This is a genomic window from Citrobacter sp. VF227 (assembly GCF_052950715.1).
In genome coordinates this window covers 971410-1029080 of sequence record NZ_JBRFVF010000001.1, presented here as the reverse complement: position 1 = coordinate 1029080, position 57671 = coordinate 971410, and the positions used below count along the sequence as shown (strand labels likewise).

General features: G+C 48.2%; 46 protein-coding genes and 1 pseudogene (1 of these 47 running past the window's edge). 42 read left to right on the top strand and 5 right to left on the bottom strand.

The features are described 5' to 3' along the window. Positions 1 to 142 precede the first annotated feature (142 nt). Positions 143 to 202, top strand: a complete 60-nt coding sequence (locus ACU8YC_RS05160; RefSeq protein ID WP_151219965.1) for a type I toxin-antitoxin system Ibs family toxin — start codon at positions 143 to 145, stop codon at positions 200 to 202. Positions 203 to 301: 99 nt separating this feature from the next. Here the strand turns inward: ACU8YC_RS05160 and yegD are convergent, their stop codons facing one another. After that, complete coding sequence (yegD, locus tag ACU8YC_RS05155; protein WP_187258730.1) at positions 302 to 1654, bottom strand: molecular chaperone; 1353 nt, start codon at positions 1652 to 1654, stop codon at positions 302 to 304. Positions 1655 to 1790: 136 nt separating this feature from the next. On the opposite strand from yegD, the gene alkA reads away from it, so the two are divergent. Then, positions 1791 to 2660, top strand: a complete 870-nt coding sequence (alkA, locus tag ACU8YC_RS05150; protein ID WP_151224702.1) for a DNA-3-methyladenine glycosylase 2 — start codon at positions 1791 to 1793, stop codon at positions 2658 to 2660. Here alkA and ACU8YC_RS05145 read toward each other — a convergent pair. Further along, positions 2628 to 5957, bottom strand: a complete 3330-nt coding sequence (locus tag ACU8YC_RS05145; protein WP_151219771.1) for a diguanylate cyclase — start codon at positions 5955 to 5957, stop codon at positions 2628 to 2630. The genes alkA and ACU8YC_RS05145 overlap by 33 nt on opposite strands. Positions 5958 to 6272: 315 nt before the next feature. On the opposite strand from ACU8YC_RS05145, the gene udk reads away from it, so the two are divergent. The 3 genes from udk to asmA all read left to right on the top strand — a co-directional run bounded on the left by udk (position 6273) and on the right by asmA (position 9464). Beyond that, on the top strand, positions 6273 to 6914 hold the full coding sequence (gene udk, locus ACU8YC_RS05140; protein WP_151219770.1) for a uridine kinase: 642 nt from the start codon (positions 6273 to 6275) through the stop codon (positions 6912 to 6914). A gap of 91 nt (positions 6915 to 7005) precedes the next feature. Next, positions 7006 to 7587 carry a dCTP deaminase gene (dcd, locus tag ACU8YC_RS05135; RefSeq protein ID WP_003834269.1) on the top strand — a complete coding sequence of 194 codons (582 nt, stop codon included), beginning with the start codon at positions 7006 to 7008 and terminating at the stop codon, positions 7585 to 7587. Between the two features lie 26 nt (positions 7588 to 7613). Continuing rightward, positions 7614 to 9464, top strand: coding sequence for an outer membrane assembly protein AsmA (gene asmA / locus ACU8YC_RS05130; protein WP_151219769.1), 1851 nt, complete (start codon positions 7614 to 7616; stop codon positions 9462 to 9464). Positions 9465 to 9508: 44 nt separating this feature from the next. Here asmA and ACU8YC_RS05125 read toward each other — a convergent pair whose 3' ends face one another. Continuing rightward, positions 9509 to 11092, bottom strand: a complete 1584-nt coding sequence (locus ACU8YC_RS05125; RefSeq protein WP_446895086.1) for a TerC family protein — start codon at positions 11090 to 11092, stop codon at positions 9509 to 9511. Positions 11093 to 11747: 655 nt separating this feature from the next. Here ACU8YC_RS05125 and ACU8YC_RS05120 point away from each other — a divergent pair. The 36 genes and pseudogenes from ACU8YC_RS05120 (at position 11748) to ugd (ending at position 55050) form a co-directional block, all read left to right on the top strand. Beyond that, positions 11748 to 12887 (top strand): polysaccharide export protein, encoded by a 1140-nt coding sequence (locus ACU8YC_RS05120; protein WP_151219767.1) that lies wholly within the window; start codon positions 11748 to 11750, stop codon positions 12885 to 12887. Positions 12888 to 12892: 5 nt separating this feature from the next. Beyond that, complete coding sequence (gene wzb, locus ACU8YC_RS05115; protein ID WP_151219766.1) at positions 12893 to 13342, top strand: low molecular weight protein-tyrosine-phosphatase Wzb; 450 nt, start codon at positions 12893 to 12895, stop codon at positions 13340 to 13342. After that, entirely contained in the window at positions 13339 to 15501 is a 2163-nt protein-coding gene (wzc, locus tag ACU8YC_RS05110; protein WP_286544340.1) for a tyrosine-protein kinase Wzc, read from the top strand. The genes wzb and wzc overlap by 4 nt, the downstream gene beginning before the upstream one ends. Before the next feature lie 77 nt (positions 15502 to 15578). Next, complete coding sequence (wcaA, locus tag ACU8YC_RS05105) at positions 15579 to 16421, top strand: colanic acid biosynthesis glycosyltransferase WcaA (RefSeq protein WP_151219765.1); 843 nt, start codon at positions 15579 to 15581, stop codon at positions 16419 to 16421. A 2-nt stretch (positions 16422 to 16423) separates the two neighbouring features. Beyond that, positions 16424 to 16912 (top strand): colanic acid biosynthesis acetyltransferase WcaB, encoded by a 489-nt coding sequence (gene wcaB / locus ACU8YC_RS05100; protein ID WP_252837742.1) that lies wholly within the window; start codon positions 16424 to 16426, stop codon positions 16910 to 16912. Next, complete coding sequence (gene wcaC / locus ACU8YC_RS05095) at positions 16909 to 18126, top strand: colanic acid biosynthesis glycosyltransferase WcaC (RefSeq protein WP_151219764.1); 1218 nt, start codon at positions 16909 to 16911, stop codon at positions 18124 to 18126. Before wcaB ends, wcaC begins: the two co-directional genes overlap by 4 nt. Beyond that, entirely contained in the window at positions 18101 to 19318 is a 1218-nt protein-coding gene (gene wcaD / locus ACU8YC_RS05090) for a colanic acid polymerase WcaD (RefSeq protein ID WP_446895085.1), read from the top strand. Before wcaC ends, wcaD begins: the two co-directional genes overlap by 26 nt. Before the next feature lie 5 nt (positions 19319 to 19323). Further along, a complete protein-coding gene (wcaE, locus tag ACU8YC_RS05085; protein ID WP_121529256.1) occupies positions 19324 to 20070 on the top strand; it encodes a colanic acid biosynthesis glycosyltransferase WcaE in 747 nt (248 codons plus the stop codon). Positions 20071 to 20079: 9 nt separating this feature from the next. Continuing rightward, on the top strand, positions 20080 to 20634 hold the full coding sequence (gene wcaF, locus ACU8YC_RS05080) for a colanic acid biosynthesis acetyltransferase WcaF (protein ID WP_252837739.1): 555 nt from the start codon (positions 20080 to 20082) through the stop codon (positions 20632 to 20634). Positions 20635 to 20658: 24 nt separating this feature from the next. Beyond that, complete coding sequence (gene gmd, locus ACU8YC_RS05075; RefSeq protein WP_286538959.1) at positions 20659 to 21780, top strand: GDP-mannose 4,6-dehydratase; 1122 nt, start codon at positions 20659 to 20661, stop codon at positions 21778 to 21780. A gap of 2 nt (positions 21781 to 21782) precedes the next feature. Beyond that, entirely contained in the window at positions 21783 to 22748 is a 966-nt protein-coding gene (gene fcl / locus ACU8YC_RS05070) for a GDP-L-fucose synthase (protein WP_446895084.1), read from the top strand. A 2-nt stretch (positions 22749 to 22750) separates the two neighbouring features. Next, the gene (locus tag ACU8YC_RS05065) at positions 22751 to 23230 is read left to right on the top strand and encodes a GDP-mannose mannosyl hydrolase (protein WP_151219760.1); all 480 of its coding nucleotides are present in this window, start codon (positions 22751 to 22753) and stop codon (positions 23228 to 23230) included. Beyond that, positions 23227 to 24453, top strand: a complete 1227-nt coding sequence (wcaI, locus tag ACU8YC_RS05060; protein ID WP_446895083.1) for a colanic acid biosynthesis fucosyltransferase WcaI — start codon at positions 23227 to 23229, stop codon at positions 24451 to 24453. Before ACU8YC_RS05065 ends, wcaI begins: the two co-directional genes overlap by 4 nt. Next, positions 24453 to 25889: a mannose-1-phosphate guanyltransferase gene (gene cpsB / locus ACU8YC_RS05055; protein ID WP_446895082.1), complete on the top strand. Its 1437-nt coding sequence runs from the start codon at positions 24453 to 24455 to the stop codon at positions 25887 to 25889. The genes wcaI and cpsB (ACU8YC_RS05055) overlap by 1 nt, the downstream gene beginning before the upstream one ends. 119 nt (positions 25890 to 26008) lie before the next feature. Next, positions 26009 to 27379: a colanic acid biosynthesis phosphomannomutase CpsG gene (gene cpsG / locus ACU8YC_RS05050; RefSeq protein ID WP_446895081.1), complete on the top strand. Its 1371-nt coding sequence runs from the start codon at positions 26009 to 26011 to the stop codon at positions 27377 to 27379. 53 nt (positions 27380 to 27432) lie between these two features. Beyond that, positions 27433 to 28827 carry an undecaprenyl-phosphate glucose phosphotransferase gene (wcaJ, locus tag ACU8YC_RS05045; RefSeq protein WP_446895080.1) on the top strand — a complete coding sequence of 465 codons (1395 nt, stop codon included), beginning with the start codon at positions 27433 to 27435 and terminating at the stop codon, positions 28825 to 28827. A gap of 1 nt (position 28828) precedes the next feature. Next, complete coding sequence (wzxC, locus tag ACU8YC_RS05040) at positions 28829 to 30307, top strand: colanic acid undecaprenyl disphosphate flippase WzxC (RefSeq protein WP_446895079.1); 1479 nt, start codon at positions 28829 to 28831, stop codon at positions 30305 to 30307. Between the two features lie 23 nt (positions 30308 to 30330). Then, a complete protein-coding gene (wcaK, locus tag ACU8YC_RS05035; RefSeq protein ID WP_446895078.1) occupies positions 30331 to 31611 on the top strand; it encodes a colanic acid biosynthesis pyruvyl transferase WcaK in 1281 nt (426 codons plus the stop codon). Continuing rightward, a complete protein-coding gene (gene wcaL, locus ACU8YC_RS05030; RefSeq protein ID WP_446895077.1) occupies positions 31608 to 32828 on the top strand; it encodes a colanic acid biosynthesis glycosyltransferase WcaL in 1221 nt (406 codons plus the stop codon). The genes wcaK and wcaL overlap by 4 nt, the downstream gene beginning before the upstream one ends. An 11-nt stretch (positions 32829 to 32839) precedes the next feature. Beyond that, positions 32840 to 34234, top strand: coding sequence for a colanic acid biosynthesis protein WcaM (wcaM, locus tag ACU8YC_RS05025; RefSeq protein ID WP_446895076.1), 1395 nt, complete (start codon positions 32840 to 32842; stop codon positions 34232 to 34234). Positions 34235 to 34399: 165 nt separating this feature from the next. Beyond that, positions 34400 to 35293, top strand: a complete 894-nt coding sequence (gene galF / locus ACU8YC_RS05020; RefSeq protein WP_210904595.1) for a GalU regulator GalF — start codon at positions 34400 to 34402, stop codon at positions 35291 to 35293. Between the two features lie 396 nt (positions 35294 to 35689). Continuing rightward, positions 35690 to 36634 (top strand): NAD-dependent epimerase/dehydratase family protein, encoded by a 945-nt coding sequence (locus tag ACU8YC_RS05015; RefSeq protein ID WP_210904596.1) that lies wholly within the window; start codon positions 35690 to 35692, stop codon positions 36632 to 36634. Further along, complete coding sequence (locus ACU8YC_RS05010; RefSeq protein ID WP_446895075.1) at positions 36634 to 37677, top strand: MraY family glycosyltransferase; 1044 nt, start codon at positions 36634 to 36636, stop codon at positions 37675 to 37677. Before ACU8YC_RS05015 ends, ACU8YC_RS05010 begins: the two co-directional genes overlap by 1 nt. Then, positions 37670 to 38230, top strand: a complete 561-nt coding sequence (locus ACU8YC_RS05005; protein ID WP_210904598.1) for a PglD-related sugar-binding protein — start codon at positions 37670 to 37672, stop codon at positions 38228 to 38230. Before ACU8YC_RS05010 ends, ACU8YC_RS05005 begins: the two co-directional genes overlap by 8 nt. A 38-nt stretch (positions 38231 to 38268) precedes the next feature. Then, complete coding sequence (locus ACU8YC_RS05000) at positions 38269 to 40155, top strand: polysaccharide biosynthesis protein (protein WP_446895074.1); 1887 nt, start codon at positions 38269 to 38271, stop codon at positions 40153 to 40155. Between the two features lie 634 nt (positions 40156 to 40789). Next, on the top strand, positions 40790 to 41542 hold the full coding sequence (locus tag ACU8YC_RS04995; RefSeq protein ID WP_446895073.1) for a glycosyltransferase family 2 protein: 753 nt from the start codon (positions 40790 to 40792) through the stop codon (positions 41540 to 41542). Positions 41543 to 41778: 236 nt separating this feature from the next. After that, positions 41779 to 43032 (top strand): oligosaccharide flippase family protein, encoded by a 1254-nt coding sequence (locus ACU8YC_RS04990; RefSeq protein WP_423390418.1) that lies wholly within the window; start codon positions 41779 to 41781, stop codon positions 43030 to 43032. Next, complete coding sequence (gene wzy, locus ACU8YC_RS04985) at positions 43022 to 44395, top strand: O-antigen polysaccharide polymerase Wzy (protein WP_210904601.1); 1374 nt, start codon at positions 43022 to 43024, stop codon at positions 44393 to 44395. The genes ACU8YC_RS04990 and wzy overlap by 11 nt, the downstream gene beginning before the upstream one ends. After that, positions 44376 to 45233: a glycosyltransferase family 2 protein gene (locus ACU8YC_RS04980; protein ID WP_210904602.1), complete on the top strand. Its 858-nt coding sequence runs from the start codon at positions 44376 to 44378 to the stop codon at positions 45231 to 45233. The genes wzy and ACU8YC_RS04980 overlap by 20 nt, the downstream gene beginning before the upstream one ends. After that, on the top strand, positions 45233 to 46264 hold the full coding sequence (locus ACU8YC_RS04975; RefSeq protein WP_446895072.1) for a glycosyltransferase family 4 protein: 1032 nt from the start codon (positions 45233 to 45235) through the stop codon (positions 46262 to 46264). The genes ACU8YC_RS04980 and ACU8YC_RS04975 overlap by 1 nt, the downstream gene beginning before the upstream one ends. Next, entirely contained in the window at positions 46254 to 47390 is a 1137-nt protein-coding gene (locus ACU8YC_RS04970) for a glycosyltransferase family 4 protein (protein WP_210904604.1), read from the top strand. Before ACU8YC_RS04975 ends, ACU8YC_RS04970 begins: the two co-directional genes overlap by 11 nt. Positions 47391 to 47452: 62 nt before the next feature. Next, a pseudogene (galE, locus tag ACU8YC_RS04965) lies at positions 47453 to 48434 on the top strand (UDP-glucose 4-epimerase GalE). An 860-nt stretch (positions 48435 to 49294) separates the two neighbouring features. Further along, the gene (gene cpsB / locus ACU8YC_RS04960) at positions 49295 to 50719 is read left to right on the top strand and encodes a mannose-1-phosphate guanyltransferase (protein WP_423390422.1); all 1425 of its coding nucleotides are present in this window, start codon (positions 49295 to 49297) and stop codon (positions 50717 to 50719) included. Positions 50720 to 50737: 18 nt separating this feature from the next. After that, positions 50738 to 52108: a phosphomannomutase CpsG gene (cpsG, locus tag ACU8YC_RS04955; protein WP_210904606.1), complete on the top strand. Its 1371-nt coding sequence runs from the start codon at positions 50738 to 50740 to the stop codon at positions 52106 to 52108. A gap of 170 nt (positions 52109 to 52278) precedes the next feature. Continuing rightward, positions 52279 to 53685, top strand: a complete 1407-nt coding sequence (gene gndA / locus ACU8YC_RS04950) for an NADP-dependent phosphogluconate dehydrogenase (RefSeq protein ID WP_048224404.1) — start codon at positions 52279 to 52281, stop codon at positions 53683 to 53685. 198 nt (positions 53686 to 53883) lie between these two features. Further along, on the top strand, positions 53884 to 55050 hold the full coding sequence (gene ugd / locus ACU8YC_RS04945; protein WP_151219744.1) for a UDP-glucose 6-dehydrogenase: 1167 nt from the start codon (positions 53884 to 53886) through the stop codon (positions 55048 to 55050). A gap of 59 nt (positions 55051 to 55109) precedes the next feature. On the opposite strand, the gene ACU8YC_RS04940 is transcribed toward ugd, so the two are convergent. Further along, positions 55110 to 56114: an NAD-dependent epimerase gene (locus ACU8YC_RS04940; RefSeq protein WP_446895071.1), complete on the bottom strand. Its 1005-nt coding sequence runs from the start codon at positions 56112 to 56114 to the stop codon at positions 55110 to 55112. Positions 56115 to 56509: 395 nt separating this feature from the next. Here ACU8YC_RS04940 and wzzB point away from each other — a divergent pair, with 395 nt between their 5' ends. Continuing rightward, positions 56510 to 57493, top strand: a complete 984-nt coding sequence (wzzB, locus tag ACU8YC_RS04935; protein ID WP_151219742.1) for an LPS O-antigen chain length determinant protein WzzB — start codon at positions 56510 to 56512, stop codon at positions 57491 to 57493. 53 nt (positions 57494 to 57546) lie between these two features. Here the strand turns inward: wzzB and hisIE are convergent, their stop codons facing one another. Further along, a protein-coding gene (gene hisIE / locus ACU8YC_RS04930) for a bifunctional phosphoribosyl-AMP cyclohydrolase/phosphoribosyl-ATP diphosphatase HisIE (RefSeq protein WP_410743581.1) crosses the window boundary here: on the bottom strand, positions 57547 to 57671 show its final stretch. 487 nt of this gene lie beyond the right edge of the window; only the last 125 of its 612 coding nucleotides appear in the window; its start codon lies off the right edge, out of view — the gene reads right to left on this strand; it ends in the stop codon at positions 57547 to 57549.

Here is a 57671-nt window from a genome sequence, read left to right as displayed (position 1 = left end):
CAACAATCTGCGGCGAAAATAGCGAATGCGTCATTGTGCGTTAGAGTGCAGCCAAGGCAAAAGGAGGTAAGCCAGAGATTTCAGCGGGACGCTGTAACGGGAAAGCCCCTCCCGAGGAAGGGACCAAAAGAAGGAAAGGGTTATGATGAAGCAGGTCATCATACTGGTGATACTCTTCGTCATTAGCTTCGCGGCTTACTAAGACACCAGGGGGAGGGGAAACCCTCCCTAACCCTCACTCCTGAAAATAAGACACAGTAACGATGACGTCAATACGCGTACCTTTAAGCCTGCGAGCCGCTTAGCGGAAAACAACGTCAGCCCAGCGGGCCAGTCCGGCGGTGACGGAGCCGAAATCATCGCCGCCCGCGATAGGGATCCCAGGAAGCTGCTCGGTGAGAGCCTTTTTGATCAACGGCGAACGCGCGCTACCGCCGGTCAGGTAAATCACGTCCGGTTTTTCCTGTGCGTTTTCCAGCGCCAGTTGCACCTGCTCCAGAATACGCGCCAGGGGTTGATTAAGTGCAGTTTCCAGACCGTGCTGACTGATATCGGTTGCCAGCGTGTCGCTGATAAACGGGATCGCCGCTGTAACGATAGTCTGGTCGGAAAGCGCAATTTTGCTCTCTTCTGCGCTGCGCACCAGGCGGTAACTCAGACGCTCGCGCCAGACTTTAAGCAACAGTGCGACTTTATCGGCTTCTCTCGCGTCGCGGACAAGATCGTTGAGCAAGCGACCGTTGGCGCTACTGTAGAAATCACTTTGCGCGGGAACATCGTTGATCGCGACCGCATTCCACCAGGGAAGAATAGGTAAGGCGATACCTTTTTCCGTTTCTCCCCCCATGCCGAGCAGCGGCATCAGGTGTTTAAACGCCAACGCGATGTCCAGATCGTTCCCGCCTACGCGACAGCCACTGTGTCCCAGCAGGCTATTTTCGCGATCGGCGCGCTGATGCCATTGCGGTCCCATCAGCAGCAGTGAACAGTCGGTCGTACCCCCGCCAATATCCACCACTAACACACGTTTTTCTTCCAGTAGCGTGGCTTCGAAATCCAGCCCAGCCGCGACCGGCTCGTACTGGAAGACGACATCCTGAAAACCGGCGCGTTTGGCCGCACGTTCAAGAATTCCTTGCGCCTGGGCGTTGGCATCATCGCCACCTAACCCCTGGAAGTTGATGGGGCGACCAATAACGGCCTGGGTGATCGCTTCCGGCAACTGATTTTGCGCCTGGTTGCGTATGTGCAGCATCATCGCGCAGACCAGATCCTCAAACAGCGCAACCTGCTGCGGCTTCAGACCGTTGGCACCCAAAAATGATTTTGGTGATTTAACAAAGTACACCTCTTCCGGGTCTGCAATATACTGACCCAGCGACGACAGACCGAACTGCACGCTGTTGACGTTAACGTCGATGTCTTCTTCGCGGTTAAAGCGCATTGCCCGGCGAAGCAGCGCCTGCGTTTCATCGTCCGTTGTTGGGACGTCGTGATGACGATACAACCACTCGCTGACTGCTTCACGCGTTGGCGCGCACAGCATTGAAGGCAGCAGCGTGCTGTTATTTTCCATTTTGAGCAGGTGTGGCTGCCCGTCACGCATAACGGCCACTGAACAGTTTGCCGTACCGTAGTCAAAACCAATAAACACCGTAAAAATCCCCATGCCAGTGAAGAAGGGGCGTGACTTTAACGAAATGTTGACGCCCCGACAACTGGAATATGAAAGCAAGGCGTATCGGTTGAATACCGTTTATGCTGTAGGTTTGCGTAAAAAGGAAAACTGAATGTTCACGCTGAGCTGGCAACCGCCTTATGACTGGCCCTGGATGCTGGGGTTTCTTGCCGCCCGTGCGGTTGAAGGTGTCGAAACTGTAGGTGAACTGAGTTATGTCAGAAGCCTCTCCGTTGAAGGACATTGTGGTCTGGTACGCGTCGTCGCGGATCTGCAGGCCAACGCGCTACAGGTGACGTTGAGCCAGGGATTACAGCCGGTCTCCTCCGTGTGCCTGGAAAAAATAACGCGCCTGTTCGATCTGAACTGCTGTCCACAACAAATCACCAGCGCGCTAGGAAGTCTCGGTGCGGCGCGTCCGGGACTGCGTCTGCCGGGATGTGTCGATGTTTTTGAGCAAGGCGTACGGGCGATTTTAGGGCAGTTAGTCAGCGTGGCGATGGCGGCAAAACTGACGGCGAAAGTCGCGCTTGCTTATGGGGATATGCTGGAGGATGCTCCCGGGTACGTTTGTTTTCCTACGCCTGAAGCGTTAGCTAAAGCCGAACCATTGCATCTTAAAGCGTTAGGTATGCCACTCAAACGCGCTGAAGCGTTGATTTACCTGGCTCGCGCAACGCTTGAAGGAACGCTGCTGACAGCCGCGCCTGACGATATTGAGCAAGGCGTTAAGCAACTACAAACGTTTCCCGGGATAGGGCGCTGGACCGCCAATTATTTCGCGCTGCGTGGTTGGCAGGCGAAGGATGTATTTCTGCCGGATGATTATCTGATTAAACAGCGATTTCCTGGTATGACGCCAGCCCAGATCCGACGGTATGCAGAGCGCTGGATACCCTGGCGCTCCTACGCGCTCTTGCATATCTGGTATACAGATGGCTGGCAGCCGTCAGTTGATAGCGAAATTACTGGTATTCAGTAGCAGATCTATAGGTTGGGCGTCGGCAATAATGTCACCATAAATCATATCGATACCGATGCCAGAGAGCGTATCCATGATAAGCGGTAGTTGCACCGGGCCAGCGATGGTTTTAATGTCGAGGCGCTGGGCATGGCCCTGGATAATGGACACCCACATTTCGTCAATCAGGTCACCGTGGGCGCTGGCGCTTAGCTCGCTGTCGAGCAACAGGTAATCAACCATGTGATATTTCAGATTGTCAAAAAGCTCTAAATCACGGCCAACCTGACTTAACACAATTCGACAGCCGAACTGACGTAGCCGATGCAGGACGGATACTGCCAACGTAGGATTTGTTTTGATGACGATGGCTGGAACGGTCAGGTGCAACAACCGTGGCGGTAGCGGGCTGCGTTGCAATTGTTCCAGTAGCTCATCAACAAGTTCTGAATTGAGCAAACCTGCGGCGGAAAGGGGCAGGGCAATACTGAGCCCCTTGCTGGCGACTGCCGGAGCAGCGTTCTGGAAGAATTCGCGGAATACCCGGCGGTCGAGGGCTTGATTCAATGCGGGATCGACCAGTCCGGTACGGAAAGAATGCTCTTCAATCAGTTCGCCTTCCTCGGTGCCTAAACGTAATGAAACAAGCCAGAAGCTAAACGTCTCTGGTATACGCGGGGAGGCCACGCCTCTGGCGATCATCAGCATGGGGTTATGGGTGATGGAGTGTCTTTGTTCATCCAATGACAGTTGACTACGCGTGGCATGGGCCTGACTTTGCTGGGGTTCATAGACGCAGACTCGTCCGCGCCCGCTGTTTTTCGCCGCGTAGCAGGCGATATCCGCCTGAGACATAACCTCGGTTGCAACATGGTTTTTCTCATCAATCAATGTAATCCCCGCACTGGCGCCAATGCGGTGCAAGCGGCCTTCCCACATGAAGTGGTAATCGTTAATGGCGCTAATGATGCGGCCTGAGATAAAGCGGGCGCTTTCGATATTGCAATCTGGCAGCAACAGACCAAACTCGTCGCCGCCAAGGCGCGCCAGCATATCGCTGGATCGCAGCATGCTCAGCATCAGTGAAGAGAGTTCGCGAAGCAAGGCATCGCCCGCGGCATGACCTGCGCTGTCGTTCACTGCTTTAAAACGATCGAGATCGATAAAAACCAGCACATGATGTTGGCGTGCGTCGTGTACTGTATGCAGCAACTGTTTTAGATGGTTTTCAAAGCTGACTCGATTGGCCAACTGCGTCAGATCGTCATGCGAAGCGCTGTAGCTAAGCTGGCGCAGCATTTTACGCGACTCGGTGACATCCTGTATGACCAGCACCGAGCCAATGCTGCCGCCATCCAGGGTGCTAAGGGGCGTGATGCTGTACTGAATGTCATAACTGTTGCCATTGCGACAATGCAGCACCACTTCCTGCTCAATTGCGGTGCGCGACATGTCGGCACTGTAGATATTTTCCATCAGCGGGCCGTTATCACCGAAGGTAATACGCAGTACCGTCAGGAGTGGCATGCCGATCGCGCTTTCCTGCTGCCAACCGCTCATTTTCTCAGCGACCGGATTCATAAAGGTCACGTTCATATCGACATCAATACAAATCACGGCTTCGCCAATGGAATCAAGCGTAATGTGCAGACGCTCTTTTTCCTGATACAACGCTTCGTTAAGCTGCTTCACTTCGGTCATATCCATATTGATGCCAAGCAAGCGTTCGACTTCACCGTCTTTATTCAGCACCCGGTTGGCCAACGAACGGATATGCCGTACGCCATCTTTCACCGTGATACGAAACTCAAGCTTAAACGGAACCCGCGCGGCCAACGAATCTCGAATCACATTTTCGGCGTGCTCGCGATCTTCAGGCACGAGGCATTGATACCAGACTTGCCAACTGGGTTTGATATGTGGGGGAACTTCATACAGATCGAACATACGCTTATCCCAACTGATCACATCAGGCTGCAGTTCCCATTCCCAAATGCCGATCCCACCGGCCTCATTCGCGAGAGTAATGCGCTCCATCAGCCGTTTATTAATCCACTCGGTATGCTTGAGATCGTTAATGTCTTCAACCTGGGCGATAAAGTAGAGTGGGGTATTGTCGCTATGACGTACCAGTGACACCGCCAGCAAGGCCCAGACAACCTCGCCCGCGCGGGTGTAATAGCGTTTTTCCATGGAATAGCTGTTGATTTCCCCGCGTGCCAGCATGTCCAACTGTTCGAGGTCATTATTCAAATCTTCCGGCCAGGTTAATTGCTGGAAGGTGAGTGAACGTAGCTCCTCCTGGCTATAGCCCAGAAACTGGCACAAGGCTTTATTGGCCTGCAGCCACTGCCCCTCGGTACCGACCAGCGCCATGCCAATCGCGGAATATTCCATCGCGTTGCGAAAGCGTAATTCGCTTTCTGAGATATGTTTACGTTCAGCCCGAAATGCGTACATCACCATGGTCATCATATTGGCTGGCAGCAGGATCATTAAAAACGGCAGCCAGGGAATGCTGGTAAACATGTTCAGTTTGGGGGTGTAGAGCAGCGAAGGGTCGGCGGCCAACATCAGCGAAACCATCATCACGGTGCTGAGGAATATTAAAAACGCCTCCATTCGCGGCAGACGCACGGCGCTCCACATCAGCAGGACAATAACGCAGGTAAACGGCCATGGAATGTACATCATTGACAGCCAACTGAGCGTTAAGGTCACCAACAGTGTAATCAGGGTCTCAAACAGTAAACGTGGATTGCGATGGCGCAACAAATAATGTGGTTTAAACAGTAAACCCAGCGGCACCAGCGCCAGCGCGCCGATGGATTCTGACAGTACCCAAATGAGAAAGGTATTTAACGTAGTTTCCTTCGGCAGCAACATCCACATTAATATGCCGCCCAGCAGCGGCGGAACAACCGCGCTGCCAAATGCCAGGCGCGCCCAGTCGTTAAGATTTTGTAAAGGATTGTACCAGGGTAAAAGTTTACGCAAGAGCATTGCGCCAACGACTGCCTCAATAATGTTAATCGCCGTGAAGGTGAAATTCAGCGACTCACTGGGGAAGAAGAGCAAAGAAGCGCCGATGTTACCCAAAGAGCAGGCCAGTGCGATCCCCGGCCACATTTTTCCTGCATGACGGTAAAAGGCCACCATCATGATTGAGGTTGGGAACCACAGCGGTGCCAGCTGTGCGCCGAAACGTGATAGTTCGAGCGAGAACAGCGTAAAGATGAACGCCACCAGACCTAAACTGGCCAGGCGCAGTAGAGGATGAGGTAATGTAACTAAAACATGTTGGGATTGTTTACTCATTACCACTCTACCCAAATAGCCGATGACGCCCAGTAGAGACGCCGGAGGCATCACATTTAATCTGGGATTATGCTAGTACAAATAATTTACAATTTATACGCCAGCAGCTCATAAATTAACACTCTCAAGCTATTAATTCCTAAGCCATGGGAATAAATAAAGCACCTGCTTTAAAACTGACCATTTTAATTTGCGACAGGGACGGCATTGGTGCAGGCTGGGCTGGCATCGCGCCGCTGAAATCCCTATAATTGCCGCGTTTGGCGTTTCGACGCCGCCCTTCCTTACATCCAGGTTAATCAGGTCGCTAAATTTATGACTGATCAGTCCCATCAGTGCGTCATTATCGGCATTGCCGGCGCATCGGCTTCCGGCAAGAGTCTTATTGCCAGTACTCTTTATCGCGAATTGCGTGAACAAGTCGGTGACGAACATATTGGCGTTATTCCCGAAGACAGCTATTACAAAGATCAAAGCCATCTGTCGATGGAAGAACGTGTTAAAACTAACTATGACCATCCGAATGCGATGGACCACAGCCTGCTGTTTCAACATCTGCAAACGTTGAAACGTGGTTGTGCTATTGAACTGCCCGTGTACAGCTATGTCGAGCACACGCGTACGCAGGACACTATTCATATTGAACCCAAGAAAGTGATTATTCTGGAAGGCATTCTGCTGCTGACGGATGCGCGTTTGCGTGAAGAGATGAACTTCTCTATTTTCGTTGATACGCCATTGGATATTTGCCTGATGCGCCGTATCAAGCGGGATGTGAACGAACGTGGTCGTTCAATGGATTCGGTAATGGCGCAATACCAGAAAACCGTCCGCCCAATGTTCCTGCAATTTATTGAGCCTTCAAAACAATACGCCGACATCATTGTGCCGCGCGGGGGGAAAAACCGCATCGCCATCGATATTCTGAAGGCTAAAATTAGTCAGTTCTTTGAATAAGTTCAGCGAATTGTGTACCGTTCAGTGATAACCTGGTTCGCCCTTAACGCACCTGGCATTAAGGGTTTGAAGCACGAAAGGAGAAAGTGCCATGCGTTTATGTGACCGAGATATTGAAGCCTGGTTGGATGAAGGTCGCCTGTCGATCACTCCCCGCCCTCCTGTCGAGCGAATCAATGGCGCCACGGTAGATGTGCGTCTTGGCAACAAATTCCGTACGTTCCGGGGTCATACGGCGGCGTATATCGATTTGAGTGGACCAAAAGATGAAGTCAGCGCCGCGCTGGATCGCGTGATGAGTGATGAAATCGTCCTCAAAGACGGCGAGGCGTTTTTCCTGCACCCGGGAGAACTGGCGCTGGCCGTGACGTTCGAATCCGTTACGCTGCCTTCCGATCTTGTCGGCTGGTTAGATGGCCGTTCTTCGCTGGCACGTCTGGGATTGATGGTACACGTCACCGCGCACCGCATCGATCCGGGCTGGTCAGGCTGCATCGTGCTGGAATTTTACAACTCCGGAAAATTACCGCTGGCCCTGCGTCCTGGCATGCCGATTGGCGCATTAAGTTTCGAACCGCTTTCCGGTCCGGCGGCGCGACCCTACAACCGTCGTCAGGACGCGAAGTATCGCGATCAGCAGGGCGCCGTTGCCAGCCGGATCGATAAAGACTGAGTGTTTTTCAGTCCATTGGGGATAGCATGAGACGATTTCTGACGACGCTGATGATCTTACTGGTCGTGCTGGTGGCCGGTTTTTCTGCGTTAGTACTGTTGGTGAATCCGAATGATTTCCGCGCGTATATGGTCAAGCAGGTTGCTGCGCGTAGCGGATATCAACTGCAGTTGGATGGTCCTCTGCGTTGGCACGTATGGCCTCAGTTGAGTATCCTCTCAGGGCGCATGGTGCTAACGGCGGAAGGTGCCAGCGAGCCTCTGGTTCGTGCCGATAATATGCGTCTTGACGTCGCGTTGTGGCCGTTGCTGAGCCATCAGCTCAGCGTTAAGCAGGTGATGCTCAAGGGCGCGGTGATCCAACTGACCCCGCAAACTGAGGCGGTGCGTGGAAAAGATGCACCCGTGGCTCCAAAAGACAATACGTTGCCCGACATGGCTGAAGACAAAGGATGGTCCTTTGATATCGCCCGTCTGCGCGTTGCTGATAGCGTTCTGGTATTCCAGCATGAGGACGATGAGCAGGTCACGGTTCGTGATATCCGGCTGGAGATGGAACAAGATAACCAGCACCGCGGCACGTTTGATTTCTCCGGGCGCGTGAACCGCGATCAGCGTGACCTCGCGTTATCCTTCAACGGTACTGTTGATGCTTCCGATTATCCGCATAACTTATCCGCGAATATTGCGCAGATAAGCTGGCAACTGCAAGGGGCCGATCTACCGCCGCAGGGGATTAACGGTCAGGGACAGCTTCAGGCGCAGTGGCAGGAAGAGAAAAAACAGCTCACGTTTAACCAGATTCATTTGACTGCTAACGACAGCTCTCTCGCCGGGCAAGTTCAGGTGACATTGTTGGATAAACCAGAATGGACCGTTGACCTGAAATTTAGTCAGCTCAATCTGGACAATCTACTCGTGCAACGTGATCCCGTGACGAAGAACGGTGAGGTACAGCAAGGTCAGAGTCAGTCGACGCTGGCGCGCCCTGTCATTGCTTCGCAGGTTGATGCTGTTTCTTATCAAGGTCTCAAGGGATTTGCGGCAGACATCACTTTGCAAGCGGACAAAGTGCTGTGGCGGAAAATGGCGTTTGACAATGTCTCGGCAAAAATAGACAACCAGTTCGGTTTATTAAACGTTGCGCAGCTGCAAGGGAAAAGTGACGGTGGGCTGGTGTCGCTTCCGGGCACGCTGGATGCCAGAAAAGGACAGCCGCGAGCGGTCTTCCATCCGCGCCTCGACGGTGTCGAAATTGGCGCAATCCTGAAAGCCTTCGATTACCCAATCGCTCTCACGGGTAAACTTTCTCTGACAGGTGATTTCTCTGGCTCAGATATTGATGCTCAGGCGTTTCGTCACAACTGGCAAGGGCAGGCCCGTGTCGAAATGAACGATACGCGAATGGAAGGGATGAACTTCCAGCAGATGATACAGCAGGCCGTTGAGCGTAGCGGTGGAGATGCTAAAGCCCAGCAAAATATGGAGAACGTGACCCGGCTGGATCACTTCGTGACCGATATGACGCTGGATAACGGCGAGGTAACGCTGGATAACATGGCCGGCGAGTCCGCTATGCTGGCGCTGACCGGCAAGGGAACGCTGGATCTGGTGAAGCAGAATTGCGACACGCTGTTTAACATTCGCGTGCTGGGCGGTTGGGAAGGCGAAAGTAAGTTGATTAACTTCCTGAAAGCCACCCCGGTTCCTCTCAGGGTGTACGGCCAGTGGCAAGCGCTTAATTATAGTCTGCAGGTCGACCAGCTATTGCGGAAGCATTTGCAGGATGAAGCGAAACGTCGCCTCAACGACTGGGCCGATCGTAATAAAGACTCCCGCAACGGTAAAGATGTTAAAAAATTGCTGGATAAACTCTGATTCAAATTGCCGGATGGCGGCTGATGCCCCATCCGGCTTGTGACTTACACTTCGTAATCCATCTCTTCTTCACTGTGTAGCGGTATCAGCTGGACTTTTTGCACGCGATGATTTTCCACCTGCAGAGTTCTCAGTCGGTAGGTGCCAACCTGAACTTCCTCCCCGGTTTTCGGGATGCGCTGCAAATACTCCATTAACAGCCCGGCAATGGTGTGATACTCACGTTTTTCATCTAACGGAATAGGTACGTACTGCACCAGATCTTCCAACGGCATATGACCGTTAGCGGTCCATGAACCATCAGTATTTTTCTGAATGTCGTGGCGGGCATCAATCTCCTCAACCTCGTTCGGCAGATTACCGGCGATGGTTTCCATTACGTCACTGAGTGTCACAATCCCCTCGACGGAACCAAATTCATCGGCAACAAAAGCGAAGTGCGTCCGGGCGTTACGAAACTGCTCGAGCGCCGGAAGCAGCGGCAGCGTTTCCGGGAACACCAGCGGCTGACGAATCAAGACGCGTAAATCAAGCGGTTCACCGCGCAGGGACTGCTGCAGCAGGTCGATGACATGCACCACGCCCAGCAGCTCTTCCTGCTCGTCTTCACCGGTGACCACCAGACGCGTATGCTGGTTTTTTTCCAGCAAAGCGCGGACTTCTGTTTCCGGCGCATTGAGGTCGATATGTTCAATATCATGGCGCGAGGTCATGATGCTGCTGACGGTTCGCTGATTAAGGTTCAGCACACGTTCTATCATCCGCCGTTCCTGCGGGGCAAAAATCTGACCTTCATGATGATCCGCCAGCATCGCTGAGGTTTCAGCATCCAGCTCAGCGTCTTCTTTTTGCCCGCTTAAGAGTCGCATTACCGCCTCAGCAGTACGTTGGCGCAAGGTATGGTTAGCTGACAGGAAGCGACGACGGTTAAAGATAGCCAATTGGTTCAGTGCTTCAATCATGACCGAGAAACCGATGGCGGCGTACAGGTAACCTTTCGGGATATGGAAACCAAATCCTTCGGCGACCAGGCTGAAACCAATCATCAGCAAGAAGCTCAGGCACAGAATAACGATAGTTGGATGGCTGTTGACAAAGCGCGTAAGCGACTTGCTCGCCAGCACCATCAGGCTGATGGCAATAATCACCGCAGCCATCATCACTGCCAGGTGATCGACCATCCCAACCGCGGTAATGACGGAGTCCAGGGAGAAGATAGCGTCCAGTACGACGATTTGCGCGACGACACCCCAGAATTTAGCGCCTTTACGCTGGGTGGGGTTATCGCTGTCTTTCCCTTCCAGCCGTTCGTTGAGTTCCATGGTGGCTTTAAACAGCAGGAAGAAACCACCGAACAGCATGATCAGATCGCGCGCGCTGAAGCTCAGGTCGCGAATGCTGAACAGCGGCGTGGTCAGCGTCACCAGCCAGGATATCGATGCCAGCAGCAGCAGGCGCATGACCATCGCCAGCAGTAGCCCGGTAATACGCGCCTTATCCCGCTGGGCAGGAGGCAGTTTCTCCGCGAGGATGGCAATAAAAACAAGATTATCAATGCCAAGAACAAGTTCGATCACGATTAACGTGACGAGTCCGGCCCAGATTGACGGATCGGCAATCCATTCCATAGTAAATGCTATACCCATAGTTGTATGACAATTGTCACAATTCGATCATGGGTAAAACTGGCGAAAAATGCAATGGCGGGGCAGGGATTTCTCTGTCGGCGATATCAGGTTAGACACGAGATAATAGCCCTGATGTCACTACAGGAAACTATTTTGTTAATCCGGATATATTTAGGAAATATCGCAGGTAAGGTATTTTAATGGCTGCGTTGTCAACATCAATAAAATCCTAAAAATATAAAAGTACAGCGCTTAATATTAATCTTAAAAGCAAGTTGTTGATGGTTTGTTATCTTGCCTGACTTTCGCTTAGCTGTAACAATTCCTCCGGCAATAATCAAAAGGTAAATATATCTTCATCAACCAGTGACGCTATTCCCGATGCGTTGTCGTTCTGAATGTGATGAAAATAAAGGAGAAGGTGAAAATTAAAATTAATCAGTGCATTGGTAGCTAATAAAGCCAGGGGCGGTAGCGTGTCTGGTCGCATGAGACAAGCCTAAATTATTTTGTCAAGAGCTCGCAGATGAATTCATTTTTTTAGGACTGATGCCAGTTAAATTTCATTTCAATTAACGGCAAGGTAAATACGTACAGGCGAGGTCGCTATTTAGATCGCACGTGATAATTACTCTGCCAAAGTGATAAATAATCAATGATGAAATCCAAACTTAAATTGATGCCAGTATTGGTATCGGTAATCTTGATAAACGGTTGTACCGTACTACCGGGCAGCAATATGTCTACGATGGGCAAAGATGTGATTAAACAGCAGGACGCTGATTTTGATATCGATCGCATGGTGAATGTTTACCCGCTCACCCCTCGACTGGTCGAACAATTACGTCCCCGACCTAATGTTGCGCAGCCTAATATGTCTTTGGACCAGGAGATTGCTGAGTATCAGTATCGGGTCGGCCCGGGTGATGTTCTGAATGTGACCGTCTGGGATCACCCTGAACTTACCACGCCAGCCGGACAGTACCGTAGCTCAAGCGATACCGGCAACTGGGTGCAGCCTGATGGCACCATGTTTTACCCCTACATCGGCAAAGTCAGGGTGGTCGGAAAGACGTTGGCCGAAATTCGTAGTGATATTACCGGGCGCTTAGCGAAGTACATTGCTGACCCGCAGGTGGACGTTAATATCGCCGCTTTCCGCTCGCAAAAGGCTTATGTCTCAGGGCAGGTAAACAAATCTGGCCAGCAGGCCATCACCAACGTGCCACTTACCGTTCTCGATGCCATTAACGCCGCAGGTGGTCTTACCGAGGCGGCAGACTGGCGCAACGTTGTATTGACGCATAACGGGAAGGAACAACGCATTTCACTGCAAGCGCTGATGCAAAATGGCGACCTGAGCCAGAACCGTCTGCTTTATCCTGGCGACATTCTGTTTGTCCCGCGTAATGACGATTTGAAAGTCTTCGTGATGGGAGAAGTGAAAAAACAGAGCACCCTCAAAATGGACTTCAGCGGCATGACGCTCACCGAAGCGCTCGGCAACGCGGAAGGTATCGATCTGACCACTTCCAACGCCAGCGGTATTTTCGTTATTCGTCCACTTAAAGGTGAGGGTGGGAACAACGGCAAGATCGCCAATATCTATCAGCTTGATATGTCCGATGCGACATCGCTGGTGATGGCGACGTCATTCCGACTCCAGCCATACGATGTGGTGTATGTCACTACCGCGCCGGTTGCTCGCTGGAACCGTTTGATCAATCAGTTGCTGCCGACTATTAGCGGTGTTCGCTATATGACGGACACGGCCAGCGACCTTCACAACTGGTAATCATCATGTTTAACAAAATCTTAGTTGTCTGTGTGGGGAACATTTGCCGCTCTCCGACGGCGGAGCGCTTGTTAAGGCAATTTCACCCGGCGTTGACGGTCTCTTCTGCTGGCCTCGGGGCGCTGGTGGGGAAAGGTGCGGATCCGCGCGCGATTAGCGTAGCACAGGCGCACAACCTGTCACTGGAAAATCATTGTGCCCGGCAGATCTCGGGACGAATGTGCCGGGAGTATGACCTGATCCTGACCATGGAAAAACGGCATATCTCAGCCCTGTGCGAATTGGTACCGGAGATGCGGGGCAAAGTGATGCTCTTTGGTCACTGGGACAGTGAGCGCGAAATTCCCGATCCGTATCGTAAAAGTCGTGACGCGTTTGACGCGGTGTACGCCTTACTTGAACGGTCTGCCCGCCAATGGGCTCAGGCACTGAACGCAGAGCAGGGAAAACAATGACAGAAAAAGTTAAACAGTCTGCAGCGCCGGTAACGGGCAATGATGAAATCGATATTGGTCGTCTGGTCGCAACGGTGGTAGAAGCCCGTTGGTGGGTGCTTGGCATTACTGTGGTTTTTGCGTTGTGTGCCGCAGTTTACACGCTGTTTGCTACACCCATCTACAGTGCGGACGCGCTGGTGCAAATTGAGCAAAATACCGGAAATTCACTGGTGCAGGATATTGGCTCTGCGCTGTCGAACAAACCTCCGGCCTCGGAAGCGGAAATTCAGCTCATCCAGTCAAGACTGGTGCTGGGGAAAACGGTAGACGATCTCAATCTGGATATCGGTGTTATCAAAGAAACATTCCCCATATTTGGCGCTGGTTGGGAAAGGTTAATGGGTCGCCAGAACGAAACGGTTAATGTGACCACCTTTACGCTGCCAAAGGCAATGAACGGACAGACCTTCACGCTCAGCGTACTGGATGACAAACGCTATCAGCTGGTGAGTGACGAGGGCTTTAGCGCTCAGGGACGGGTTGGGCAGATGCTGAAGCAAGACGGGGTGACGATGCTGGTCGGGGCTATTCATGCCAGCCCTGAGAGTCGTTTTACCGTCACTAAATTCTCCACGCTGGGCATGATCAACACCTTGCAAAATAATCTGATGGTGACAGAAACCGGCAAAGATACCGGCGTATTGAGCCTGACCTTTACCGGCGAAGACCGTGAGCAAATCCGTCGGATCCTCGACAGTATTACCCGCAACTATCTGCAACAAAACGTAGAGCGTAAGTCTGAAGAAGCCGCTAAAAGTCTGGCTTTTCTGGCCAGACAGTTGCCTGAGGTACGTAACCGGCTGGATGTTGCCGAAAACAAGCTGAACGCTTTTCGTCAGGACAAAGACTCTGTGGATTTGCCGCTGGAAGCCAAAGCGGTGCTGGATTCGATGGTGAACATTGATGCTCAGCTCAATGAGCTGACCTTCAAAGAAGCGGAGATTTCCAAGTTGTTCACCAAAGCGCACCCGGCGTATCGTACGCTGCTGGAAAAACGCCAGGCGCTGGAAGATGAGAAAAGCAAGCTAAACGGGCGCGTAACGGCGATGCCGAAAACGCAGCAGGAGATTGTTCGCCTGACGCGTGACGTGGAGTCTGGTCAGCAGGTCTATATGCAGTTGCTGAACAAGCAACAAGAACTAAAGATTACCGAAGCCAGTACGGTCGGAGATGTGCGCATTGTCGATCCGGCGATTGCTCAACCCGGTGTACTGAAGCCGAAAACGGCGTTGATTATCCTCGGCAGTATCATTCTCGGCTTGATGCTTTCTGTGGTGGGCGTCCTGCTGCGGTCGCTGTTTAATCGCGGTATTGAAAGCCCCCAGGCGCTGGAAGAACACGGCATCAGCGTATATGCCAGTATTCCGCTGTCTGAATGGCAAAAAGCGCGTGATAACGTGCAAACCATTAAAGGTGTGAAACGTTACAAGCAAAGCCAGTTGCTGGCGGTGGGGAATCCGACGGATCTCGCCATCGAAGCGATCCGCAGCCTGCGCACCAGCCTGCATTTTGCCATGATGCAGGCGCGTAACAATGTTTTGATGCTTACCGGCGTCAGCCCGTCGATTGGTAAAACATTTGTCTGCGCCAACCTCGCGGCGGTCATCAGCCAGACCAACAAACGCGTGCTGTTGATCGACTGCGACATGCGCAAAGGCTATACCCACGAACTGCTGGGGACCAATAACCTCAACGGTCTGTCTGAGATCCTCATCGGCAAGGGGGATATCTCAACCAGCGCGAAACCGACAGCCATTGCGCATTTCGATCTGATCCCGCGCGGACAAATCCCTCCCAATCCTTCTGAGCTACTGATGAGCGAGCGCTTTGGCGAACTGATTGCCTGGGCCAGCTCACACTATGACCTGGTGCTGATTGATACCCCGCCAATTCTGGCGGTGACCGATGCGGCTATCGTGGGGCGTCACGTCGGAACCACGTTGATGGTGGCACGTTACGCGGTCAACACGTTGAAAGAGGTGGAAACCAGCTTGAGTCGCTTTGAGCAAAACGGCATTCAGGTGAAAGGGGTGATCCTTAACTCTATTTTCCGCCGCGCCAGCGGATATCAGGATTACGGTTACTACGAATACGAGTACTCGTCGGATGCGAAATAGATAACGCACAGTAACGCATATCAAATGTAGGCCTGATAAACGCAGCGCCATCAGGCAACTTTATTTGGGAAACGAAAATGACGACAGACAACCCACTCATTTCAATTTATATGCCAACCTGGAATCGTCAGCAGCTGGCCATCCGGGCGATTAAATCAGTATTGCGCCAGGACTATCCTCACTGGGAGATGATCATTGTAGATGATTGCTCTTCCTCGTATGAGCAACTGCAGCAGTTTGTTGAGGAACTCAGCGATCCGCGCGTGTCTTACACGCACAATGCCACCAACTCCGGGGCCTGCGCGGTACGTAATCAAGCCATCATGCAGGCCAGCGGGCAATATATTACGGGGATTGATGATGATGACGAATGGACGCCGAACCGCCTGAGCGTCTTTCTCAACTATCGTCATCATCTGGTCACGCGGGCGTTTCTGTATGCCAATGATTATGTCTGTGAAGGCGAAGTGTATTCTCAGCCGACCAGCCTGCCGATCTATCCGAAATCCGGCTATTCACGCCGTAAATTTTACAAGCGCAATATCATTGGCAATCAGGTGTTTACCTGGGCCTGGCGATTTAAAGCCTGCCTGTTCGATACCACGCTAAAAGCGGCGCAGGATTACGACATCTTCCTGCGCATGGTGGTGGCGTATGGCAAACCTTGGAAGGTTAAAGAGGCAACGCAGATCCTGCATGTCAATCACGGTGAAATGCGTATTACTTCATCGCCGAAAAAATTCTCCGGCTACTTTCAGTTTTACCGCAAACACAAAGGCAAATTTGACCGGGCCAGCAAGAAATATCAGCTGTTTACTCTCTATCAGATCCGCAACAAACGGATGAACTGGCGGACGCTGCTGACGCTGCTTTCCGTTCGCAACAGTAAGCGTCTGGCCGACGGACTGCGAGGGCGCTAAGTATGCTGGAAGATTTACGCGCCAACAGCTGGAGTCTGCGTCCCTGCTGTATGGTGGTGGCCTATCGGATTGCCCATTTTTGCTCTGTATGGCGTAAAAAAAATGTCCTGAACAACCTGTGGGCCGCACCAGTGCTGGTGCTATATCGCCTGATCACGGAATGTCTGTTTGGATATGAGATTCAGGCTGCTGCGTCTATTGGTCGTCGTTTCACCATCCACCATGGTTATGGGTTGGTGATCAATAAACACGTGGTGGCGGGGGATGACTTCACCGTGCGCCACGGCGTCACTATCGGCAATTCTGGTGGCAACGATCAGTCCTGTCCGGTCATCGGTAATGGCGTTGAACTGGGGGCCTGCGTCACTCTGCTCGGTGATATTACGATTGGCGATAACGTGACGATTGGCGCTGGCAGCGTGGTGGTGGATAGCATTCCGGACAATGCGCTGGTCGTGGGCGAGAAGGCACGAGTGAAGGTAATAAAATGAAGATATTACAGTTTAATGTGCGACTCGCAGAAGGCGGGGCTGCAGGGGTGGCGTTGGATTTGCATCTGAGAGCGCTGAAGAAAGGACTGTCGTCGCGTTTTATCTACGGCTATGGCAAAGGGGGCAAGAAAAGCGCCAGCCACGCGAATTACCCGCAGGTTATCAAACATACGCCACGTCTGACCTCGGCGGCAAATATTGCGCTGTTCCGTTTCGCCAATCGCGATATGTTTGGCAATCTCGACAAGTTATACCGTACGGTTACTTGCACTACCGGCCCGCTGGTACTGCATTTTCATGTGTTGCACAGCTACTGGTTGAATCTGGAAGAAGTGGTCACCTTTTGCCAAAAAGTGAAGGTGCACAAACCAGATATCACCTTCGTCTGGACGCTACACGATCACTGGAGCGTGACCGGGCGCTGTGCATTTACAGATGGCTGTGAAAGCTGGAAAACGGGCTGCCAGAAATGCCCAACGCTCAGCAACTATCCGCCGGTAAAAATCGATAAAGCCCATCAGCAGTTGCCCGGTAAGCGACAGATGTTTCGCGCCATGCTGGCGCTGGGCTGCCAGTTTATCTCGCCCAGTCAACATGTGGCCGACGCATTCAACAGCCTGTATGGCGTAGGGTGCTGCCGCATTATTAACAACGGCATCGATGTGGCAACTGAAGCCATTCTTGCCGAGCTTCCCGCTAAGCATGAGGAGAGCGGTCGACCGAAAATTGCCGTGGTGGCTCATGATCTGCGCTATGACGGGAAAACCCGTCAACAGCTGGTGCGGGAGATTATCGCGCTCGGCGACAAAGTTGAACTGCATACTTTTGGCAAATTTTCGCCATTTGTCGGGGATAACGTCATCAACCACGGGTTTGAAAGTGATAAACGAACGTTGATGAGCGCGCTTAACGAGATGGACGGCCTGGTGTTCAGTTCTCGCGTTGATAACTACCCGCTGATTCTGTGCGAAGCGCTGTCCATCGGCGTACCGGTGATTGCCACGCACAGCGATGCCGCGCGGGAAGTGCTGGAAAAATCGGGCGGCAAAACGTTCAGTGAATCAGACGTTTTGCAACTGGTGCAACTGAAAAAATCAGACATTGCGCAGGCAGTCTTTAACACGTCGCTTGCCGAATTTAGCCAGCGCAGCCGGGTGGCATACAGTGGGCAACAGATGCTGGAGGAATATGTCTCGTTCTATCAGAATCTGTAGCTATCTGGTGCTACCGCTGCTTTATCTGCTGGTTAACGTCAAACTTGCTCAGCTTGGCGAGAGCTTCCCGATAACCCTCGTCACATTCTTACCTGTTCTGCTGTTGCTGTTTGTTGAACGCATCAATATTAAAAAGCTAATGATAGCGCTGGGTTTGGGGGGCGGGCTGACGGTATTTAACTATTTGTTTGGTCAGTCACTGGATGCCAGTAAGTATGTGACGTCCGCTATGCTGTTTATCTATACCGTGGTGATTATTGGCATGGTATGGAGTATTCGCTTCAAAACGATTTCGCCGCATAACTACATTAAGATTTTGCGTTTTTTTTGGCTGGTCGTGGGACTGGTGGTGGGGTTAGCTGCAGTTGAAATGGCGCAGATCATTCTTAGCGGCGGCAGCAGCTTAATGGAAGCTATTTCGAAATATCTTATTTACAGTAACAGTTATGTTCTGAACTTTATTAAGTTTGGCGGGAAGCGCACAACGGCGCTTTATTTCGAACCGGCATTCTTCGCTCTGGCGTTAATCTCAATTTGGCTCAGTATCAAACAGTTTGGTATCAAAACCCCTAAGTCCGATGCTATGATTCTGGCAGGGATAATATTATCGGGTTCATTTTCAGGGGTGATGACGTTTATTTTGTTCTATCTCCTGGAGTGGGCATTCCAGTACCTGAATAAAGATGCGATAAAAAAGAAGCTACCGCTGGCGATAATCTCATTGAGCGTGTTTGTTGTTGGTGTGATATTTGCTTTTCCATACATCGCCACGCGGCTTAGCGATTTAGGGACCGAAGGATCATCATCGTATTATCGAATCGTGGGGCCGCTAGTGATGGTCGGTTATTCGTTAATGCATGTTGATGGCGTCGTAAGATTCGGTTCGCTTTATGAATATGTCGCGTCATTCGGAATTTTTAACGGTGCGGATGTGGGTAAAACGATAGACAATGGTTTGTATCTGCTGATTATTAATTTTTCGTGGTTCGCCGTGATATTAACCCTGTGGTATATGGGGAAAGTCATGAAGATGATGTTCACTGCTTTTGGCGATAATCAGAATTATCGGGTGCAGCTATATCTTTTTACGCCGCTGTCGATGTTTTTTACAGGATCAGTATTTAGTCCGGAATACGCTTTTTTAATTGTGTGTCCGTTTATTTTGCGCAAGGCGCTGAACATCGCGAGGTAAATCACATGCTGCTTAGTATTATTACCGTCGCCTTTCGTAATCTGGAAGGGATCGTCAAAACTCACGCCTCGCTGGCACACCTGGCGCAGGCAGGCGATATCAGTTTTGAGTGGATTGTTGTTGATGGCGGCTCCTCTGACGGTACGTCGGCGTTTCTTGAAGGTCTCGGTGGAGAACACCGGTTACGGTTTGTCAGCGAACCGGATAACGGCATTTATGATGCGATGAACAAAGGCATTGCGATGGCGTGCGGGCGCTTTGCGCTGTTCCTCAATTCCGGGGATATTCTGCATGCCGATGCGGCTCAGTTCATCCGCCAGTTAAAAACGCAGAGTGATAAAGCCATGGTTATCGGCGACGCGTTGCTGGATTTTGGCAATGGCAACAAAATTAAGCGCCGGGCAAAGCCGGGTTGGTATATTTATCACAGCCTGCCTGCCAGCCATCAGGCCATCTTTTTTCCGCTCTCTGGACTGAATGTCTGGCGTTATGATTTGCAATATAAAATATCGTCCGATTACGCGCTGGCTGCCAGACTATATAAATCTGGTTACGCTTTCAAAAAACTGGACGGGCTGGTGTCGGAGTTTTCGATGGGCGGAGTGTCAACGACGAATAATCTGGAATTATGCCGCGATGCAAAAAAAGTTCAGCGGCAGATATTACATATGCCAGGTTTTTTGACTGGGGTTTCTGAATATTTACGGCTGCGTACAACCGGTAAAACAAAAACATTATATGGCAAAACGTAAGGTCACATTATGCAGGATTTAAGCGGCTTCAGCGTGCCGAAAGGTTTTCGCGGTGGCGGCGCTATTAAAGTGCAATTATGGTGGGCGGTACAGGCAACACTGTTTCGCTGGTCACCCCAGGTAATGTATCGCTGGCGTGCATTTTTATTACGAATGTTCGGTGCGAAAATAGGAAAAAACGTAGTTATTCGACCTTCAGTAAAAATTACTTATCCGTGGAAATTAACCCTGGGAGATTATGCCTGGGTGGGTGATGACGCGGTTTTATATACGTTGGGTAATATTACGATTGGCGCACACGCGGTTATTTCGCAAAAAAGTTATTTATGTACCGGAAGTCATGATTACGCCAGCCAATATTTTGATATTAACGCCACACCGATTGTGGTTGGCGATAAATGCTGGCTGGCGACAGATGTCTTTGTCGCGCCAGGCGTGACGATTGGCGAGGGCACCGTCGTTGGAGCACGCAGCAGCGTATTTAAATCGCTGCCAGCAAATGTCGTTTGTCGGGGAAATCCCGCAGTAGTCACGCGCGAACGCGTCGAGAAAGTTACTCCCTGAGGGGATCATTTAAGAGGTAATAACATGTCAAAAGTCGCTCTCATCACTGGCGTAACCGGGCAGGATGGTTCTTACCTGGCAGAATTCCTGCTGGAAAAAGGGTATGAAGTGCACGGCATTAAGCGTCGCGCTTCATCATTCAACACTGAACGTGTGGACCACATCTACCAGGATCCGCATTCAGGCAATCCCAAATTTCATCTGCACTATGGCGATTTGACGGATTCATCCAACCTGACCCGTATTTTAAAAGAGGTCCAACCGGATGAGGTCTATAACCTGGGCGCCATGAGTCATGTCGCGGTGTCGTTTGACTCACCGGAATACACCGCGGACGTCGATGCAATAGGTACGTTGCGTTTGCTGGAGGCTATCCGCTTCCTTGGTCTGGAAAAGAAGACCCGTTTCTATCAGGCCTCCACCTCAGAACTCTACGGCCTGGTGCAGGAAATCCCGCAGAAAGAGAGCACACCGTTCTACCCACGTTCGCCGTATGCGGTAGCTAAGCTCTACGCCTACTGGATTACCGTTAACTACCGCGAATCTTACGGAATGTTTGCCTGTAACGGCATTCTGTTTAACCACGAATCTCCGCGCCGCGGCGAAACTTTCGTTACGCGCAAAATCACCCGTGCTATCGCCAACATCGCTCAGGGGCTGGAGTCTTGCCTGTACCTGGGCAACATGGATTCGCTGCGTGACTGGGGGCATGCCAAAGATTACGTCAGGATGCAGTGGATGATGCTGCAGCAGGAAAAGCCGGAAGATTTCGTGATTGCCACCGGCGTGCAGTACTCCGTGCGCCAGTTTGTGGAAATGGCTGCTGCTCAGTTAGGGATTAAATTGCGCTTTGAAGGCGAGGGCGTGAATGAAAAAGGCATCGTGGTTTCCGTGACCGGACACGATGCGCCGGGCGTGAAGCCAGGCGACGTAATGATTGCCGTCGACCCGCGCTATTTCCGTCCAGCTGAAGTTGAAACGCTGCTGGGCGATCCGGCCAAAGCACATGAAAAACTGGGCTGGAAACCGGAAATCACCCTGCGCCAGATGATCTCGGAAATGGTTGCCAACGATCTTGAGGCGGCGAAGAAACACTCTCTGCTGAAGTCGCACGGTTACGAGGTCGCCATCGCGCTGGAGTACTAAGGATGAAGACACAACGTATTTTTGTGGCGGGCCATCGCGGGATGGTGGGGTCCGCCATCGTAAGACAGCTGGCCCAACGAGATAATGTCGAACTGGTGCTGCGTACCCGCGATGAACTTAACCTGCTGGACGCCAGTGCAGTACAGGCGTTCTTTGCCACTGAGCGCATTGACCAGGTGTATCTGGCGGCGGCAAAAGTGGGCGGGATTGTAGCCAATAATACTTATCCTTCTGATTTTATTTACGAAAACATGATGATTGAGAGCAACATCATTCATGCGGCGCACCTGCATAACGTGAATAAACTGCTGTTTCTCGGGTCATCCTGCATTTATCCCAAACATGCCTCCCAGCCAATAGCCGAAAGCGAACTCTTGCAGGGGCAACTGGAGCCGACCAACGAACCGTATGCGATTGCCAAAATAGCCGGCATCAAGCTGTGTGAATCGTATAACCGTCAGTATGGCCGTGATTATCGCTCGGTGATGCCGACCAATCTGTACGGGCCGCATGACAATTTTCATCCAAGCAATTCGCATGTGATCCCGGCGCTGCTGCGCCGCTTTCACGAAGCCTGCGAGCAAAATGCGCCGGATGTGGTGGTGTGGGGAAGCGGCACGCCGATGCGCGAGTTTCTGCATGTGGATGATATGGCGGCGGCCAGTATCCATGTGATGGAGCTGGCTCATGAAGTCTGGCAGGAATATACCCAGCCGATGCTGTCGCATATCAATGTGGGTACCGGCGTGGACTGCACCATCCGTGAACTGGCCCAGACCATTGCAAAGGTAGTGGGTTACAAGGGGCGCGTGGTGTTTGACGCCAGCAAACCGGACGGGACGCCGCGCAAATTACTCGACGTTACGCGTTTGCATCAGTTGGGCTGGTATCACGAGTTATCACTTGAGGCAGGGCTTGCCAGCACCTGGCAGTGGTTCCTTGAAAACCAGCAGCGTTATCGGGGGTAAGCATGTTTTTACGTCATGAGGATTTTGCCACCGTCGTACGTTCAACCCCGCTGATTTCTATCGACTTGATCGTGGAAAACGCCGAGGGAGAGTTTCTGCTCGGTAAGCGTCTCAATCGTCCGGCGCAGGGCTACTGGTTCGTGCCCGGCGGTCGGGTGCAAAAAGATGAATCGCTACATGCGGCTTTTGAACGGCTGACTGAAGCTGAGTTGGGGTTGCGTCTACCGCTGTCCGCCGCTGAGTTTTATGGTGTCTGGCAGCACTTCTATGACGACAACTTTTCCGGGGATGATTTCTCAACGCATTACATCGTGCTGGGATTTCGTCTGCGCGTATCAGAAAACGACCTGCAACTGCCTGATGCACAACATGATGCCTACCGCTGGCTGGCGGCGACAGAGATTCTGGTCAATGAGGATGTGCACGACAATAGCCGGGCTTACTTCTGTGAGAAGAGTCAGGCCGGAGTACCCGGGCTATGAGGATCCTCGTGTATGGCATCAACTATTCACCAGAGCTGACCGGCATCGGCAAGTACACCGGTGAAATGGTGCAGTGGATGGCGCAACAAGGTCATGACGTGCGGGTGATCACCGCACCACCTTATTATCCGCAATGGAAAGTTAATGGTCGCTATTCATCCTGGCGCTATCGTCGTGAAGAGGGCGACGCCCTCGTCTGGCGTTGTCCGCTGTATGTGCCTGAGCAACCCTCAACGCTCAAGCGCCTGCTGCATTTGGGCAGTTTCGCCCTGAGCAGTTTCTTCCCGCTGCTGGCGCAACGTCGCTGGAAGCCGGATCGCATCATCGGCGTGGTGCCGACGCTGTTTTGTACGCCGGGGATGCGCTTGCTGGCAAAACTCAGCGGCGCGCGCACGTTGTTGCACGTTCAGGATTACGAAGTCGATGCCATGTTGGGGCTTGGTATGGCGGGCAACGGCAAGCGCGGCGTAGTAGCAAAACTGGCCAGCGCCTTTGAGCGCAGTGGGCTGTTGAATATGGACCATATTTCGACCATCTCTCGTTCCATGATGCGTAAAGCGATGGAAAAAGGCGTTGCGCCGCACAAGGTTATTTTCTTCCCGAACTGGTCGGAAGTGGCGCGTTTTCGCGATGTGAGCGACGCCGAGGCCCTGGCATTGCGCCAGAAGCTGGGATTACCAGTCTCCCAAAAGATTGTTCTTTATTCAGGCAATATTGGTGAAAAGCAGGGGCTGGAGAGCGTGATTGACGCCGCAGTGGAGCTGAGCGAGCACCCCTGGCTATTTGTGATTGTTGGGCAGGGCGGGGGTAAAGCGCGACTGGAGAGTATGGTCCGTGAACGTGGCCTGAACAATGTGCTGTTTTTTCCGCTGCAATCTTATGACGCGCTGCCAGCGTTGCTCAAGATTGCGGATTGCCATCTTGTCGTGCAAAAGCGCGGTGCGGCAGATGCCGTATTGCCCTCCAAACTGACCAATATCCTCGCTGTTGGTGGTAACGCGGTGATTACCGCCGAGCCAGAAACCGAGCTGGGGCAGCTCTGTAACATTGTTCCAGGCATCGCAGTATGCGTGGAGCCGGAATCGGTAAACGCGCTGGTTTGCGGTATTCAACAGGCGTTGATGATGCCAAAAGTCAATACGGTGGCACGTGACTATGCCGAACGCACGCTGGATAAAGATAACGTGCTAAGCCAATTTATTGCTGATATTCGGGGTTCATGATGAGTCAAAGCAAACTCTTTCCAGTGGTGATGGCCGGTGGCTCGGGTAGCCGTTTATGGCCGCTGTCCCGCGTGCTGTATCCAAAGCAGTTCCTGTGTCTGAAAGGCGATCTCACCATGTTGCAGACAACGATCTGTCGTCTGAACGGCGTGGAGTGTGAAAGCCCGGTGGTTATCTGTAATGAACAACACCGTTTCATCGTCGCGGAACAGCTACGGCAACTGCACAAGCTGACTGAGAATATTATTCTCGAACCCGCCGGACGTAACACGGCACCGGCGATAGCGCTGGCCGCACTGGCGGCAAAACGTCAAAGTCCGGGGGACGATCCGCTGCTGCTGGTATTGGCGGCCGATCACATGATTGCCGACGAAGAGGCATTTCGCGAGGCGGTTCGCAATGCGATGCCCTATGCCAGTGCGGGTAAGCTGGTGACGTTTGGTATCGTGCCGGACCAGCCAGAAACGGGCTATGGCTATATCCGCCGTGGCGAGGTTTCGCCAACGAATACCGACGCCGTGGCGTTCGAAGTGGCGCAGTTTGTTGAAAAGCCCAATCTGGAAACCGCGCAGGCTTACGTGGCGAGCGGTGATTACTACTGGAACAGCGGTATGTTCTTGTTCCGCGCCGGACGTTACCTGGAAGAACTGGAAAAGTACCGCCCCGACATTCTTGAGGCTTGTGTGAATGCCATGAGTACGGTCGACCCCGATCTCGATTTTATCCGCGTTGATGAACAGGCGTTTCTCGCCTGTCCGGTAGAGTCTGTGGACTATGCGGTAATGGAACGTACGGCGGATGCGGTGGTGATGCCCATGAACGCAGGCTGGAGCGATGTTGGCTCCTGGTCATCTCTGTGGGAAATCAGTGCCCATACTGCTGAAGGCAATGTGCATCATGGTGACGTCATTAGTCACAAAACGGAAAACAGTTACGTGTATGCCGAATCCGGCCTGGTAACCACCGTCGGAGTGAAAGATCTGGTGGTGGTGCAGACCAAAGATGCGGTGCTGATAGCCGATCGCTACGCGGTACAGGACGTCAAAAAAGTGGTGGAGCAAATTAAAGCTGACGGACGCCATGAGCACCATATTCACCGTGAAGTTTATCGTCCATGGGGCAAGTACGACTCTATTGATGCCGGAGACCGTTACCAGGTGAAGCGAATTACCGTTAAGCCTGGCGAGGGATTGTCCGTGCAGATGCATCATCACCGGGCTGAACACTGGGTGGTGGTGGCAGGTACCGCGAAAGTGACAATTAATGATGACATCAAGCTGCTCGCTGAAAACGAGTCTGTCTATATTCCGCTGGGGGCGACCCACTGTCTGGAGAACCCCGGGAAAATCCCGCTCGATCTGATTGAAGTACGCTCCGGATCTTACCTCGATGAGGATGACGTGGTGCGGTTTGCGGACAGATACGGGCGCGCCTAATGCCTGATGCCTGATGCCTGATGTCTGATGCGCTGATGCGCACCGGGCAATGCGTTTAACACTCATTAAAAAGGCTCATTAAGAGTCAGGGCCTCCTGTTGCCTGAAAAAGGGTAAATCATGACAAAACTGACCTGTTTTAAAGCGTATGACATCCGCGGCCAACTGGGCGAAGAGTTAAATGAAGAGATTGCGTGGCGTATTGGTCGCGCTTACGGCGAATTCCTGAAGCCAAAAACGATTGTTCTGGGCGGCGATGTGCGCCTGACCAGCGAGGCGCTAAAGCTGGCGCTGGCGAAAGGCCTCCAGGATGCGGGGGTGGATGTGCTGGATATCGGCATGTCGGGCACCGAAGAGATTTATTTCGCCACCTTCCACCTGGGCATTGACGGCGGTATTGAAGTGACCGCCAGCCATAATCCGATGGATTACAACGGGATGAAGCTGGTGCGGGAAGGGGCTCGGCCCATCAGCGGTGATACCGGTCTGCGTGACGTGCAGCGTCTGGCGGAATTAAATGACTTCCCGGCGGTTGATGAGGCGAAACGTGGCCGCTATCAGCGCATTACTACCCGCGATGCCTACATTGACCATCTGCTGGGTTACATCAATCCCGGCAACCTGAAACCGATGAGGCTGGTGCTCAATTCCGGCAACGGCGCGGCAGGTCCGGTAGTTGACGCCATTGAGGCCCGTTTTAAGGCGCTGGGCGTGCCGGTCGAGTTCATCAAAATTCACAATACGCCGGATGGCAACTTTCCCAACGGTATTCCCAATCCTCTGCTGCCGGAGTGCCGGGCAGATACGCGCAATGCGGTGATCGAACACGGCGCGGATATGGGGATTGCCTTCGACGGTGATTTTGACCGCTGCTTCCTGTTCGATGAAAACGGTCAGTTTATTGAAGGGTACTACATTGTCGGCCTGCTGGCGGAAGCGTTCCTGGAGAAGAATCCGGGGGCGAAAATTATCCACGACCCGCGTCTTTCCTGGAACACCGTGGACGTGGTAACGGCGGCAGGCGGTAAACCGGTGATGTCAAAAACCGGGCACGCGTTTATCAAAGAGCGGATGCGTCACGAAGATGCCATTTATGGCGGCGAAATGAGCGCGCATCACTATTTCCGCGATTTTGCCTACTGCGACAGCGGCATGATCCCGTGGCTGCTGGTGGCTGAACTACTGTGTCTGAGGGGACTTTCGCTCGGCGAACTGGTCCGCGACCGTATGGTGGCCTACCCGGCGAGCGGAGAGATAAACAGTACACTGGCAGAGCCGGCGGCAGCGATTGCACGCGTGGAGCAACACTTTTCCCGTGAGGCGCTGACGGTGGACAGAACGGACGGTATCAGCATGGCGTTTGTCGACTGGCGCTTCAACTTACGTTCTTCCAATACTGAACCGGTAGTGCGCCTGAACGTGGAATCGCGCGGAGATATTCCGTTGATGGAAGCGCGAACGCGCACTCTTCTGGCGTTGCTGAATCAGTAATGCCGGTGCTTCCTTTGCCCGATGTGGGCAAAGGGTGACTAACAGGAACCACGATGACACATCTAAAAAAGCGCGAACGCGCCAAAACCAATGCGTCGTTAATTTCGATGGTGCAACGCTTTTCAGATATCACCATCATGTTTGGCGGGTTGTGGATAATCTGCGAATTAAGCGGTTTGCCTTTCCTGTACATGCACCTGCTGGTGGCGTTGATCACGCTGGTGGTTTTTCAGATGCTCGGGGGGATAACAGATTTTTACCGCTCCTGGCGCGGCGTCAAAATATCCACTGAGCTGGTACTGTTGCTGCAAAACTGGACGCTGAGCCTGATTTTTTGCGCAGGTCTGATCGCCTTCAATAACGATTTCGATAACCGCTTCGCCGTCTGGCTGGCATGGTATCTGCTTTCAAGCGTTGGCCTGGTGTTAAGCCGGTCATTTATTCGCTACGGTGCAGGATGGCTACGTAATCGCGGTTACAACACTCGCCGGGTGGCGGTAGCAGGCGAGCTGCCCGCCGGACAAATGCTGCTGGACAGCTTTCGTCATGAACCCTGGTTGGGATTTGAAGTAGCGGGTGTCTATCACGATCCAATCCCTGGGAAAAACTCCCGCGACTGGGCCGGTAATCTGCAACAACTGGTGGATGACGCCAAAGCCTCACGCATTCATAACGTTTATATCGCTATGTCGATGAGCGAGGGGGCCAGGGTAAAAAAACTGGTGCGGGAGCTGGCCGACACCACCTGCTCGGTGATCCTCATTCCTGATGTCTTTACTTTCAACATTTTGCATTCACGGATTGAAGAGATGAGCGGCATTCCGGTAGTGCCACTGTATGACACGCCGCTTTCGGGAATTAATCGTCTGTTGAAGCGCGCGGAAGATATCGTGCTGGCCTCGCTGATCCTGCTGCTTATTTCCCCGGTACTTTGTGGCATCGCGCTACTGGTAAAACTGACCTCCAAAGGACCGGTGATTTTCCGCCAGACCCGCTATGGCATGGACGGGAAGCCGATCAACGTCTGGAAGTTTCGCTCGATGAAAGTGATGGAGAACGACGCGGTGGTAACGCAGGCGACGCAAAACGATCCACGCGTGACGCCGGTGGGGAATTTTCTGCGCCGGACGTCGCTGGATGAGTTACCGCAGTTTATTAATGTGCTCACCGGGGGGATGTCTATCGTCGGGCCACGCCCGCACGCGGTGGCGCATAACGAACAGTACCGCCAACTGATTGAGGGTTACATGTTACGTCATAAGGTGAAGCCGGGTATTACCGGCTGGGCGCAAATCAACGGCTGGCGCGGTGAAACCGATACGCTGGAAAAAATGGAAAAACGTGTGGAGTTTGACCTCGAATATATTCGCGAGTGGAGCGTGTGGTTCGATATCAAAATTGTTTTTCTGACGATATTCAAAGGCTTTGTTAACAAAGCGGCGTATTAACATGAGCTTACGAGAAAAAACGCTTAATGGCGCAAAGTGGTCGGCGATTGCCACGGTGATCATTATTGGGCTCGGACTTATTCAGATGACCGTCCTGGCGCGAATTATTGATAACCACCAGTTCGGGTTGTTAACCGTGTCGCTGGTGATCATAGCGCTGGCCGATACGCTGTCGGATTTTGGCATCGCCAACTCAATTATTCAGCGCAAAGAAATCGGCTATCTTGAGCTGACGACGCTGTACTGGCTTAACGTTGGGCTGGGTATTGTGGTATGTGCGGCGATGTTTCTGCTTAGCGAGACGATTGCCAGCGTGCTCAATAATCCCGAACTGGCGCCGCTCATCAAAGCGTTATCACTGGCGTTTGTGGTGATACCCCACGGGCAGCAGTTTCGCGCGCTGATGCAAAAAGAGCTGGCCTTCAACAAAATTGGCATGATTGAAACCAGTTCGGTGCTGGCCGGTTTTACCTTTACCGTGGTGAGCGCTCATTTCTGGCCGCTCGCGCTGACGGCCATTCTCGGGTATCTGGTGAACAGTGCGCTACGTACGCTGTTGTTCGGCTATTTTGGCCGTAAGATTTACCGCCCTGGGCTGCATTTTTCGCTGGCTTCCGTTTCGTCAAATCTGCGTTTTGGCGCGTGGCTGACGGCAGACAGCATCATTAATTATATCAATACCAACCTTTCCACGCTGGTGCTAGCCAGAACGTTGGGCGCAGGTATTGCGGGGGGATTCAATCTTGCGTGGAACGTGGCGGTTGTCCCGCCGATCAAACTGAATCCGATTATTACCCGCGTCCTGTTTCCGGCGTTTGCCAAAATTCAGGACGATAGCGAAAAGCTGCGGGTGAATTTTTACAAGCTGTTGTCGGTGGTGGGGATTATCAATTTCCCGGTACTGCTGGGATTAATGGTGGTATCGAACAATGTCGTGCCGTTGATATTTGGCGAGAAGTGGAACGGTATTATTCCGGTCCTGCAACTGTTGTGCATTGTGGGGTTGCTGCGTTCGGTAGGGAATCCAATAGGATCGCTCTTAATGGCAAAAGCCCGGGTCGATATCAGCTTCAAATTCAATGTATTCAAAACCTTTCTGTTTATTCCGGCCATTTTCATTGGCGGTCATCTGGCGGGGGCTATTGGCGTGACGCTGGGCTTTTTGCTGGTCCAGGTGATTAATACGATCCTCAGCTACTTCGTGATGATCAAACCTGTTCTTGGCTCCAGCTACCGTCAATACATGCTCAGCCTGTGGCTGCCGTTGTATCTCTCCTTACCAACCGTTGTGGTGAGCTATGCGTTGGGCTTAACGCTGCGTAACCAGGTGCCATTAAGCGCGCTGCTGGGGATCCAGATAGCGGCAGGAGCGCTGGCGTTTACGCTAATGATTGTGTTGTCGCGCCATCCGCTGGTGGTGGAGATAAAACGTCTGCTCTGTCGCAATGAAAAAATGAAAACCTTGCTCCGTGCGGGATAAGAACAACGTTTTAAGAGGTCATAATGAAATTACTAATTTTAGGCAACCATACCTGCGGTAACCGAGGGGATAGCGCGATTCTGCGCGGTTTGCTGGATGCCATTAACACGTTGCGTCCCGAGACTGAAGTGGATGTGATGAGCCGTTACCCGGTGAGCTCCTCATGGTTGCTGAACCGCCCGGTGATGGGTGACCCGCTGTATTCGCAGATGAAGCAGCACAATAGCGCTGCGGGCGTCATGGGACGCGTGAAGAAAGTGCTGCGTCGTCGCTATCAGCATCAGGTGCTGCTCTCGCGTGTCACCGACTCCGGTAATCTGCGCAATATTGCTATCGCTCAGGGGTTTACCGATTTTGTTCGCCTGCTGTCGCGCTACGACGCCATTATCCAGGTCGGCGGATCGTTTTTTGTCGATCTGTATGGCGTGCCGCAGTTTGAACATGCGTTGTGTTCGTTTATGGCGAAAAAACCGCTGTACATGATTGGTCACAGCGTGGGGCCATTCCAGGATGAGCAGTTTAATCAGCTAGCGAACTACGTTTTTGGTCACTGTAATGCGCTGATTTTGCGTGAATCCGTCAGTCTTGATCTGATGAAGCGCAGCGCAATAACCACAGATAAAGTCGAATCCGGCGTGGATACGGCATGGCTGGTCGACAACCATCATGAGGATTTTGAGCCAGGCTATGCCGTCCAGCACTGGTTACAGATGGCGGCAAAACAGAAGACCGTTGCCATTACTCTGCGTGAGCTGGCGCCATTTGATAAGCGTCTGGGAACCACACAACAGGCTTATGAACAAGCTTTTGCCGGTGTCGTGAATCGGATCCTCGATGAAGGTTACCAGGTGATAGCACTGTCAACCTGCACCGGGATTGATAGTTACAACAAAGATGACCGCATGGTGGCGTTAAACCTGCGTCAGTATGTGAAAGACCCGGCCCGTTATCACGTGGTGATGGATGAACTTAACGACCTTGAAATGGGGAGAATTCTCGGGGCATGCGATCTGACAGTGGGGACCCGTTTGCACTCTGCCATCATCTCAATGAATTTTATGACGCCAGCCATCGCCATTAACTACGAGCATAAATCGGCCGGGATCATGCAACAGCTTGGGTTACCAGAGATGGCTGTTGATATTCGCCATCTGCTTGATGGCAGTCTTGAAGGGAAAGTAGCCGATACTCTTGGACAGTTACCTGAACTGAACCTACGACTCGGCGATGCTGTGACGCGTGAACGCGAACGCGGGGGGCGTATGGTGCAGTCGGTTTTAACGCGTATTGAGGAGGAGAAATGAAGATTGGCTTTTTCTTGCTTAAATTTCCGCTCTCCTCTGAGACCTTTGTCCTCAATCAGATTACCGCATTTATTGATATGGGCTACGACGTGGAGATTGTCGCCTTGCACAAGGGCGATCTTGAAAATACCCATGCCTCATTTACTACCTATCGTTTGGCTGAAAAAACACACTGGTTACTGAATGAACCACAAAGCAAGCTGGCGAAGCTTAAATCCAGGGCGGCGACAGCCCTGCATGGTATTACCCGCATAGCCACCTGGAAAGCGCTCAATGTTTCACGCTATGGCGATGAGGCGCGCAACCTGATTTTGGCCGCCATATGCGGCGGGAACCCGCAAGCGTTTGCGGCGGATGTCTTTATCGCGCATTTTGGACCTGCAGGCGTAACGGCGGCGAAATTGCGTGAGCTTGGCGTGATAAGCGGCAAAATCGCCACGGTGTTTCATGGCATTGATATCTCTCATCGGGAGGTGCTTGCCCGCTATACCCCCGAATATCAGCAGCTGTTTCAACGCGGTGATTTGATGTTGCCCATCAGCAATCTCTGGGCCGGACGGTTAAAAAACATGGGATGTCCGCCACAAAAAATTGCCGTCTCGCGTATGGGAATTGATATGACACGCTTTACGCCACGTCAGTTGAAATCGCCAACTGCACCGCTGGAGATTATCTCTGTCGCCCGGTTAACCGAGAAAAAAGGGCTGCACGTCGCCATTGAAGCCTGCCGTCAGTTGAAAGAGCAGGGCATCTCATTTCGCTATCGCATTCTGGGGATTGGCCCGTGGGAGCGTCGGTTGCGGACGCTGATCGAGCAATATCAGCTCGATGATGTGGTAGAGATGTCTGGCTTTAAACCCAGTCATCAGGTGAAGGAAATGCTTGAACAGGCGGATGTCTTTTTGCTGCCCTCAATCACCGGAAGGGATGGCGATATGGAGGGGATCCCGGTGGCGCTGATGGAGGCGATGGCCGTGGGCATTCCGGTGATTTCCACCGTTCACAGCGGGATCCCTGAGCTGGTTGAGTCAGGTAAGTCAGGCTGGCTGGCACCGGAAAACGACGCGCAGGCACTGGCAGAGCGTTTAGCGGCATTCAGTCTGCTCGACAGTGAGCAGATGCAGCCGATTGTGCAGTGCGCGCGAGAAAAAATTGAAACTGAATTTAATCAGGTAGCAATCAACAAACAGTTGGCCAGTCTGCTGCAAACGATGTAAATCGAGGTTGTATGTCAGAGAAAAAACTCTCACGCCGTACTTTGTTGACGGTAGGCTCTGCGCTTGTCGTGCTGCATACTCCCGTTGTCCGGGCGCTTGAATCACCGGGCAGCGTCAACATTCAGGATTACAACCCGAAGGATTGGGTGGCCTCTTTCAGGCAGGCGTTCAAAGATGGACAAACGGTTGTCGTACCAAAAGGCCTGGAATGTAAGGATCACAATACTGCTGTCGTTATTCCCCCTGGCAAAACGCTATTCTTACAAGGGAGAATAAGTGGCAATGGCCGTGGGCGCTTTGTTCTGCAAGATGGATGCAAAGTTGTGGGCGAGCAGGACGGGAGCCTGAGGAACGTTACCCTGGATGTACGCGGTTCGGACTGTGTAATAAAAGGAATAGCCATGAGTGGTTTCGGTCCGGTGACGCAAATCTATATCGGCGGTAAAACCTCAAGGCTGATGCGTAATCTGATTATCGATGATATTACTGTCTCGCGCGCTAACTATGGGATTTTGCGTCAGGGTTTTCATAACCGAATGGACGGCGTAAAGATCACGAACAGCCGTTTTAGCGATCTGCAAGGCGATGCCATTGAGTGGAATGTGGCGATCAACGACAGCAACATCCTCATTTCTGACCATGTCATCGAACGTATCAATTGTACCAACGGCAACGTGAACTGGGGCATCGGCATCGGGCTGGCGGGTAGTACCTATGACAATACCTACCCCGATGAACTGGCGGTAAAAAACTTTGTTGTGGCGAACATCACTGGTACCGACTGTCGACAGTTAGTCCATGTGGAGAACGGCAAGCATTTTATCATTCGTAATATAACCGCGCGAAATATCACTCCGGATTATAGTAAGAAAGCGGGCATTGACAATGCGACGGTCGCGATTTATGGATGCGATAATTTCGTCATTGATAATGTAAATATGGAGAATAGCGCAGGTATGCTTATTGGATACGGCGTTATCAAAGGGCGATATTTATCCATTCCACAAAACTTTAAGCTGAATAATATTCATCTCGATAACACCAAACGTGAATACAAATTACGCGGCATTCAGATCTCCTCAGGTAATGCAACGTCATTCGTGGCCATCACCAATGTGGAGATGAAACATGCCACGCTTGAGTTGCACAACCAACCGCAGCACCTTTTTTTACGAAATATCAAGGTGATGCAGCAATCAGCTACGGGTCCCGCGCTTAAGATGCACTTCGACCTACGCCAGGATGTGCGCGGTAAGTTTATGGCTAAACAGGACACACTGCTCTCGCTGGCCAATGTTCATGCAGTAAACGAAGCAGGGAAAAGTTCAGTTGACATTGACCGGGTAAACCATCAGGTGGTGAATGTCGAAGCGGTGAATTTTCGACTGCCGGGGGAGGGGAGGTAACTTTGCGACCATTCCTGGCTTAAGTTGCACATACTTGAGCTTAAGATTACTGCATTCTACAGATAAGCGGCGTAACATACGCGGCAACTGTACAATGTAATTCATACTGGCTAAAACAAGCTAAAAAGCTATAATTCAGCAACTAATGAATAGGTGAATGACTTAATGATTAATTTGAAAGCAGTTATTCCGGTAGCGGGTCTGGGGATGCACATGTTGCCAGCCACGAAGGCAATCCCTAAAGAGATGCTGCCGATCGTAGACAAGCCGATGATTCAATACATTGTCGACGAAATTGTAGCTGCAGGTATCAAAGAAATCGTTCTGGTGACTCATGCGTCTAAGAACGCGGTTGAGAACCACTTCGACACCTCTTACGAACTCGAATCGCTGCTTGAGCAGCGTGTTAAGCGTCAGCTATTAGCCGAGGTACAGTCTATTTGTCCTCCCGGTGTGACTATTATGAACGTTCGTCAGGCACAGCTGCTCGGTCTGGGTCATTCCATTCTTTGTGCTCGCCCAATTGTTGGGGACAACCCGTTCGTCGTGGTGCTTCCTGATGTTGTTCTTGATAATGCGAGTGCAGATCCCCTGCGCTACAACCTTGCTGCCATGGTTGCTCGTTTTAACGAAACCGGGCGCAGTCAGGTGCTGGCTAAGCGCATGGAGGGCGATCTGTCTGAGTATTCGGTTATTCAGACCAAAGAGCCTTTGGACAACGAAGGAAAAGTCAGCCGTATCGTTGAGTTCATCGAAAAACCGGATCAGCCGCAAACGCTGGATTCCGATCTCATGGCCGTAGGACGCTATGTGCTTTCTGCTGATATCTGGGCAGAGCTGGAAAAAACTGAACCAGGTGCCTGGGGACGTATTCAGTTAACAGATGCCATTGCAGAACTGGCGAAAAAACAGTCTGTTGATGCCATGTTGATGACGGGTGACAGCTACGACTGCGGTAAAAAGATGGGTTATATGCAGGCGTTTGTGAAGTACGGGCTGCGCAACCTGAAAGAAGGAGCGAAGTTCCGTAAGAGCATTGAGAAGTTACTGGCTGAGTAGGGCTCTGTAGCGATGCTATGAATTTATTAAATGTATAACTATAAACGGCAGTTGGGTATTTAAAAACCAAACGGGTTTTTAAAATGCCGCTGCCGTTTTGTCATTTAAATCAACCACTAAAAAAACAGTTGTATTTATATTCGATGATTGTACACAGGAATTGTCCTTGTCATAAAGTGCGATTAGGACCACAATACATCATCAAATTTTAACATGTTCTGACCGCGTAAAAACGCAGCAGGGCAGCAGACTTTCTATGTGTTTAGTGCACTGGTAGCTCTTGAGCCAGGGGCGGTAGCATATCTCGCATTTGCGAATGAACGTAAAACATTGTTTGATGGCTGATAAAACATATCGTGGTTAAAAACTATCAGATCGAGCAGATAGGGGACGGCAATGAAGGTATTAGTGACTGGTGGGACCGGGTTTCTTGGTACTGCTTTAGTCCAGGCGTTGAAATCAGCGGGGCATCAGGTGATATTAACAACGCGTCAGCAGGAAGATATTGAACAGGGAATTTACAACCTGGGTGATATTTCAGCTGAAACCAACTGGGTAAACCTTTTGCAAGGATGTGATACCGTCATTCATACAGCGGGAAGGGCACATATCCTGAATGATAATGCTCAGAATGCGTTAGCGGAATTTCGTCGTGTTAACCACGACGCGACCTTGAAGTTGGCTAAAGACTCCGCCATCTGCGGCGTTAAGCATTTCATTTTTGTCAGTTCGATTGGGGTGAACGGCAATGCCACCTCAGGCACCCCCTTCACTGAAATGTCAGAGCCTTGGCCAATTTCTGACTACGCCATTTCTAAACTTGAGGCTGAGCAAAGTCTGCGGCAAACCTTTGCCAAAAGCGAAATGGCGTTAACTATTGTCCGTCCTGCGTTGATTTGTGGTGAAAATGCGCCAGGTAATATTCAGCGACTGTTAAAACTGGTGTCGAAAAATCTGCCATTACCGTTTAAAAACGTCAAAAACAAACGTGCGCTGGTGTCGTTGGACAACGTTGTCAGCTTTATTAAAGAATGCGTCGTAAATGAGAAGTCGAAAAATCAACTCTACTTGCTCGCCGATGCAGAGCGACCTTCAACCGAGGATATGATTAACGCCTTTGCGACTGGAATGGGTATTCACGCAAAAATTATCTATTTCCCGAAGAGCGTCCTGAAATTAATACTTTCGGCCGTGGGTAAAGGTGGAATTTACGATCAGTTATTCGGTGATCTTGAAGTTGATGCCAGTAAATCGAGAGAGCAACTGCACTGGGCACCACCGATCACACTGCATGAAACTATGAAAAAAACGGCGAAGTATTATATCGAAGGTAATAAATAATGTTGAATTTAGGGATCGTAATATTCGCATTTTTAGTGTCATGTGCACTGACTTGGGGATTACGCGGTTATGCGATTAAACATAACGTGATTGACCTACCAAACCAGAGAAGTTCGCATTCTGTGCCGACTCCGCGTGGGGGGGGGGTGGCTATTGTCCTGACGCTTTTAGCCGCGCTGGTGTGGTTTTATTTCAGCAACGCGCTGACGTTAGATGGCTTCTTAGGTTTGTTCATTCCGGGGTTAATTGTTGCAGTAATCGGGTTCCTGGATGACCACGGTCATATTGCGGCACGCTGGCGTCTGATGATGCATTTTCTGGCTGCGGCAATTGGCCTATATTTCTTGGGATCTTTCCCGATTATTACTCTGTTTGGTTACGATCTCTCATTATCATGGATTGGGATGATTCTGGGCTGCTTCTATTTAGTCTGGATGTTGAATTTATACAATTTCATGGATGGAATTAACGGTTTAGCCAGTTCGGAAGCGATCACCTTTGCGGCAAGCAGTGCGTTGTTAATGGTCGTCAACCAGTATACGTTTGCTCCTGGTAGCATATATCCGCTGACGCTTGCCCTTGCTGGCGCTGCTGCAGGTTTTATTGTCTGGAACTTCCCGGTTGCCAAAATCTTTATGGGGGATGCCGGGAGCGGTTTCCTCGGTATAACCATCGGGCTGATGATCCTCCATATCGCGAAAGTCGATTCAAACTTCTTTATTGCAGAGTTATGTTTGCTGGGGGTCTTCATCGTCGACGCGACTACCACACTGCTGCGCAGAGTGGTGGCTGGGAAGAAAGTCTACGAGGCGCATGCGAGCCATGGTTATCAGATCTTGGCCCGGAAATATGGCAGTCATGTTCCGGTGACGATGATGGCGATCGCCGTTAACCTGCTCTGGCTCTTGCCAATTGCCTATCTAATAGCAGATGCCAAAATTGATGGCTTTGTGGGACTGATTATCGCCTGGTTACCACTATTCTTTGTTGCATTTAAATGTGGTGCTGGCGTGAAAGATAAAGAGAGCAACGTCAATGCATGACCTGATGATTTTGGGAGCTGGTGGCCATGGACGCACACTATGCGAATTGGCCAGACTACTGGGCTATGCGGATATTGTGTTTCTCGATGATAATGCCTCCCTTTGCCATGAGACCAACAAATATATCATTGGTAAAATTTCAGAGCTACCATTACACATCAACAATGCTAATAACGTCGTTATTGGCATTGGAAATAATAAAGTCAGGGAACAACTCTATCTGCAGGTTATCAGCCTGGGTATCCAACCTGCCACTCTTATACATCCGTCTGCATTTGTCAGCCCATCGGCAACGATAGCTGATGGTTCAGTGATATTAGCGGGAGCAGTGGTGGGGGCTAATGCAAAATTAGGTGTGGCTTCAATTGTAAATAGTCATTCGACGGTAGATCACGATTCTATTCTCGGCGATTTTGCTCATTTAGGTGTCGGTGTTCATCTTGCAGGAAGTGCTAAAATTGGGAAATCAGCTTTTCTGCAAGCTGGTACAGTGGGTGGTTATAATGCAAAAGTGGACGATTACTCAGTGTGTCCTGCTGGTACTGTTTTATAAACTGAAGGCAAGCTTTAACGAGGCGACTAGTTTTTAGTATGCTAATTTATTTAATATCTTTACCAAGACCAATAAAACGAATCATTACGTTATCTATCGATGTGGTACTGCTCTTATGCGCATTCTGGTTTGCGTTTTGGGTACGTATAGATTCACTGACACCATTATATAGTACGTCGCATTGGCTATTGATATTTTCAATAATCGTCGTCACTTTGGCAATATTTGTCAGATTGGGGCTGTACCGTGCAGTTATTCGCTATATTACGGCTAAGATTCTGCTGGTCGTAGCAGTTGGTATGTTTATATCGTCGATATTGCTGATTATTGCGGCGTTCTATACCAATCTTTATCTGCCGAGAACGATTCCATTCATTTACTTCTCATTTGGATTATTGCTTATTGCCGGTTCAAGACTCGGAATGCGAATGCTGGTAAACCGCGGCATGAAGCGGGGCACCCGAGTCGTCATTTACGGTGCTGGGGCGTCGGGTCGTCAGTTGCTGCCAGCGCTGAGCCAGATGGATGAATATTATCCGGTCGCTTTTGTCGATGACAACCGTGCCCTGCAGGGGCAGGTTATTCACGGAGTCAGCGTCTTTGCACCAGAAAAACTGGCCTGGTTGATTGAGAAATACGAAGCGAAGAAAATTTTGCTTGCGATGCCAAGTGCTAGTCGTTCCAGAAAGAATGAAGTGATTAAGACACTGGAAGGTTTACCCTGCGAAGTGCTTTCTATTCCTGGGATGGTCGACCTGGTAGAAGGTAAAGCGCGGATCGATGCGTTACGCAAAGTGGTCATCACCGACCTGCTGGGGCGAGATCCGGTTTCTCCAATTCCAGAATTAGTGTCTCGTAATATCAACGGGAAAACGGTTATGGTGACCGGTGCCGGTGGTTCTATTGGCTCCGAACTGTGTCGGCAGATAATCAAAAATAAGCCCAATCAGATCATTCTGTTCGAGCTGTCAGAGTTCTCACTGTACTCTATTGATTCTGAACTGCGTAATCTGAATCTCAGCCAGGATTTGCAGGTGAAGATTTATCCAATTCTTGGTAACGTGCAGGATAAAGAGCATCTCGAAAGATTAATTAATGCATTCAAGGTTAATACGATTTATCACGCAGCTGCTTATAAGCATGTGCCTCTTGTTGAGTTCAACGTCCTTGATGGTGTTCGCAATAACATCTTCGGTACTTTGTACTGTGCCCAGGCGGCGGCGAACTGCGGAGTGGAAAACTTTGTTTTAATTTCCACTGATAAAGCAGTACGGCCTACAAATACGATGGGTGCGACCAAACGTATCGCTGAGCTGGTGTTGCAGGCACTAGCGAAGGAACACAGCAAAACCTGCTTCAGCATGGTTCGTTTTGGCAACGTGCTAGGGTCTTCGGGCTCGGTTGTGCCGCTGTTTGAAAAACAGATTGCTTCTGGTGGTCCGGTAACGTTGACTCATAAAGATATCACGCGTTACTTCATGACTATCCCTGAGGCGGCTCAGTTAGTGATTCAGGCGGGAGCGATGGGAACCGGCGGCGATGTTTTTGTTCTCGACATGGGTGAGCCGGTGAAAATTATTGACCTTGCGCACCGTATGATTGCGCTGCAGGGGCTATCTGTTCGCGATGATAAACATCCTTACGGCGATATAGCGGTACAGACAACGGGCTTGCGTCCGGGTGAGAAACTTTATGAAGAATTGCTCATTGGCGACAACGTTTCTACTACGCAGCATCCTCGCATAAAGACTGCAAATGAGGTTATGCTGCCGTGGAGTGAAATGAGTAAACTTCTTGCTGAACTGGATACCGCCTGCCGGGAGTTCGACTATGAGTGCGTACGTGAAATACTGTTGCGGGCACCTGCGGCGTTCAATCCAACCGATGGTATCTGTGATTTGCTCTGGAATGAAAGGATTAGTTAAGTAACGAATCGAGCTTGAAGAAGATCTGGCTGGATGCATAAAAAACAATAAAGCCGATTTTACGAGGGGCAATTACTATTGACCTTAAGGGGGTATATTAGCGTCATTGTGGTAAAGGTTTTATCCGCTTTTCTGAATATTATAAATAATATAATGGATTACGTGATAAACATGGTTGAGTAGACTTGCGCAAAATGTTGGCATCGTTCTGCTTTAGATACTGATATTATTTCGAATATATGCTACACGTTTTCCGACGAAGACCAGCAAATGCGGTAGTGACTTACATTAATTGAACGTGTATTCCTCAAAGAAAGTACTGGCTTCTATGCATGCTGTTCACCAGAACAAGGAAAGCAAATCGTTTTTCGGGTAATTATCTCAATTTCTAATTGTTGTTACTCGCTTCCGGTAGTTTTTTTCAAAACGTGGGCTAAACGTACAAGCGAATACGTCGCCATGTTCTGTATAATCCACGTTAAAGAGCCAGTGCAGCTGTGATTTTTATATTCACAAAGCTCCATTTGGTCCAATTCATCACAAATAAAGTACGATATTAGTGCAAGTTACAAATGCTAATGTTACTTGCCAGTTTGTGTAAAATCGATCTTGAAACAAAAAAGAATTCAATGATATGGAAAGTGAAAAAGTCTCGGTTATCATGCCCGTTTACAATGGGAAATCTACAGTTGTACAATCGATTGATTCTATAATGAATCAGACTTACAAAAATATAAGGCTATATGTCATTGATGATTGTAGTACTGATGGGACTCTAAATCTATTAGAGAGTCTTTATTCTACAAATAGCAAGGTTGTAATTTTTAGGAATAACAAAAATTTGGGAGTTGCAAAAACACGGAATGTTGGAATTGAAAAATCGCAGGGGGAGTATATTGCATTTTGCGATTCAGATGATTTATGGAGTGAGACGAAACTAGAGAAACAATTAAATATACTCGATACAGGTGATATTGATGTTGTTTGTTCCAATTATAGCACTATTAATATGAAAGGTGAAAAGATGGCTGAAGTCAACGCTCCACAATTCATTACTTATAAAATGATGCTAGGCAAAAACTACATCGCGAATTTAACTGGTATTTATAATGCAAAGAAACTAGGGAAGTTTTATCAAAAGAGTATTGGGCATGAGGACTACTTAATGTGGTTGGAAATATTAAGAGCAACTAATTATGCCCAATGCATACAAGAATGTCTTGCACAATATAGGGTTTCAAGGGAATCATTATCAGCTAATAAGTTGGTTGCTGCTCGATGGACGTGGAATATCTATAGGAGGGAATTAAAATTATCAATATTCCCTGCGTTATATTTTTTCTCTCAATATGCCTTTCGGGGTCTGTTAAAGAAATTTTTAAATTAATAGTTTTAATAATAAACTATCCTAAGATTTTTATTGCAGGATGTGTTACGCTGTTTTGTAGAAAAATGTATAACAGGCTACAAGCAGTAGTACATCAGCGATGAGTTTTGAGGCCCAAATGCCATTGCATTGATTATTCGCCTAGGGCATAAATTTGCTTTAATGTATTTAGAAGTAAAAAAATTGCTAGGTTTATCATTAATTCTTTTCTGGAATTAAAAACGCAGGATAAAAAATTGTCTAGTTTTGCCAATAAAAAGAAAATGATCAAAGATGTATTCTTGGGTCTATATATTTTACAATTGTTTAACTATGTTGCTCCTGTGATCATTATCCCTATAATTATTAGCCACATTGGGTTGGATAAATATGGTGAGCTAATATACATTACAGCTATATATCAAGTGGTTTCATTATTCGTTGATTTTGGATTTACCTATACATCGCCAGTGGCTGCAGCTCGATATCGCAATAATAAAGAAGAATTACATATATACCATACGACAATAATATTTCTGAAAAGCATATTGTTTATTTTTGCTTTGGTTACAGTAAGTTTGTTATCGTTGTTGAATTTTATACAATCTTCACCTATTTATATTGCATCAGTATTTTTATGTGCGATAGGGAACGTATTTACTCCTTTATGGCTATTTCAGGGGTTAGGAGACTTTAAATTCCTATCATCATGCCAAATAATTACACGTGTATTATTATTTTTCTCGCTTTTAATTTATTTAATATGTGACGGAAAGAATTTATTCATTATTAGCCTGTTGCAGAATGGGAGTTTGCTCCTTTGTTATTTTTATGTCAGGAAAAGAACTTTTCCGATCAATATTAGACAGCTTGAACATAAACAATGCCTTTCAGAAATTAAGCTAGCAGGAAACGTTTTCGTTGGTGTGTTAGGAACAATTAGCTATGGTAGCTTAATACCTATATTAATTGGGAATTATTGTGGACATGTCAGTTTAGGTATTTATTCGATAGTACAAAAGCTTACTGCTGCTTGCCAAAGCTTAATTGTTCCTGTCTCTCAGTACATGCTCTCAGAGGTTTCGAAGCAACATACAACAAGCGAAACTGAATTCACTTCAAAAATTAAGCAAAGCCTGGTGATTCATTTAACAATAAGTTCAATAGCCTGTGTTTGTTATCTTCTATTTGGACAGGTTACAGCCCGGATCATTGGTAATGTGAATGTTTCTTTTACAATAATTGCGATATCTTCCGTAATAACGATATTCTCATCTCTTAATAATGTACTTGGCGTACAGTTTTTAATACCAACAGATAACGTTAGATTGCTTAGAACCGCTAACATTATGTCCGGTATTGTTGTTGTCTCAATATCATGGTTTATGATTAATAATTACAATGTGCTCGGTGGAGTCGCATTGAATCTTCTGGGTGAGTTATTGGTGTTTATATTTTTAGCCTGCGTTGCGAAACGAAAATGGAAAGGAGATAGCAACAGTGCAATTTAAGCGAACACCACTCTTGGTTGTGTATGTTAGCCTTCTGGTAATACTTGTAGTTTCATTTTTAGTTGACGATAATGTGGCTAGATCGACTTATATTTTGGTTGTTGCTACTATAACAGTCTTCATTGTATCCTTTTTATGTAATAAAGTTACTTCCCCTGCCAGTCTCCTGATTATATCTTCGTTTGTTTTTTTAGGATGTAGGCCATTCCTGTCAGTTTTTACCAACTATGATTTTCGTATTGCGGATTGGTTTATCACTGGTTACATGGACGATAATGTTGCATATGCTAATTATGCCATCTCACTAATGTATTTCGGATATATTATAGCATTAGTTATTAGTAAGAACACTCGGGCCTGTCATGTCTCTGAGTGTGGAGGGCGATATTCTGCACCTTCTTTAAAGTTCCTGTTTATACTTTTCATTCTGGGTTCAGTAGGAATGGTCTTGAAGGGGCTTTATTTCTTCTACTATATAGAATCAAATAGTTATGTTGGTATCTATCAGAATAATATAAGTGTACCGCTTGGTTATAATTTTCTTTCTAGCCTGTTCTACTACTCTTTTTTCCTGATCTGTGCCTTCTTTAAGAAATTCAGAGTCAGGAAAACTTTTCTTCTGGTGGCAGTTATTATAGCTGCCTTTAGTTCACTAAAGGGAAGTAGGGGGGAATTTATAACATTTTTGCTGACAGTAATCTGCATTTATTACAACGATATTCAAATTAGAAATAAAAAGCTCATTGCAAAGATGCTGATTGTCTTCTTGATAGTTTTCGCTTTGAGTGAGTTCATTTCTATGTGGCGGTCTGGTGGTAGTTTTATCGCCTTGCTGGAGGGAAATAACCCAATAGTGGATTTTTTATATGGAATGGGAGTGTCTTACATCACAGTTTTCCAGAGTGTAAAACTTCACATGGTTGATGGCATATCCAATATTTCATATTTATTTAGTCAGATTATCATAACGGTGACATCTATTCTTGGTATTGGAGTGGAGCTGCCCTCAATTAGTTATAGCAATCTGGCATCTGCCACAGCTAATCCAGAACTATATAGTGAAGGATATGGGTTAGGTGGGAGCTATCTTTCTGAATCATTGTTGGCAATGGGGCTTATTGGATGTCTAATAATGCCCTTACTTGTACTGCTGCTATTGAATAGTTCTGAAAAGTTTACAAAAGAAAACCCACTGATATACTTTGTTTATTTTAGTATTTTACCACCAATATTCTTTATTCCCAGAGAAACATTGTTATACTTCTTCCCTTATTTGCTGAAAAGTATATTTGTTGCATTCTTTATAGTTTTATACTCAAATTACAAAACTAGAGTGTCAGGATATGATCAAAAAAAATGTTAGTGTGATAATACCTAGTTATAATCGTGCACATTTATTGTGTAAAATTTTACCAGGGTACTTTCAGGAAGAAGTACAGGAAGTCATTGTTATCAATGATTGCTCGACTGATAATACTCGTGAAGTGCTATTGGAAATGCAATATAAATTCCCAAATTTGATTGTGCTTGAAAACGACACAAATAAGAAACAAACTTTTTCAAAGAACCGCGGATTAGATATTGCGAAAGGGGAATATATTTTCTTTGGTGATGATGACTCATTTTTGCAGGAGGGAACAATTGCAAGAATGTTAGACACAAAGAAAAAAACGAACGCAGATATTGTTGGTGCCAGAATTCTTTACATGAATAATAATGAGACTGAGTTTACACAATGTATTGCGCGGCATAAACGCGAAGGCAGATTTGTAAGTGACCTAAGTAAAATGGAATTTAGCTTTACTGCTGAATTAGAGAGCCCGGTGGAGTGTTTTTATGCGCAAGCACTCATACTTGTCAGACGCGAACTTATTGGCAATTCACGTTTTAGCGAAATTTATACCGGAAATTGTTATCGGGAAGAAACAGATTTCATGTTAAGTTTGTATTTGCAGAAATATAAATTTGTTTATGATTCCCAGGCACTATTAATTAATTTACCTCCACAACAGGCTACTGGAGGTGCAAGAACAGCTAACAAACTTAAATATCATTATGAGAGTGTAATAAATAATTATCGGTTCTTAAAAAAATTTAATCAACAAATTAATGAAGTTACCAACGATAACCACACGATATTGTATCGCCAGCTTTATTTTATTTACTCAAAGTTATCCTCATTCTCAAGGAAGTTTCTTTAATGATTATTTATATAGCTGCATTTAATGGTGATGGTGGTCAGGGAGGTGTGGAGCGAGTAGTTTCACAACAAAAAAGAGTGCTGCAGAAGTTAAATCATACAGTAATTCTTGCTGATAAAAATTATTTTCGTTTGACAAGGGTTGTGATTAATAAAAAAATTCTGGTCCTACTGTATCCTCTCTTAACATCATTTTATTTCTTTTTTAAAAAGATCTTCGGCCATAAATTTACCGTAATATCGCATGGATATTCATCGCCATTTTACAGCAATGATCTGTTAATAGCACATGGTAATATGAAATGTTACTCACAGACAATAATGAAAAGAAATCTTCGGTTATTATCTGGCAGCGGGGTCATAGCTTTCTATGAAAGATGTGCCGGAAGATTTTCGAAAAAAATTTGGGCGGTATCCAGAAGAGTAAAAAGAGAATGGAAGGAATATTATGGCGTAGATACTAGTAAAATTGATGTAGTTAGAAACTATATCAATTTAAATAAATTTACCGAAGATGAAGTGACTATTCAGCGGTACATTACCTTTGTAGGACGGCTTGAAAAAGGAAAGGGCGTTGCCGAACTCATTGATATCTGCAGTGCACATCCTGAATTTCAGTTTAATCTGGTGTCGAGTATACCTCCGCCAGAAGAGTTAACTGTCTTAAATAACGTTACATTTAGTATTGGTGTTCCTTATGAGTCGATGCCACAAGTTTTTAAAGAGGCTAAATTATTAATTTTACCTTCAATGTATGAGGGTTTTGAGCTTGTTACAGTTGAAGCACTATGTTGTGGCACACCTGTAGTAGGATACGATGTCGGGGCTATAAGTGAACTGTATTCAGACAGGCATCCAGGTGTTTTCATGGTTGAAAACAAAGACGAACTTATTTCTAAGATTGGCCATATAATGAATCAGTCGGATGTTAATTATTTTAAATTAAGGCGAGATATTTACGAGCAACGAAATGTTTTCTCTGAAAATCACTACGAAGATATAATGAAAAAGGCTTTTGAAAATGGCTGTTGAAAAATTCTGTCTGATATCAATAAATTCTTACAATGAATTAACAGGTGGTGGATTATACTTGCGTACGCTGGTTGCCTTTCTTAAAAAACAAAAGTTAGAGCTTACACTCATCGATAAAAAAAATGCAGTGAAAAACTTTACGCCTACCTTTAAGGAGCATTTTTCTTGTTCTAAAGGTCGTATGCAAGATGTAATCTCAAGATTTTTTCTTCTGCCATCCTTTTATATGGTTCATCTCTTTTCCATTATTCGCATATGCCGTCTAAATGATATTATAGGCTTGCATAACTCACGGCTTGGTATAATCTGCTGTTTATTAAAGTTTCTTTTCCCAAAAAAGAAATTCATTTTGTTTACTGATAATTTTGAATATCATCTCTTACAGCAGAAAAAGACAACCATAAGCACAGCTTTCGAAAGAATTCTTGTAAAGCTAAATGAAAAACTTGGCCTACAGTTTGCGGATCTAGTAACATATATTACTCAACATGACAAAAAAGAGATTGAACGCTTTTATCGGCTGAAAAATGTAAAGAGCTTAATTATACCTGTGGTTTTTGAAAAACAAGAAAATAATGGTTTCAAGTCGGTGGAATTCTTAGTTAAACTTGAATTATTAAAATGTGACCCTAGACGTAAGTTCATTTTTACTGCATCATTTGACTTTTTCCCTAATGTACAAGCTGCAAAAGTAGTATTGGATACAGCCACAAATAACAAGGACTTCATTTTTGTGCTTGCTGGGCGAAAATTGTCTTCATTGGGACTTAAAGTGCCTGATAATATTTATATGTTTGAAGATTTAACTAGCGCGGAAATGTCATCACTTTTATCTTCTTGTGACATTTTTTATTCTCCTTTGACCTTGGGGAGTGGAATGAAGACAAAGGTTGCTGAGGCTATATCTTACGGGTTACATATTTATGGCAGCAGGCACACGATGATCGGATATGAAGATATAATAGATAATAAAGAGTGTGTATCGTTAATTAACGATGTTGCTGAGCCTTTACCAAATAATGTCACTAATAATGTTTTTGATAAGGCAGTCATTCAATTAATACACGAAAAATATTACTCTTCCGAGCGATTTTCTGGAAATGAATTAAAAATTTTATCTGCGTAGCACATTTATATTTTTCACAAAGAGGCCACATGAATATTTTAGTTATCAGTGGTGCAGGTTAGATTGGATCACATACAGTTGTTGAAGTATTAAATACTGGCCACTCAGTTATTGTTTTGGATGATTTTAGCAATTCTTCTCCGAAGTGCTTGAAGAAAATTAAAAACATTACTAATAAAGAATTTTCGCATGTTGTTGGTGACGTTGGTAGCGGGCCAATATTTGATACTGTATTTAAAAATGAAAATTTGATGCTGTAATCCATTTTGCTGGATTTAAATAAGTTTCAGAATCACAACATCAGCCAATCAAATATTATAAAAATAATGTCTGTGCTAATCTAACTTTGTTAGAAAAAATGAAGCAATTCGACGTGCGTAAGTTTATATTTAGTTCTTCCGCAACCGTTCATGGCCAACTTGAAAGTGTGCCATTATCGGAAAACTCCAAAATTGGTGGTACAACAAATCCCTACGGAACCTCAAAATTATTTGTGGAGAAAATTTTAGAAGACTTAAATCATACTAAATACTTTGACATAGTTTGCCTACGTTTTTTTAATTCAGTCTACGCTCATTCTCGCGGGTTGATTGGTGAATGCCCAGTAGGTGTTCCAAACAATCTGGTCCTATTTTTACTGGATGTTGCGAGCGGCGTCCTCCAGGATCTACATATATTTGGCTATGATTATCCTACACATGATGGAACTGGCGTCAGAGATTATATACATGTAGTAGATCTTGCCAAAGGTCATTTAGCTGCTATTGATTACTTGTCCACGAATCCTGGATATCATTTTTTCAATTTAGGTACAGGGATAGGATATTCAGTGCTGGATCTCATTACTGCCTTTGAAAACAAACTGGGATAATAATTAATAAAGTTTTTTCAGACAGGCGACAAGGTGATATTGCTTCATACTGGGCTGATGCAGAACAAGCAAATAAGCTATTAAATTGGAAGGCTGAAAAAGATCTCCCCACAATGTTACATGACTCATGGGATTGGAAACAAAAGTTCCCATACGGATTTGAAGATGTATGATTTATCCCACAGTGTTTTATTGATGTAATGAAAATATGTTTCCCTCTTAATTTTTGGTTTCATTTGTACAGTGAATGGTTTACATTTATAAGAGTCTATCCCAATAGGAATTTCGACTAGATAGCAAGCACATATAAAAATCATAATTCCAACAAGGATATTGTTGAATTTATTTTTAAGAGAAACTCCGGTAAAATAATTTAAAAGAGCTACTGGTATGCACGTTACTGTAGGGGATTACAATCGCTTGCTGATTTATATATTACTATTAGCAATATATAAATCAGCAAAGGTTCTGATACATGTTGCCAACTTTTTATCGAGCGGAAAATCGATTTGTCGCGTATTTACTAGCTGCGTGAATTGATGAAAACTGACTGATTCAGCATCTAGTTGTACTTGAAAAATTCCTCTGAATTAACAAAAGAGTTTAATTTGATACTCAACATCAAGAAAATATTTATCGATAGTTGTAAATACAGTTGATTGTTACAGTAATATACCCATATGTCTATAGTGAATGATGTTAATGAAATTTCTAAAGAGTTATGTTAGTATATATCATGTGAGACATGTTGAGAGTGTTTAATATAATATTACTGAGTGAATGGCTTCAGTAAAACCTGCACTAATTCAAGCATCGGTTTCGAGGGCATGAGATCAAAGAAGGCATACAGATAATAATTGTAACCACCATATATGGCTGTGAAGGACGGTTAATAGATTGGTTAACGATCAAGATTATTACTCTGTTTTCGCTAACCATACATGTGAGTTTGTTATGTCGAGTTTCTCCTGGAAATTACGACAATCAACATTTATGAACGCTAAAGAAGACGAGTTTTATGCGGAAAAATAATATGATTTTACCAATCATTATGGCCGGTGGAACCGGTAGCCGTTTATGGCCACTCTCTCGTGTACTCTTTCCAAAGCAGTTCCTTTGCCTGGATGGAGAGTTGACGATGTTACAGGCGACAATTCATCGCCTGAAAGGGATTGACTGTGATAATCCTGTAGTGATTTGCAATGAACAACACCGCTTCATAGTCGCTGAACAATTGCGTCAGATGGATAAACTGACGAAAAATATTATTCTGGAGCCGGTTGGTCGCAACACTGCTCCGGCGATTGCGTTGGCGGCGTTAGCTGCAGCTCGGACTGGGCCTGACGATCACTCCCTGATGCTGGTTTTAGCTGCCGACCATGTTATTCAGGACGAAGAAGCCTTTCGTGCTGCAGTGCGCAAAGCTTTACCTCATGCGCAGAATGGAAAGCTTGTAACCTTCGGCATTGTTCCAAATAAACCTGAAACGGGTTATGGCTACATTCGCCGAGGAGATGCCAGTAGCAGTGTTGATACTACTGGTGCATTCAAGGTAGCTCAGTTTGTTGAGAAGCCAAATATGGAAAAGGCTGAAACATACGTGGCTAGTGGCGAATACTACTGGAACAGCGGTATGTTCTTATTCCGCGCCGATCGCTATATAGAAGAATTACAGAAGTTCCGTCCCGATATCTTAGCCGCGTGCGAAAATGCTATGAGCGTAGTCGATCCAGATCTTGATTTTATTCGGGTTGATGAAGAAGCATTTCTGGCTTGTCCTGATGAATCAATTGATTATGCAGTTATGGAACAGACTTCTGACGCTGTGGTTGTACCTATGGATGCTGGCTGGAGCGATGTAGGTTCTTGGTCCTCTTTGTGGGATATCAGTCCCAAGTCGCCGGAAGGAAATGTGATTACTGGTGATGTACTTTCTCATAACACTGAAAACAGTTTTCTGTATTCCGAATCAGGCTTGTTGGCTACAGTCGGCGTGAAGGATTTAGTTGTGGTTCATACTAAAGATGCGGTGCTGATTGCCGATCGTAACTCTGTTCAGGATGTCAAAAAAATTGTCGAATCCATTAAAACTGATGGCCGGCATGAACATCATACCCACCGCGAAGTATATCGTCCTTGGGGGAAGTACGATTCCATCGATACCGGTGAACGTTACCAAGTGAAACGGCTGACGGTTAAACCTGGCGAAGGGATCTCTTTGCAGATGCATCATCACCGCGCTGAGCATTGGATAATCGTTGCGGGAACTGCACAGGTTACGATTAATGACCAGATTCGCTTGTTGGGCGAAAATGAGTCCGTTTATATTCCCGTCGGTGCGAAACACTGTCTTGAAAATCCTGGAAAGATCCCGCTTGAATTGATTGAAGTTCGCTCAGGCTCCTATCTTGGAGAGGACGATATTGTGCGTTTGGCAGACCGGTATGGTCGAGCTTGAGGGTAGCATAAGGTCATTATGGAAAAGTTAACCTGTTTTAAAGCCTACGATATTCGCGGCCGTTTGGGCGATGAGCTTAACGAAGACATCGCCTGGCGTATTGGCCGGGCCTATGGCGAATACCTGAAACCGAAAACCATCGTCCTTGGCGGCGACGTGCGTCTTACCAGTGAAGCGCTGAAGATGGCACTGGCGAAGGGCCTGCGCGACGCGGGCGTTGATGTGTTGGATATCGGACTCTCCGGTACGGAAGAGATTTATTTCGCCACCTTCCACCTCGGCGTAGACGGCGGTATTGAAGTGACTGCCAGTCACAACCCAATGGATTACAACGGCATGAAGCTCGTGCGCCAAGGTGCTCGCCCGATAAGCGGCGATACTGGGCTGCGTGATGTTCAGCGTCTGGCGGAAACCAATGACTTCCCTTTGGTGGAAGCGTCGCAGCGCGGCGGTTATCAGAAAATCGACCTGCGCGAGGCGTATCTCGACCATCTGCTTGGCTATATCGACGTGAAAAACCTCAGACCGCTGAAGTTGGTTATCAATTCCGGTAACGGTGCGGCGGGCCCGGTGGTGGATGCGCTGGAAGCGCGCTTTAAGGCGTTGAACATACCGATAACCTTCATCAAAGTGCACAACACACCCGACGGTAATTTTCCCAACGGTATTCCAAACCCATTGCTGCCGGAGTGCAGGGCCGACACTCGCAATGCGGTCATTGAACACGATGCCGACATGGGGATTGCCTTCGACGGTGATTTCGACCGCTGCTTCCTGTTCGATGAAACCGGGCAGTTCATCGAGGGCTACTACATCGTCGGCCTGCTGGCGGAGGCGTTCCTAAAGCGCAACCCGGGGGCGAAAATTATTCATGACCCGCGTTTATCGTGGAACACCGTGGACGTGGTGAGCGCCGCAGGCGGCACGCCGGTGATGTCGAAAACCGGTCATGCCTTCATCAAGGAGCGCATGCGTCAGGAAGATGCAATTTACGGTGGCGAGATGAGCGCCCATCACTACTTCCGCGATTTTGCTTACTGCGACAGCGGGATGATTCCGTGGCTGCTGGTGACCGAACTGCTGTGCCTGCGCGGTAAAACGCTGGGGGAACTGGTGTGTGACCGCATGGCAGCCTTCCCGGCGAGCGGCGAAATCAACAGCAAGCTTGCCGAACCCGAGACGGCCATCGCCCGGGTGGCAGAACACTTTGCCAGCCACGCGCTGGAGGTCGACAACACCGATGGTATCAGCATGGCCTGGGCCGACTGGCGCTTTAACCTGCGTTCGTCGAATACCGAGCCGGTGGTGCGCCTGAACGTGGAATCACGCGGTAACCCGGCGCTGATGGAAGCTCGCACCCAAGAAATACTTGAACTGTTGCGAAAATAGAAATCTATGGGTTACTGTTCAGGAAAGATTCTTTTGACTGCCTAATTTTCCAATCAGTGTGACATAGCGCAGCAAATGCTATTCATCTCATCTATTCCTGAGTTAACATCCATACCATATTTCAAGCCGCGCATGCCTTGCGCGGTGACCACACCTGACAGGAGTATGTAATGTCCAAGCAACAGATCGGCGTCGTCGGTATGGCAGTGATGGGGCGCAACCTGGCGCTCAACATCGAAAGCCGTGGTTATACCGTCTCCATCTTCAACCGCTCACGCGAAAAAACTGAAGAAGTTGTTGCCGAGAACCCGGGTAAGAAACTGGTACCTTATTACACGGTAAAAGAGTTCGTCGAGTCTCTTGAAACCCCACGTCGTATCCTGTTAATGGTGAAAGCGGGCGCTGGCACCGATGCTGCCATCGATTCCCTGAAACCGTATCTGGATAAAGGCGACATCATCATTGATGGCGGTAATACCTTCTTCCAGGATACCATTCGTCGTAACCGCGAACTGTCTGCTGAAGGCTTCAACTTCATCGGTACCGGTGTTTCCGGCGGTGAAGAGGGCGCCCTGAAAGGCCCATCCATCATGCCTGGTGGCCAGAAAGAAGCCTACGAACTGGTTGCACCTATCCTGACTAAGATTGCTGCGGTTGCTGAAGATGGCGAACCGTGCGTGACCTATATCGGTGCGGATGGTGCAGGTCACTATGTGAAGATGGTGCACAACGGTATCGAATACGGCGATATGCAACTGATTGCTGAAGCCTATTCTCTGCTGAAAGGCGGCCTGAACCTGTCTAACGAAGAGCTGGCAACCACCTTCACCGAGTGGAACGAAGGTGAGCTGAGCAGCTACCTGATCGACATCACCAAAGATATCTTCACCAAAAAAGATGAAGACGGTAAATACCTTGTTGATGTGATCTTGGACGAAGCGGCGAACAAAGGCACCGGTAAATGGACCAGCCAGAGCTCTCTGGATCTGGGCGAACCGCTGTCGCTGATCACCGAGTCCGTCTTCGCGCGCTACATCTCTTCTCTGAAAGACCAGCGCGTGGCGGCATCTAAAGTTCTCTCGGGCCCGCAGGCTAAACTGGCTGGTGATAAAGCAGAGTTCGTTGAGAAAGTCCGTCGCGCACTGTATCTGGGTAAAATCGTCTCCTACGCGCAGGGCTTCTCTCAGCTGCGTGCTGCATCTGACGAATACAACTGGGATCTGAACTACGGTGAAATCGCGAAGATCTTCCGCGCGGGTTGCATCATTCGTGCGCAGTTCCTGCAGAAAATCACCGACGCCTATGCTGAAAACAAAGGTATCGCCAACCTGCTGCTGGCACCGTACTTCAAAAATATCGCTGATGAGTATCAGCAAGCGCTGCGTGACGTTGTGGCTTACGCTGTGCAGAACGGTATTCCGGTGCCGACCTTCTCCGCTGCAGTGGCGTACTACGACAGCTACCGTTCTGCGGTGCTGCCAGCTAACCTGATCCAGGCACAGCGTGACTACTTCGGCGCGCATACGTATAAACGTACCGATAAAGAAGGTGTGTTCCACACCGAATGGCTGGATTAATCTGATTTATCCCTGCTGTAAATCCAGGCCCGGAGCGTTCCTCCGGGCTTTTTTATTGCCAAAAAATGGGATTCAGCCAGGTCTGATAGCCGGTGTTGTGGCAAATCACGATATACTGACGACATGCTGAGCCGATACGCCACAATGCTGGCGGTCTGTTTACCCTCAAATGTTTAACCGGAAGAAGTTACAGAGCGAATGAAGATAACTATCTCAGGAACAGGTTACGTAGGTTTGTCGAACGGTATTCTGATTGCCCAGCACCACGAAGTGGTCGCGCTGGATATTGTTCCGGCGAAAGTTGAGATGCTGAATCAGAAGAAATCACCGATTGTTGACAAAGAGATTGAAGAGTATCTGGCGACGAAGCAACTGAATTTCCGCGCCACGACAGATAAGCATGATGCCTACCGCGATGCGGATTACGTTATCATCGCGACACCTACTGATTACGATCCTAAGACTAACTATTTTAACACCTCGAGCGTCGAGTCAGTGATCCGCGATGTGGTCGAAATCAACCCAAATGCGGTAATGGTCATCAAGTCTACCATCCCGGTCGGTTTTACAAATTCGATTAAAGAACAGTTGGGCATCGACAATATCTTCTTCTCGCCGGAGTTTCTGCGTGAAGGCCGCGCGCTGTACGACAATTTGCATCCGTCCCGTATCGTCATTGGTGAACGTTCCGAGCGCGCGGAGCGTTTTGCAGCATTGCTGCAGGAGGGGGCGGTGAAAAAGGACATTCCGACGCTGTTCACCGACTCAACTGAAGCCGAAGCCATCAAGCTTTTCGCTAATACTTATCTGGCGTTACGCGTGGCCTACTTTAACGAATTGGATAGCTATGCTGAAAGTCTTGGTCTGAACTCCCGACAGATCATTGAAGGTGTGTGTCTGGATCCGCGAATTGGTAATCATTACAACAACCCGTCATTTGGCTACGGTGGCTATTGCCTGCCGAAAGATACGAAGCAGTTGCTGGCTAACTATGCGTCTGTGCCGAACAACATTATTGGCGCGATCGTTGATGCTAACCGCACGCGCAAAGATTTTATTGCCGATTCTATCCTTGCGCGCAAACCTAAAGTGGTTGGCGTGTATCGTTTGATCATGAAAAGTGGTTCCGATAATTTCCGGGCATCCTCTATTCAGGGAATCATGAAGCGTATTAAAGCCAAGGGTGTGCCCGTTATTATTTATGAACCTGTGATGGAGGAAGATGAGTTTTTCCACTCTCGGGTCGTTCGTGATCTTCATACGTTCAAAAATGAGGCAGATATTATTATTTCTAACCGCATGACGTCAGAATTATCTGATGTTGCCGAAAAAGTGTATACACGCGATCTTTTTGGTAGCGATTAATCTCACTCTTCATATAAAAGGCCTTATTAAAGGCCTTTTTATTCTAAATTGGTCCGTAATTAAACTTTGTAGAAATCACGGTACCAGTCAACAAAGTTCCTCACCCCATCTTTGACTGACGTTTCAGGTTTAAAACCAATAACATCATACAGTGCTTTAGTATCTGCGCTGGTTTCCAGTACATCTCCAGGCTGAAGCGGTAGCATGTTTTTCTTCGCTTCAATACCCAGAGCATCTTCCAAAGCCTGGATATAGTCCATTAGCTCAACCGGTGAACTATTGCCGATATTGTAGACGCGATACGGCGCGGAGCTGGTTGCCGGGGAACCGCTTTCGACAGTCCACTTCCCATTGGGCTCAGGAATAACATCCTGCAGGCGAATGATTGCTTCTGCGATATCATCAATATAGGTGAAATCGCGCTTCATTTTGCCGTAGTTATAGACGTCAATACTTTTCCCTTCCAGCATCGCTTTGGTGAATTTGAATAACGCCATATCCGGACGCCCCCAAGGGCCGTACACGGTAAAGAAGCGCAGCCCGGTTGTAGGCAATCCGTACAGGTGGGAGTAAGTATGAGCCATCAGTTCGTTGGCTTTTTTGGTTGCCGCATACAGGGATACGGGGTGATCAACGGAATCCTCCGTTGAGAAAGGCATTTTCCGATTCAGGCCGTATACCGAACTGGAGGATGCATAGAGTAAATGTTGAATTTTATTATGACGACAGCCTTCCAGTATGTTGAGAAAGCCTGTGAGATTTGCGTCAGCGTATGCATGCGGGTTTTCGAGTGAATAGCGCACGCCCGCCTGGGCAGCAAGATGAATCACACGTTCAAAATGCTCTGAGGCGAAGAGTGCAGCCATGCTGTCCCGGTCGACTAAATCAATCTTATGAAAATGGAAACCGGGATGTACCAGTAACGCCAGACGAGCCTGCTTAAGGTTGACGTCGTAGTAATCGTTCAGATTATCAATCCCGACTACTTGATGGCCTGCCTCAAGGAGGCGCTTGCTAACGTGGAAGCCGATGAAACCAGCGGCACCCGTAACCAGGTATTTCATGTTCGTTCCTCTTATCGGCTAAAGGGTAGCCAGGCACCAGCAGGTGCTACCAGGAGTGAAATGATACCGTTAGATGGCAAAAAAGCTAATCGTTATCTTTTTTCACGCTTGCCAATTTAACGGGTTAGCTATTATGTATTCATGTCGTGAATTTTATGTGCGAAAGCGTTGGACATAGTCCTGACCAATATTTAGCCCGTTGAACGGTTTTTTGTTCAGAGTGGGAACCCGGAGTATTGACACTCTTAATAAATTACTTCTTCTTTTTCAGTAATGATTAAAATACCAATTAAAATCACTTAAATAATCTGTCTTTTTAATCAATAATCCTATGGCATTACGCCTAATTATGACTAAACTAATCCCAGTTTTAGCTTTCCTCATTTAGGATATCTATGTCTGTGAGTGATAACAACGTATCCGGGCGCAGTAACGATCCGGAACAGATTGATCTGATTGATTTATTGATACAGCTGTGGCGTGGGAAATTGACGATTATTGTTGCTATCGTTATTGCTATTGCCTGTGCTGTCGGTTATTTAGCGGTTGCTAAGGAGAAATGGACCTCTACAGCAATTATCACTCAACCGGATGTTGGACAGATTGCCACGTATAACAACGCACTCAACGTGTTGTATGGTGTCAGCGCCCCTAAGGTTACTGAGTTACAGTCAAATGTGATTGGCCGTTTTAGCACGTCATTTTCTGCATTGGCGGAAACGCTGGATAATCAGGAAAAGCCTGAAAAACTGTCGATTGAGCAGTCCGTCAAAGGGCAACCATTGCCGTTGGCTGTCTCTTATGTTGGCGCTTCCCCAGAAGAAGCTCAGCGCCAGCTGGCTGAATACATTCAACAAACAGATGAAAAGGTTGCCAAAGAACTAGAACTTGACCTGGTTGATAACATCAAATTGCAAACAACTACGCTTCAGGATTCCTTGAAAACTCAGGAAGTGGTTGCTCAGGAGCAAAAAGATTTGCGTATCAAGCAAATCCAGGAAGCGCTGCGGTATGCACTGCAGGCGGGTGTGACTAAGCCGCAAATTCAGCAAACTCAGGATGTGACGCAGGATAGTATGTTTCTGTTGGGGAGTGATGCTCTGAAATCAATGATTGACCACGAATCTACACGTCCGTTGATATTATCTGACAATTATTTCCAGACAAAACAAAAACTGTTGGATATTGAAAGCCTTAAGCTTGATGGGGCTGAGTTACACGCCTACCGCTACGTGATGAAACCAACGTTACCGGTTCGTCGTGACAGTCCGAAAAAAGCGATTACCCTGGTGCTGGCGGTTCTGCTCGGCGGGATGATTGGGGCTGGCGTGGTGCTGGGGCGAAATGCGCTGCGCAGCTACAAAGGCAAAGCAGAGTAAGCGCTCATCTCCATAAAAAAACCGGGCTTGCCCGGTTTTTTTACATCCACAAATTACTGATGTCTTTTGCGTAAATTCTCAATCACCGTTGTCAGGTCAAGGTCCTGATCCTGCAGCAGCACCAGCAGGTGATACATCAGATCAGAGGCTTCATTTGTCAGCTCGAAGCGGTCGTTTA

Excerpts from the sequence above, each read along its gene's own strand:
- galF (WP_210904595.1), top strand. The coding sequence starts at position 34,400 with ATGATTAATTTGAAAGCAGTTATTCCGGTAGCGGGTCTGGGGATGCAC.
- ACU8YC_RS05125 (WP_446895086.1), bottom strand. The coding sequence starts at position 11,092 with ATGGAATGGATTGCCGATCCGTCAATCTGGGCCGGACTCGTCACGTTA.
- wcaD (WP_446895085.1), top strand. The coding sequence starts at position 18,101 with ATGTCTCGTTCTATCAGAATCTGTAGCTATCTGGTGCTACCGCTGCTT.
- udk (WP_151219770.1), top strand. The coding sequence starts at position 6,273 with ATGACTGATCAGTCCCATCAGTGCGTCATTATCGGCATTGCCGGCGCA.
- cpsB (WP_446895082.1), top strand. The coding sequence starts at position 24,453 with ATGAGTCAAAGCAAACTCTTTCCAGTGGTGATGGCCGGTGGCTCGGGT.
- ACU8YC_RS05010 (WP_446895075.1), top strand. The coding sequence starts at position 36,634 with ATGTTGAATTTAGGGATCGTAATATTCGCATTTTTAGTGTCATGTGCA.
- gmd (WP_286538959.1), top strand. The coding sequence starts at position 20,659 with ATGTCAAAAGTCGCTCTCATCACTGGCGTAACCGGGCAGGATGGTTCT.
- wzc (WP_286544340.1), top strand. The coding sequence starts at position 13,339 with ATGACAGAAAAAGTTAAACAGTCTGCAGCGCCGGTAACGGGCAATGAT.
- ACU8YC_RS04975 (WP_446895072.1), top strand. The coding sequence starts at position 45,233 with ATGATTATTTATATAGCTGCATTTAATGGTGATGGTGGTCAGGGAGGT.
- ACU8YC_RS05145 (WP_151219771.1), bottom strand. The coding sequence starts at position 5,957 with ATGAGTAAACAATCCCAACATGTTTTAGTTACATTACCTCATCCTCTA.
- ACU8YC_RS04970 (WP_210904604.1), top strand. The coding sequence starts at position 46,254 with ATGGCTGTTGAAAAATTCTGTCTGATATCAATAAATTCTTACAATGAA.
- ACU8YC_RS05015 (WP_210904596.1), top strand. The coding sequence starts at position 35,690 with ATGAAGGTATTAGTGACTGGTGGGACCGGGTTTCTTGGTACTGCTTTA.
- ACU8YC_RS05120 (WP_151219767.1), top strand. The coding sequence starts at position 11,748 with ATGATGAAATCCAAACTTAAATTGATGCCAGTATTGGTATCGGTAATC.
- wzxC (WP_446895079.1), top strand. The coding sequence starts at position 28,829 with ATGAGCTTACGAGAAAAAACGCTTAATGGCGCAAAGTGGTCGGCGATT.
- wcaL (WP_446895077.1), top strand. The coding sequence starts at position 31,608 with ATGAAGATTGGCTTTTTCTTGCTTAAATTTCCGCTCTCCTCTGAGACC.
- cpsB (WP_423390422.1), top strand. The coding sequence starts at position 49,295 with ATGATTTTACCAATCATTATGGCCGGTGGAACCGGTAGCCGTTTATGG.
- ugd (WP_151219744.1), top strand. The coding sequence starts at position 53,884 with ATGAAGATAACTATCTCAGGAACAGGTTACGTAGGTTTGTCGAACGGT.
- wcaA (WP_151219765.1), top strand. The coding sequence starts at position 15,579 with ATGACGACAGACAACCCACTCATTTCAATTTATATGCCAACCTGGAAT.
- ACU8YC_RS05065 (WP_151219760.1), top strand. The coding sequence starts at position 22,751 with ATGTTTTTACGTCATGAGGATTTTGCCACCGTCGTACGTTCAACCCCG.
- wcaM (WP_446895076.1), top strand. The coding sequence starts at position 32,840 with ATGTCAGAGAAAAAACTCTCACGCCGTACTTTGTTGACGGTAGGCTCT.
- fcl (WP_446895084.1), top strand. The coding sequence starts at position 21,783 with ATGAAGACACAACGTATTTTTGTGGCGGGCCATCGCGGGATGGTGGGG.
- wcaI (WP_446895083.1), top strand. The coding sequence starts at position 23,227 with ATGAGGATCCTCGTGTATGGCATCAACTATTCACCAGAGCTGACCGGC.
- wcaF (WP_252837739.1), top strand. The coding sequence starts at position 20,080 with ATGCAGGATTTAAGCGGCTTCAGCGTGCCGAAAGGTTTTCGCGGTGGC.
- dcd (WP_003834269.1), top strand. The coding sequence starts at position 7,006 with ATGCGTTTATGTGACCGAGATATTGAAGCCTGGTTGGATGAAGGTCGC.
- asmA (WP_151219769.1), top strand. The coding sequence starts at position 7,614 with ATGAGACGATTTCTGACGACGCTGATGATCTTACTGGTCGTGCTGGTG.
- cpsG (WP_210904606.1), top strand. The coding sequence starts at position 50,738 with ATGGAAAAGTTAACCTGTTTTAAAGCCTACGATATTCGCGGCCGTTTG.
- ACU8YC_RS05000 (WP_446895074.1), top strand. The coding sequence starts at position 38,269 with ATGCTAATTTATTTAATATCTTTACCAAGACCAATAAAACGAATCATT.
- cpsG (WP_446895081.1), top strand. The coding sequence starts at position 26,009 with ATGACAAAACTGACCTGTTTTAAAGCGTATGACATCCGCGGCCAACTG.
- wzzB (WP_151219742.1), top strand. The coding sequence starts at position 56,510 with ATGTCTGTGAGTGATAACAACGTATCCGGGCGCAGTAACGATCCGGAA.
- ACU8YC_RS04995 (WP_446895073.1), top strand. The coding sequence starts at position 40,790 with ATGGAAAGTGAAAAAGTCTCGGTTATCATGCCCGTTTACAATGGGAAA.
- wcaK (WP_446895078.1), top strand. The coding sequence starts at position 30,331 with ATGAAATTACTAATTTTAGGCAACCATACCTGCGGTAACCGAGGGGAT.
- ACU8YC_RS04940 (WP_446895071.1), bottom strand. The coding sequence starts at position 56,114 with ATGAAATACCTGGTTACGGGTGCCGCTGGTTTCATCGGCTTCCACGTT.
- wcaJ (WP_446895080.1), top strand. The coding sequence starts at position 27,433 with ATGACACATCTAAAAAAGCGCGAACGCGCCAAAACCAATGCGTCGTTA.
- gndA (WP_048224404.1), top strand. The coding sequence starts at position 52,279 with ATGTCCAAGCAACAGATCGGCGTCGTCGGTATGGCAGTGATGGGGCGC.
- wcaB (WP_252837742.1), top strand. The coding sequence starts at position 16,424 with ATGCTGGAAGATTTACGCGCCAACAGCTGGAGTCTGCGTCCCTGCTGT.
- wcaC (WP_151219764.1), top strand. The coding sequence starts at position 16,909 with ATGAAGATATTACAGTTTAATGTGCGACTCGCAGAAGGCGGGGCTGCA.
- alkA (WP_151224702.1), top strand. The coding sequence starts at position 1,791 with ATGTTCACGCTGAGCTGGCAACCGCCTTATGACTGGCCCTGGATGCTG.
- ACU8YC_RS05005 (WP_210904598.1), top strand. The coding sequence starts at position 37,670 with ATGCATGACCTGATGATTTTGGGAGCTGGTGGCCATGGACGCACACTA.
- wcaE (WP_121529256.1), top strand. The coding sequence starts at position 19,324 with ATGCTGCTTAGTATTATTACCGTCGCCTTTCGTAATCTGGAAGGGATC.
- wzb (WP_151219766.1), top strand. The coding sequence starts at position 12,893 with ATGTTTAACAAAATCTTAGTTGTCTGTGTGGGGAACATTTGCCGCTCT.
- ACU8YC_RS04980 (WP_210904602.1), top strand. The coding sequence starts at position 44,376 with ATGATCAAAAAAAATGTTAGTGTGATAATACCTAGTTATAATCGTGCA.